The following is a 57,671-nucleotide window of genomic DNA, read 5'->3' on the forward strand; positions in this document are numbered from 1 at the left end:
GGGGGGATTGAAGTGAAAATAGCAAAGGTTATCAACAATAACGTCATTAGCATCTATCAGGCGGATGGAGCAGAGCTTGTGGTGATGGGACGTGGGATTGCCTTTAAGAAAAAGCCGGGGGATAAAGTAGACGAGACCCGCATCCAGAAAGTATTTGCATTGAAAAACAAACAAACTTCCGATAATTTCAAAATGCTGCTGCGGGAAGTTCCGATGGAACTGATTGAAATTGTGGAAGAGATTATCACGTATGCATGTGAGAATCTGGGCCGAAAGCTGAATGAGAACATCTATGTATCTCTTACAGATCATATTAACTTCGCCATCGAACGTTATCGGGAAGGCGTGGAGATCAAGAACGCATTAATGTGGGAGATCAAACAGTTGTACAAGTCCGAATTCGAACTCGGCCTGAGGACGCTGGAACAGATCAACACCCGAATGAATATTGAGCTTCCACCCGATGAAGCCGCTTTTATTGCTCTTCATATTGTTAACGCAGAGATGAACGAAGAAGTTATTACAACGATGAACATTACGAAGTTTATCCAGCAGATTATTAATATAGCGAAATATCATTTCAAAATGGAATTTGATGAGGACTCTCTCAGTTATTTTCGCTTTATCACACATCTGAAGTTCTTCTCCCAGCGTGTGCTCAGTGGTACGCATTACGACAACAACTATGATCATTTCTATAACATGATTAAGGAGAAACATCCAGATGCCGCAGCGTGTACGGAGAAAATTGAGTTGTTTGTCAAAAAGGAATACAACCATGAGTTGACCAATGAAGAAAAATTGTATCTGACGGTTCATATCGAACGAGTGGTTAATCGATAATATTTAAATGTTGACAAAAATGGTTTTATTATAATAATATGTGATTAACAGGAATTGAATACGATTTAACTGGGATTGTTACTGGTTATGCAGGCAAAACCTAAGTCATGAGAAGGTCAGGACCATTGTGTCCCCTTGCTCAAGGCTTAGGTTTTTTGCGTGCAAAAAAATCGGTAAAGGGCCTGTTTGAGAAAAAGTGGGGGTGCAGATCATGAGTCAAGAGAAACTGGCCAAAGAGATTGTAGAACTGGTTGGCGGTGAGAAAAATGTGGAATCGCTGGTTCATTGTGCAACACGATTACGGTTTGTATTGAAGGACGATGCCAAGGCAGACAAAGCCAAACTTGAGAAAACAGAAGGCATCATCGCAGTCAAAGAAAACGGAGGACAGTTCCAGGTGGTTGTTGGTAACAAGGTGCCTGAAGTCTATAGTGCCATTGGACAGATCAGTAACATTCTGGACGATTCGACTGATAAAGAAAAACCTCGCAAAGCAGCCAAAGGGCTCGGGGGTATTATCGATATCATATCCAGCATCTTTGCACCACTTCTGGGTGTTATGGCGGGAGCCGGTATTCTAAAAGGGTTATTGTTGATTGCAAGCAATATTGGATGGCTGGAAACGACAGAAACAACATATACAATCCTGTATGCAGCAGCAGATAGTCTCTTTTATTTCCTGCCTCTGTTGTTAGCGGTTACAACAGCACGTAAATTCCAAGGAAATATGTTTGTCGCGATGACGATTGCAGGAGCGCTAATCTATCCGTCCATCGTCGCGTTGAAATCAGAGGGAACACCAACGGATTTCTTCGGTATCCCTGTCATTTTGATGAACTATTCATCTACAGTTATTCCTATCATTTTAGCTGTCATTGTCATGAGCAAGTTGGAGAAATTCTTTAATAAAACACTTCACGATAGTGTGAAAAACTTTGTTACGCCATTATTTTTGCTAGTGATTATGGTACCTCTGACACTGTTGGTATTCGGACCATTTGGCGTATATGTAGGTAATGGAATTGCAGCCGGGCTTGTTGCCGCTTTTGGATTCAGTCCATTGCTCGCTGGAGCTGTTATGGGTGCAAGCTGGCAGCTGCTCGTTATATTCGGAATACACTGGGGTCTGATCCCAGTATTTATCAACAACGTTGCAGTGTATGGACAGGATGGGGTTAAACCGGCTGCGACAGCTTCGATCTTTGCCCAAACGGGTGCTGCTTTTGGGGTTATGTTGAAAACCAAGAATAAAAAACTGAAAACATTGGCGGGATCATCCACGTTGACGGCTTTGTTCGGTATTACGGAACCGGCCATCTATGGGGTAACATTACCACTGAAACGTCCATTCATTGCAGGAGTTATCGGTGGTGCAGTTGGTGGAGCTATCATTGGTCAAGCGGGCACATTGGCATTTGCATCTGGCGCACCGGGACTACTGACCTTGCCAATCTTCTACGGACCAGGCGGACAAGGTTTCCCAGGATTGATTCTGGGTATCGTAGTATCGTTTGTTGTTTCGGCTGTACTGACGTACATCATGGGCTTCAAAGATCCGGTCGAAGAAGAAACAAAAACCGAACCTACGACATCCGCTCAGCAATCTGTTCGTGCAACGAATGCTTCAGACGAAAATGTATTTAGCCCAATCGAAGGAACGATTGTTGAATTGTCGGAAGTTCCAGATCCGGCCTTTGCATCGGGAGCAATGGGTAAAGGGATCGCGATTGAGCCAACTGTGGGCAGAGTTGTATCGCCTTTTGACGGCACAGTTACCGTTGCATTCAAGAAAAAACATGCCTTGGCTGTAGTATCAGACACCGGTGCTGAGATATTGGTTCACGTGGGAGTTGATACCGTTAAATTGGATGGGCAGCATTTTGTTTCCCATATCAAAGAAGGCGATCGGGTCCAAGCGGGAGATCTGTTGCTTGAGTTCGATATTGCACAGATTAAGGCTGCTGGTTATCACACAGTAACGCCGATTATCGTAACGAATTCCGCCAACTACGAGGAAGTAATTCCACAGGCTACAGGTCAGGTTCATAGCCAGGAACTTCTATTGAAATTAAGTAGCGGTAATGACCAGGAACAAAAGTAGTTTGATGTACTAATCTGATGGTATAGTGTTTTCATCGTTCCGTTGACATGGTGGAATTGGAAAATTATAATTAGAATTGTACATCTATACATGATAATGAAAGGTGGATTATTGAACATGACACATGCAATGAGACTGCGCTTCCTTCCTTTGAATCGGTAATTGAATACGTTCAAAGGCTCTGACTATCGGTTCAGAGTAAACGGGATCAGTCTGTCATTTTCAATCATCCTGACCTTAAAATAAGTGTTATACTCGCTTTCCCGTTTACGTTGAATCACAGGCCGTGGCCTGTGATTCTTTGTTTTTCTTCTGATTATCTTAATCAGGTAAATAATTAGGTGAAGGCACTCAATACAAACTACTGGAGGTAACCGCTATGATGACGTTACTGTTCTATTGATACGAGCTGGCACGATCAGCTCGTATCGATAGAAGCGTGCTTCGCTATCGATACGAAATAAATCTTATTTCGGAGGTAGCGAATATGGAAAAGATATGTTTTGAATTAGAACAGGTTGAGATGACCTATATGGATAAAGTAATACTGAACATTGAGCGACTGGCTGTGCATCAACTGGATCGCATTGGTGTAGTAGGTGGTAATGGTCAGGGTAAAAGTACACTGTTGAAACTCATTGCGGGGCAGATCCAGCCAACAGCCGGAAAGGTAAAACGTTTTGCAGAGTTTGGTTATTTGGAACAAGTGGAACCACCCCAGTCTAACGAAAGTATTGAAGTTGACGGGGCTTTACTCAGTAAATTAGCGATACCTCAACACGACCAAGCATGGAGTGGTGGAGAACAAACCCGTTTGAAACTGGCTCAAATGTTCACTCATTATCATGAAGTACTGTTACTGGATGAACCAACAACACACCTGGATCAAGAGGGCATTACATTTTTGCTGGATGAATTGCGTTATTACTATGGGGCGCTTGTACTGATCAGTCATGATCGTGCAGTTCTGGATGAACTGGTGACGACGATCTGGGAAATCCATCAAGGTGAGGTTCGCGTATATTCCGGCAACTATAGTGATTATCAGGCACAGAAGAGGCTGGAGCGTGAACAACAAAACCAGGCCCATGAGCAGTTTTCCAAGGAGAAAAGACGATTGGAGCTGGCCGCCCGGGAAAAGATGAAGAAAGCCGAGAAAATAACGCAGGCCGGAAGCATGTCCAAAAAAGAATCCAAGGCAAAAACAAACCGTATGGTTGAAACCAAATCCAAAGGCACCAGTCAAAAAGCGGTGCACCGCGCAGCCAAAGCGATTGAACAGCGTATGCAACAACTTCATGAGGTAAAAGCGGTGCAAGAGGATCGGCCTATGATCTTCCGTCAGCCAAAGACACTGGAGCTGCACAATCGATTTCCGATTATGGCAGATCGCCTTACGCTTGAGGTAGAAGGCCACATATTGTTGGAGGATGTAAGTTTTCAGGTTCCATTAAAACAAAAAATAGCGATAACCGGAGCCAATGGCAGCGGGAAAAGTACATTGCTTAACCATGTTTTCCATGCTGGGGATCACATCACAATGTCTCCAAAAGCAAAGCTCGGTTATTTTCAGCAAATGAGCTATCGTTTCACGACAAAAGAGACCGTATTACAATTCCTGAAAAATCGTTCGGAATATGAGGAATCTGAGCTGAGAAGTGCGTTGCATGCGATGCAGTTTACAGGTAATGACTTGCTGAAGAATGTTGGGACATTAAGTGGAGGAGAAGCGATTCGTCTTCAATTATGTCACTTGTTTCTTGGACAATATAACATTCTATTGTTGGATGAGCCGACGAACTTTCTTGATATGCATGCATTGGAAGCATTGGAGCGTTTTATTAAGGCGTATGAAGGGACGATTCTGTATGTATCTCATGATCAGAGGTTTGTTGAAAATACAGCGGATCAACAATTTCATATTACAGAGCGCCAATTAATTCAGGTGAATATATAAGTTGAACTAAAGAAGATTTACACGGATCACTCCGATGATAGAATAACCTTCGAGGAAGAGAAGTAACAAAAACAGCCAAAGTGATTTTGGCTGTTTTTGTTTTAGAATATGGAGGCTTGTGATCTAATAGGATATGTAGCTTCTATTAAGAATCCGCTTTTATAACCGTGGAATGCATGTTACCTGTGAGACGTTGAGGTGGGAAAACCATGCGCACGGGCGCAATGATGATGGCAGCAAATACAGCTTTGATCAGATCCCCAATTATGTAAGGATAAAACCCTTGAATCATGGCCTCAGGTATGTCCATTTTGTAAGCATAGGCAAGCCAAGGGACCCCCGAGACATACACGAGCAGTGAACCAAATAGTTCAAATACAACAAAAGCGAGTATGAATCCTGTTATACCTTTGATGTTGATTCGTGCAAGCAACAATCCAATCAATAATGCGGAGAACGGCCACATCATCACATATCCACCGGTAGGTCCAAGAAGTACTGCAAATCCTCCGGTCCCGTGCAGCAAGGGGAATCCAAGAGCGGTGAGCAGAACAACCATCGTGACACTTAGAAAACCGTAGAGTGGACCAAGTAATCCTCCGGCCAGCATGACAGCCAAAGTTTGTAATGTTATCGGTACTGGGGAGAAGCCAATGGGAATGCTTATGTAACCAAAAAGTACTAAAATTGCGGCCATAAGTGCGCTGAATACAATGCCTCGCAAAGATAATTTCATGTTTGAACAATCCTCTCCATTTTGGTAATATAATTGTTAACCAATTAATTAAATGTGGTTAACGATTAGGATCGTACCACATAACAATAGAAAGGGAAAGGACTAATTTACGATGCAAGGCAACCTGCCTATAATTACATTAGAAGATGTTCGAGTGCATTATGCTTCCGAAGGTAGTCAGGTGAGAAAAGCACTGGATGGGGTCTCACTTACGCTGCACCAAGGAGAATGGATTAGTATTGTAGGAGCGAATGGCAGTGGGAAAAGCACACTTGCTGGACTACTGATCGGATTCGTTCCGCTATCGGGAGGGGTACGGAATATTTCGGATGAACTTACTGTTCGGGGTGTACTGCAGCAACCGGATGCACAGGTACTTGGCGATACGATTGAAGAGGAGTTTCATTTTGCGCTGTCACCATTGATGGATTCTGTAGAAGAGCAATTGGAGCGCAGGCAGGATGCATTACATACCGTAGGACTTCAATATCCCCCGGAGAAGGCTGTCTCACAATTATCCGGTGGACAGAAACAACTGCTTAATATTGCTGTAGCACTCGCAGCCAAACCGGATATATTGATTCTGGATGAGCCAACAGCCATGCTTGATCCGGGAGCAAGGGACAGGATGGAAGCCATTGTTCAGAAGATTACCCAGCGGGGTACAACGGTGATCTGGATTACGCACCATCTGGAGGAAGCAACCCTGTGTGATCGAATCATTGCTATGGAGAGTGGATGTAGTGTGTACGACGGGGAGCCGAAGTCCTTTTTCTATGAAACAGAGTTGAATGAGAAGGCTACTAGGGAAAATGAGCAGCTATCCCCCTGTGAACGGTTAGGATTGGACCCTCCTTTTACTGTAAAAACTGCGTTATTGCTCAAGCAAAAAGATATGATGCCAGAAGCCATGCCACTGCGACCTGAGCAATTGGCCAAGGAGGTCGCACGTTGGAGATCAAGCTAACCAATATACGTATAGAAGCATCGGCATCGGGCAAACGTGCACTGCTTGAAGATGTGAGTGTACAGTTGAACAGTGGGGAAATCACCTTGCTGCTGGGCTGTACGGGTTCAGGAAAAACGACTTTACTACAGACGTTGGCTGGTCTAAGACCGCCCGATACTGGAAGTATCACATTGGATGGCACTCCTTTCTGGAAAGAAGGAAAAGTGCCGCAGTCGATTTTATTGCAAACGGGACTATTGTTTCAATTTCCGGAACAGCAACTGTTTGCCCGAAGTATTCAGCGTGAATTCTCATATTCTCTGCGTCCCTATCGACTTTCAGAGAAACAGCAACAAGAGCAGATCACAAAAGCACTGAACCAGTGGGACCCGCCAGTATCCTCGGAGTTGGACCGGCGTTTTCATCTGGACAGGTCGCCATTTGCTCTAAGTGGGGGAGAGAAGCGCAGGCTTGGACTTGCTCTCGGAAGTGTGACCAACCCACACTGGCTTCTGCTGGATGAGCCGAGCGCCGGGTTGGAAGCGCAAAGTGTCGGGCTTTTGCTGGATGTACTGGAGCAACATCGTCTGGCAGGTGGTGGGGGTGTGGTAGCAACCCATGATCTGGATACATTTTTGCCTTGTGCGGATCGAGTATTGTTGTTGCAGGAAGGCCGTCTAATCGCTGATCTTACGCCGAGAGAACTTCACAAAAGACCTGAACTGCTGGAGCAGACAGGGATTGGACTGCCACCATCGATGAGACTAGCACAGCAGTTAAGAGCAGCGGGTCTAGAGCTGCCTTTGACCGCGATGACGGCAGAAGAGATGGCTGAAAGTATTGTTCAGTCCACGTCAGTTGAGGTGGGGATTCAGAACGGATCGAAAGAAGCATCAGGGACGGTAACGATGGAAGTCAAGAGCGATGTAATGAAGTATGAAAAAAAAGCACTGAAGCTGTCGTCCGTTAAAACTGAAGATGATCCAAAGCTTCTTCCGAACACATTGACTCATTCAGGCGGATTATATGGCGTCATGGACCCACGTCTGAAATGGATTTTGTATATTTTGCTGGTCACCGCAGCTATGATTCAACAGCAATGGCTGGGATTGACGTTAACACTGGTGCCGGTAGTAGCAGCACTTGCCGTGCTTCCGCGTCAGACTTTGGCTGGATGTATGAAATTAATGAAGCCATTATTATTCTTTTTCATCATCTCAACGGCGTTATCTGGGACAACCCTTTCAACAGAGGGAGGCGGTCTGCACTTTGGTTTTTCCCTGGGTCAGGCGGAGGGCACTTTGTTGAATGTGTATCGTTTGTTTATCGTCACATTGGCAAGCCTTTGGTTTTCGTTGACGACACCTTATGGGCGAATGGTAGAAGGGCTGAACTGGGTACTCGGTATCGGTAAAAAGATCAGGTTGCCCGTAGCTTCGTTTGCTCTTGCTGTATCGTTAATCTTTCGGTTTATCCCGATGATCTGGAGTGAGTGGCAGCGATTCTCACTGATCGTACGAGCACGTGGAAAGGCAGCATTAAGACCAAATACCGTGCGAATTCGTGACCTAGGTCCGATGGTGATTCCCTTGTTAATGGCACTGTTCCAACGTGCAGAGGATATGACCATTGCGATGGAAATGCGTAAAGTTAGAGAGCACTCTACGCTTGGAGGACGTTCATCGTTATTGGTATGGTCCAAACGTGATACCTGGTTTAGCATGGCTGGCCTCATTGTTTTTGTACTATTAATATGGATTCGCTAATTGTGATGGCGATGATTAACGTGATTAATCCGGTGATGAATATGACGATGGATTAGAACAATAAACGCAGTGTTTTCCAAAGATCATGCATAAATGCATTTGTCCTCGCTCACAATAAGTGGACGTTGGTCATCTGAAGTGGATCAGGAGGGATAAACGATGAAAGATAAGTTTTTGCGTGAAGAACGGCAAGAATATACCGATGTGTCTACGGTGGAGTCGCAGCGAAACGATATCACACTCGAAGAATTCCCGGAGGGCCCTTACGGTTCATCTTTACTATCCGAGTCTCTTGGGAAAAGTTCTCCGTGGCGGGTGGACCAGCGGTCTGCACATCGTTTTGATTATGAAAATCATGAGCTTCACGAGGGGGAAGTACGGGATTATCCAGGTCAGGATGTTTTTGACGAAACGGTTCCGGATAACGTATCCAAACCTCAATATACGGAAGAGTCGTAAAGGGATTTTGATATAAAATAAAGCGTAGCCTCCGACAGGATTGTCCTGTTCGGGGGCAATTTTCGTTGTGTTTAATGAAAACAAAAGCTCCTCCAATTCCACATTATGGGTTATTATATGTGTAGCTCGAAGTAAAAATTTGGTTGAATATGCGGGGGGACTTGGAATGAGAGAGATCGATTATAGTCAATATTTTTGGCAGGATGATAAGATCAGATTACGTGCTTTGCGTGAAGAAGACTGGGAAGATCATTATTATAACCGCTTTGATACTCCTGCCCGTCGGTTATTGGAGTGTGCAGTAGAGTTGCCGCCAACCCATGTTGAAGCGAAGAGTTTCACGGAAAACTTTTCTGATTTTTCTTTAGCCAAAGGGCGGATCATGTTTACAATTGTAAATATGGATGGTGAAAATGTCGGAGGTGTAAATCTGAACAGCATTGATGAAAGGAACGGTACCTTTAGCATTGGCATTCAAATTGACAGGGATCATCGAGGAAAAGGATACGGGACCAGAGCCGTTCGAATCTTGTTGAAGTATGCCTTCTTTGAGCGCAGGCTCAACAAATTTAATGATTATGTACTCCAAGGAAATGAACCTTCCGCAGCGATGATGAGAAAACTTGGATGTGTACAGGAAGGTGTGCGTCGCCAGGTGATCTATACGGATGGAAAATACCAGGATCTGATCCTCTTTGGATTAACCAAAGACGAGTTTATGGAAAAAGAGGGCCTTGTATGAAGTAAAGGCTAATAAGCTGAAATTAAGTGTGTAGTAGGAGGAACTATGAACCAACCCATACAAACTGATGAATTAATCATCGATTGCAAGGATATTTATTTGCGCGAGTATCGAATTGAAGATTTGGAGAAACTGCAAGAAATTACGTGGCAACCTGAGGTGTATGAATTCCTACCGGGATGGAACGCTACGATTGAAGAGAGGACCCTGTGGCTCACCGAATATGAAATCCCTGAGAATCAACGGTTTAAACAAGCTGTGATGGCCGGAGGGGATATCGGAGAGTTATGTTTACGTATGGCTATCGTACTCAAAGAAAATGATGAGTTCATAGGATGGTGTTGCTCAGGGATCAAGGACGAACTGCCAGCACCCAATCGGGAGATTATGTACGGTATTTCGAAACACTTCAGGAACCGCGGCTATACAACGCAGGCAGTAAACGGAATGTCGAAGTATTTGTTTGAACATACAAACGTGGAAGTGTTAAATGCCATCGCATTGACTACCAATCAAGCATCCAATAAAGTGATACAGAAATGTAATTTTGAACGGTTAAATTTAATCGAGATCGAGGATGAACCCTATAACCATTATCAACTGTGTAAGCGCGAAGGTCATTTTTGATTGAACTTTTAACCTTATTGAACTCGCTATAATATCAAAATTTCGGATCAGGTTAGACAGTTATTGCTGGCTGCCTGATCTTTTTGTATTTATTTTAAGAAGCTACTGAGGAAACCTTGTTAGGATACGTGCTCCCTTACATAAAATGCAAAAGTTTAATCTATCGCATAAGGCATATACTAATAATTTTCTCCACGATAATAGCGCTCCAGTTTGTTGTCCAAATGAACAAGTTGCGCTTTTTTCTCCTCGATATCGTTCAGCAACTTTTGCTTTTGATCCTCAATCAGCTTGGTTCTTTCCTTCAGCGTGGAGGTTCCTTCATTGACCTGATCATAATACTTTTTGATGTCTTCCACACTCATCCCGGTTTCACGAAGGCATTTGATAAAAACCAGCCAGTTCAGATCATCCTCCAAATAAAGACGGTTATTCTGCTCATTTCGTGCAGCAGGTTTCAGCAGTCCCTTTCTTTCATAAAAGCGAATCGCTCCAATGGAAATTTCAACTTTTTTGGCTACTTCTCCAATCGTTAACATGTGAATCCCCCTTTTTATAAAAATAATTTGACCTACACTAAGTGTAGCATAGTAACTTAAACATTGTTAAATATAAATCAAATTATGGAAAGAAGGATTTGCATGAAAAAGACTGTCTTTGTAACCGGAGCAAATAAAGGAATTGGATATGAAATCGTAAAGCAGTTGGGTGAAGCAGGTTGGAAAGTTATCCTTGGCGCACGTAGTGTTGAACGGGGTGAAAGAGCTGTTTCCGAGTTAACTTCCAGGGGGTTAGATGTAGAATTTGTACAGATCGACATGAGCGACTTGAAGAGCATTGAACAGGCAGCCGATACAATTCACAATACTTATCCCACAATAAACCTTTTGATCAATAACGCGGGTATGCCGGGTGCTTTCTCTCATTCATTTACGGATACTAAAGAGGAAGATCTGCGGAACGCCTTCGAAGTGAACTTTTTCGGCACTTTCCGTTTGAATCAGCGATTGTTCCCGTTAATCAAAGATAATGAAGGCACAATCATTAATGTATCAACCGATATGGCTTCTCTGGACCATATGCAAAATGCAGAATTTACTTTAAATGCCTTCGACTATAACTCATCCAAAACGGCCAACAGTGCCATGACACTTTCGATGGCTTATGAAGTGAAAAACAGCAGGGCGCAAGTCTTTGCGGTAACGCCCGGATTCACATCAACAGATCTTAATGGCAATGCCGAAGGCGGTAAATCAAAAGAAGCCGGCGCTGCGATTATCGTGCGCTATGCGACGGATGGCAAACGCCATAACGGAGAATTCCTAGATGAGAATGGCGTGTACCCTTGGTAATCCACCGTTGCCAAAAGCAGTAATAGATCGGGATGAATTTTAGAGAATGTCTTCAAACTCAAACTGAGGGTAAGCTATACGATGATGGGTACCAAGGTCTCAAAAGTCTTGAGGTCCAAGATAGCTGATCCTGGCTAATTTTAGTGAATGCCTAGACGATTTTCTAACGAACTCAGAACGTCTTATTCGGCCTCTAGGTACGCTTCTTAAATTGTAAGGAACATCAGACACGCTATTTTCCGAAATCCCCTGAGAAAAACGCAGTAAACGGTTGTTTATTCTAATATAACGTGGCTCAGGTTCATTAGATCTCTGTGGACGCTCCAAATGCTTGAATAAGACGTCTCAGATTCGTTAGCCTGAAAGTGCGAAAGCCTGAGACCAATTGAGCTACTACTTACTCTGCACTCTATCAATCGGATAAAAAAGAATCCCCCTTTCATTTCTAAACCGAAATGAGTGGGGGATTTGTCATGCAATGAAAAGCCAAAATTAAAATGGAAGAAAAGCAGAGTTTGGAGAGCTTGACTAGAGCTCACGTAATGATCAAGTAGATCTTACGTAGAGCTGCTTATAGCCAACGTAAAGCCTACTTGCAGCCGACGCTCAGCTTAGACATCAGTCTTATGCAGCGGCATCAAAATCATAAATTCAGTTCCCAAGCCTACCTGACTTTGTACGGTAATTTTTCCGCCATACGACTCCACAATCGAGCGGGTAATGGCTAGACCGAGACCTGCGCCACCTTGTTTGCGCGAACGAGAACTGCTTGTGCGGTAAAATCGCTCAAAGATATGGGGCAGATGTTCAGGTTCAATGCCTGTGCCGTTATCTTTCACTGATAATTCAGCCTTATGATACGTGGCATATAACGTTATGGAGATGGCTCCATGCTCAGGATCGGTATGCTGCACCGCGTTATGGAACAGATTCAGCACAACCTGTTTCAGCTTGTAAGGGTCAGCCAGTACATATACTTCAGCCGTCAAATCGAGATGAATGGATCTTTGTGGAGCCATCATAGCGAGTTGTGGTTGCATTTCGAGCAGCAGACTGTCTAGCTGAATGACCTCCCGCTCCTGCTTTGGAGCCTGATCCAGCTTGGTTAGTAACAGCAAATCTTCAACCAGCTTGTTAATTCGTACGGATTCGCCGTGCATGCTGTCCAGTGCTCTATACAATTGAACTTGATTGGTCGCTGCACCCCGCTGTAGAACTTCAATGAAACCGTGAATGGAGGTGAGCGGGGTACGAAGCTCATGAGAAGCATCAGACAAGAAACGCTGCATCTGCTCTTTCGATTCCCGCTCCGCTTCAAACGAGTTCTCCAGCCTTTCAAGCATGCCATTGAATGAAACTGCAAGCTGATCCACTTCCTCTTGTCCCTGAACGACGGGAATGCGTTCTGCGAGGCTGCCTGCGTCGATCTGCTGTACTTTATTCACCATATTGGACAGGGGAACCAGCGTCCGGCGTAATACCTTAGTGTATAGAATCAGACCGGCTACCATGGCCAACAGCGATAACATGAGGAAGATCAGAAGCTGTTTAATAATCAAGTCTCTCAATGGCTTTGTAGCCGTGCCCATCTGGACCATCGGTAAGCCACGATTGCGTGGACCGGGTGAAGCAAATACAATCAATTGCTCATTCCCTTGGCTATCCGTGACGATCCGATAGGGAATGTGTTTTTGTTCTTTCAACTCATCTGTAATGTCCTGATATTCAGCGGATGATAGTTGAGGGGCTTTCAGACCGTCTTCCCCAAAAACATCCTCGAACGTACCTTGGTTATCAAACAGGGCTAGTGAACGGTCAGGAATAAACAACACCCGATTACCAGACCCGTTTCCTACCTGTCCACCAAAAGGATTGTTGGAAGAGCCGTTACGTGACTGGATACCGAGCCAAACCGGGGGCATGGACATGAGCTGTTCTTCCATGGTTTTTGCCTGATTCCGGTAGAGAAAGCTTTCCATGATCCAGAATTGCAGAATACCGATTAACAATAACAGCCCAGCAAGCACGAACAGAGAACGTGAGAGCAATTGAGAACGTAATGAACGAGGCCATATCCAGTGGTGGAGACGTCTCATACGAAGTTTATTTTTCTTAGGCAGCGAGTTCATCAGAGATCCACCCTGTACCCGACACCCCGAAGCGTACGAATGAGTTTATGCTCTTTATCCCCGAGTTTGTCGCGCAAGGAACGAACGTAAACCTCCACAATATTTTCTTCCCCGCCAAAATCATACCCCCAAACCCGGCTCAGAATGGTCGCTTTGCTAAGTACAATTCCATGATTAAGCACAATAAATTTTAACAGTTCGTATTCGGTAGGAGATAACTCCAAGACCTGATGCTGATAGGTGATTTCTTTGCGCTGATCATCAATTCGGAAGGGACCGTGGGTGACGGCTCCTATTAATAAAGGAAATTGATTCCGCAGTCTGGCCTTAATCCGGGCGAGCAGCTCGTCAAAGGCAAAGGGTTTGATCATGTAATCGTCAGCACCTAACCAAAGGCCCTTAACCCGATTCTCGACCTCATCCTTCGCTGTTAGCATAATTACGCCAACCTCGGCACCGGTCTTACGAAGACGCTCGACCACTTCGAATCCATCCATCTCTGGCATCATGACATCCAGAATAGCCATATGTGGCTTGAATTCAAGCGCCAACTCAAGCGCAGCCGCTCCATCGGGTGCGGTGCGCACATCGAAGCCCTCATTGCTTAATCCAAGCTCTAGAAATTGTAAAATATGTGGTTCATCATCAGCCAATAGTATTTTAATTCCGCTGCTAAGCTTCATAATGTGCTTTCTCTCCTTGCCCGTTTCATCTAGACTTCTCCCTCACTTCGGAGGGACTGTATGTAGTATTATCGCTTGCCAAACTGAAATTTAGCTGAAAGGATTGTGAATTATCCTCAGACAACATTCAGCGGGCACTCATCCCAGCTTTATTTTGGCATGTCACAATACTAGACATGAAGAACTTTGAAGGAGTGATTAACATTGAATAACACCAAAAGAAGGATGGATCTTGTCCTTCTGCCGATTGTATTACTGGCGGCATTTCTAAATGGGTACGGCATCTGGAACGATCAATATGCCAATTCCTATTATACGACTGCCGTTGGGAGCATGCTCAGCAACTTCCATAACTTTTTCTATGCTTCACTAGACTCGGCAGGCTCGGTCACTGTAGATAAACCACCTGTTGTCTTCTGGATCCAGACGGCCTTTGCCTATGTCTTCGGATTGCACGGATGGAGCGTTATTTTGCCGCAGGTATTAGCGGGAATTGGTTCGGTGCTCCTGATCTATTTCATGGTGAAACCTACATATGGTCTTGCAGCAGCACGAATCTCGGCAATTGCGATGGCAACTGTGCCTGTTGTGGCGGCAGTCAGCCGGACCAACAATATTGACAGCATGTTGGTGTTTACACTACTGCTGGGTTCATGGTTTTTGTTCAAAGGCAGCAAACAAGGCAGTACTTGGCGCATTCTGGTTGCTTTTGGGTTAATAGGCGTAGCCTTTAATATGAAAATGCTTCAAGCCTACATGATTCTCCCGGCTTTTTACTTGTTTTATCTGCTTGCATTTCAGGCGAAATGGAGAAAGAAGATCATCCTGCTGATCGGCAGCACAGCGGTTCTGGCGGTGGTTTCCTTATCCTGGGCGGTCACTGTGGATTCTATCCCCGAAGACGAGCGGCCTTATATCGGTAGCAGTGAAACAAACTCGGTCATGGAACTCGCCTTTGGATACAATGGACTGGCTCGCCTAACGGGTCAGCAGAATACTGCAGGTAACGCAGGTATACCAAATGGTATGGGACAGGGAAATAATCGTGGCAATCGAGGAGACTTGTCTTCAGGTCCTAATCAGACAGACAGTGGTGTTCCTGGCGCTAGGCAAGATGTCAATGCACCGGATAACGATAATATGAATGGTTCGAACGGCTTGAACGCCATGGGTGACATGAATGGGCCGAATGGCAATTTCCCGAACGGGCAGATGCCGAATGATATGGAAATGCCAAATGGAAGAAATTTCGGCGGAGGCATGGGCGGAATGTTTGGTACGGGGGAAAAAGGTCCTCTGCGTCTGTTCCAGACTGAACTGTCAGGTCAAGCCAGCTGGCTTCTGCCTGTTGTGCTGCTTGGATGCATTGCCATATTTGCAGGATTAAGACGGAGAAATATTACGAACAAACACAAGGAAGTCTTGTTTTGGCTGGCCTGGTTGATTCCCGTTGCTGCCTTTTTCAGTGTGGCAGGTTTCTTCCATCAATATTATCTGATTATGCTTGCACCTCCAATTGCGGCGCTGACTGGTGCAGGATTTGTAGCGATGTGGAAGTCATATCGTGATCGCGATGGATGGCAGGCATGGTTGCTTCCGGTGTCCGTGCTGCTGACGACCCTGTTCGGCTGGTATATCATGCAGGCGTATAACGATACGATTGGTGCAGGCTGGTCCATTAGTGAATTGATCGCAGGCATTCTGATCACGATCATCCTGGTCGTTATGCTTCATCGCACACATCAATGGAAACAGGGCTTCATTATCGCGGGATTCATGGTGATGCTGATCGGTCCAATCTACTGGGCATTCACCCCAATAACTTATGGTGGCAACAGCATGATTCCGGCAGCAGGACCTACTGGTTCCAATGGTATGTTTGGTGGAGCAGGAATGGGCATGCCGATGGGTAACGGTGCAGAAAGCACAGAAATGCCTTCAACGGGTGGACGCGGCGGAATGGGCAACCGTAACGAAGAAGTCGATGCAGCTACACTGAATTATCTGAAAGAGCACAATACAGGCGAAACGTATCTCTTCGCTACTACGGACTATAATCAGGCAGCGCCTTATATCATCGATGAAAGAGCAGCGGTCATTACGCTTGGAGGTTTCTCCGGGTCAGACCCGGTGTACACAACGGAGGAACTGGAGCAACTCGTCAAGAGTGGGCAAGTGAAATACTTCATGGTTGGTGGCATGGGTGGCCGCGGAGGGAACTCGGATATTAGCGATTGGATCAAAGAACACGGAACCGAGATTCCAACGTCAGAATGGCAGACAGGCACCGACAGCGGATCCATGGATAACGGAGACACCGGAAACAGAGCCGGATTTGGATTCGGCGGACAGACCACCTTGTACGAAGTGAAATTATAAACTGAAATGAATATCTCGAATGAACGAAGTCCATTGGAAAAGGGAGGGGACTAACATGGCTAACGCGTACCGATACAGCATTATTATTCCCATGTATAACGAGGAAGCGGTGATCGAGGAGACTTATCGGCGTCTGAAGAAGGTCATGGGCAGCACAGGAGAGAGTTATGAACTGTTGTTTGTTAATGATGGCAGCGTGGATCGAAGTGCACAGATGATCCGTGATTACGCCCGTTGGGACGAGAGTGTGAAGCTGATAGATTTTGCCCGTAACTTCGGACATCAGATTGCGATAACAGCTGGTATGGATTATGCAGTGGGGGATGCGGTTGTTATTATTGATGCGGATCTGCAGGACCCTCCCGAACTGATACTGGATATGATCGCCAAATGGAAAGAGGGCTATGAAGTCGTATATGCCCGTCGCACCAGACGAAGTGGGGAAACTCGCTTTAAGAAATGGTCGGCAAGTCTGTTCTATCGTGTACTTCGTGCTTCAACGGATACGGATATCCCGGTAGACACCGGAGATTTTCGCCTGATTGACCGCAAAGTATGTGATGAGATGAAACGTCTTCCGGAGAAAAACCGGTTTGTGCGCGGGTTAGTAAGTTGGGTCGGATTTCGTCAGACTGCGATTGAATATGAACGCGATGAACGTCTGGCAGGCGAAACAAAGTATCCGCTGAAACGCATGCTGAAGCTTAGCCTGGATGGCATTACTTCATTCTCGCATAAACCACTCAAGCTTGCAGGTTATGTAGGTGCGATCCTGTCGGTTGGCGGATTCATCTATATGTTAACGGTTATTGTTTCGGCCATATTTACGGATTCAACGATTAAGGGATGGCCCTCCATTGTGAGCATCATGCTGATGTTTAACGGATTCATCTTGATCATGCTGGGTATTCTGGGCGAGTACGTTGGCCGCATCTATGATGAGACCAAGGCGCGTCCGCTATACATTGTGAGAGATGTGGTGCAGGCCGAGGGCCAGCAAGCAAAATCCCAATTGACAGTTCGAGTTGCTCATCATGACTAAGCGTCTAGTGACACTCTTCAAGTTCGGTATTGTGGGTGTTGCGAATACGGCAGTAGACGCGGTGGTGTTTGCTTTGCTTGCAGTGGTCGGTGTACCGGTTCTGATGGCTCAAGTAATTTCGTACAGCTGCGGTGTTGCGAACAGTTATTGGCTGAACGGCAGGTGGACTTTTCGAGATACGGCACGAGGGGCCGGCGATAGAGCGAAACTTGTTCGTTTTCTAATCACCAATCTCATCGTTCTTGCTATATCCGCTCTCATTCTGATGAGTTTGCACGACATGCTGGGTTGGAGTCTCGTGATGAGCAAAATCCTGGCGACCTTGATAGGGATGATTCTGAACTATATGGCCAGCAGATATTGGGTGTTTCGTATCGCTACTTAGCTGCCCACAGCGTGCAATATTGGTTATAAGAAGCAAATGAAAGGAGTGTATGATGATATGCGAATTAAAAAAGCAGTTATTCCGGCAGCGGGTCTCGGAACCCGTTTCCTGCCAGCGACCAAAGCACAGCCCAAAGAGATGTTACCGATTGTAGACAAACCGGCCATCCAATACATTGTTGAAGAAGCAGTGCAATCAGGCATTGAGAATATCCTCATTGTGACTGGACGCAACAAAAAATCCATAGAGGACCATTTTGATAAATCGGTTGAACTTGAACACTCTTTATATGCCAGCGGCAAACAGTCTTTACTGGAAGAGGTGCAGGCCATCAGCGAGATGGCAAATATTCATTTTATTCGTCAAAAGGAACCACTGGGTCTGGGGCATGCCATTGGGTGTGCACGGCAATTTGTAGGGGATGATGCCTTCGCTGTACTGCTGGGAGATGACATAATGGTGTCTGATCCGCCTGCACTTGCACAGATGGTTCATCTCTATGAAAAGACAGGCAACCAGATCATCGGTGTCCGTCAGGTAGACGCGGCAAATGTGAGCAAATATGGCATTATTGATTCGAATGGTTCAGAGGACCGGGTTCACCTGATCACCAATCTGGTCGAAAAACCTTCTCTTGCAGAAGCGCCATCCCGAACAGCTGTAATGGGACGATACATTCTGAAACCTTCCATCTTTCCTATTCTGGATCAGATCGAGAGAGGTGCTGGAGGGGAATATCAGTTAACGGATGCCTTGAAAGAAGTAAGTCAGACGGAGGAACTGTTGGCCCTTGAACTGGAGGGGCGTCGCTACGATATAGGCGATCAATTCGGATATATTCAGGCAATCTTGGAGATCGGACTGATGCGCAAGGAATTACAGCCCATGCTGACACCCTATCTTCAGAAGCTTGCAACCCAGTGGGCATAGGGATTGTTATGTAGCAGAGGTTTAGATCTGCTGTAGGACGGGTTCTCCTCCGTGCCGTGGTTCTGTCATAGGCTCTAGCGTTGTACAATTATTCCAGTAACGCTACAATTAGCAAGAAGTTCAAGTTGCTCTTTGAGGAGTGAGGAATCATGAATGAATCTATCATCAGGGACCTTATTAAGTATATGGACGTGGAGGACAACGCCGCCATTCAGTACATTCAGACTGAGCATCGGATGAAACTGGGACTCTTTTGGGGGATACAGGAAGGCAGCCGCGTTCTGGAAATCGGGTGTGGTCAAGGAGATACAACGGCCGTGCTTGCACATCTGGTGGGGGAGCAAGGGTACGTTCATGGTGTAGATATTGCACCAGAGGATTATGGTGCACCGCTGACCGTAGGCGAAGCGGCAGCCAAGCTGCGGAAATCTCCGCTGGGTGATCGAATTCGAATGGATTATGATTTTGACATTCTAAGTGATCAGGCTCAATTCGCCGAGAATGAGTTTGAAGTTATCGTACTTTCCCATTGTTCTTGGTACTTGAAATCGTTTGACGAACTCGCCCAGATTCTTAGCAAGGTTAGGACGTGGGGACATCAGTTATGTTTTGCAGAATGGGATGCGCGAGTTACAGATGTGAGCCAGCTCTCACATTGGTTATCCGTTCTGATTCAGTCTCAGGTCGAATGTTACAAGGAGAACAGCTTCTCCAATGTGCGCACGCTTTTTACACCGGAGGATATCCAAGAGCTTGTCTCTGCGGCAGGCTGGACGATGAAGGAAGAGACTTCGATCCATTCTCCTGAGCTGCAGGACGGTCGCTGGGAAACCGAAATGACACTGGCAGAAGCACCTGTGGAACTGAAACTGCTTCCGATCTCGGACAAAGTAAAAACACTTCTTCTTTCCGAATTGAAATTACTTAGGACATATCATGCCTTGGGGCCTGGGAGCCCACTGGGAACGTATGCGATGGTTGCCAAAAAGCAGTAAGAAAATAGCCATTAGTAGCAATTTATAAGAAAAAAGTCTATCCACGTACTTTTCACAGAAGACAGACCGTTTAGCTGAAGTTTTTCTTGCGATAATTGAATGGTTCAGCTCCGCTGGAAACATATAAATTCTATGATCTAAAAAAATGTGTTTACTTCATCACAGTAATTTTGATATTATAATCGCAATATCAAATGCGACGAAGAGACGAGTAGATAAAAATCATTCTTTCAAAGAGAGCTCCGGCAGCTGAAAAGGAGTAAAGAACTTTTTATTGAATAAAGACTCAGAGCAGCACATCGGAACTTAGCATTAAGGGATGGTGTGACAGGAGCTCCTGTTACAGAGCTAGAGTATGAACGGTCTACAGCTAGCAAGATGGTTGTAAACCTTTACTTGAAGAGGCGGATATGGTGACATATTGGCGAATCTGGGTGGTACCACGAGAGTTCAATCTCGTCCCTGAGACTATTGTCTTGGGGATGGGATTTTTTGGTTTTTCCGGGGCTGTGACTACACGCTTTGGAATTGCCTGAATAGTGTTAATTAGGAAGTCAATTTCATAATACGTTTTGGTGAGTTATGAAATTGATTTGAAGAGAAGAATCACTTAAACCGAAAGGAAATGATGATTGAATGTCAGCAAAATTGAAAGTTGGTATCGTTGGAGGAACGGGAATGGTGGGTCAGCGTTTTGTGGACCTGCTCGATCAACATCCATGGTTTGAAGTAACAGCTATTTCTGCAAGCGCCAATTCGGCAGGTAAAACATATGAAGAATCCGTACAAGGTAGATGGAAACTCGCAGTTCCTATTCCGGAAGCTGTGAAAAAAATCGTTGTTCAGGATGCTTCCCAGGTTGAGGCTTTTGCCAGCCAGGTTGACTTTATTTTCTGTGCGGTTGATATGAAAAAAAATGAAATTCAAGCGCTCGAAGAAGCTTACGCTAGAACAGGCACACCTGTCGTGTCCAATAACTCGGCTCACCGCTGGACAGCAGATGTACCAATGGTAATCCCTGAGATTAACCCGGGACATCTGGATGTGATTGAAGCTCAACGCAAACGTCTGGGCACAAAAACCGGATTTATTGCTGTAAAACCAAACTGCTCGATTCAAAGCTATGTGCCAGCACTGCACGCCTTGCGTGAGTTCAACCCGACTCAGGTCGTGGCTTCCACGTATCAAGCAATCTCGGGAGCAGGTAAAAACTTTACGGACTGGCCTGATATGCTTGATAATGTCATTCCATACATCGGTGGCGAAGAAGAGAAGAGTGAGCAGGAACCGCTGCGGATCTGGGGTAGCATCGAAAATAATGAGATCGTCAAAGCATCGGCTCCATTAATTACAACACAATGTATTCGTGTACCGGTAACGGATGGACATCTGGCTACTGTGTTTGTAAACTTCGAGAAAAAACCAAGTAAAGACGAAATTTTGGAGCGTTGGTTGCAGTTCAAAGGTCGTCCACAGGAACTGGTTCTGCCAAGTGCACCAAAACAGTTCATTACGTATTTTGAAGAAGAGAACAGACCACAGACAAAACTGGATCGTGACATCGAACGCGGAATGGGTGTCTCCACAGGCCGACTGCGCGAAGATTCACTCTATGATTACAAATTCGTTGGATTGTCCCACAACACGCTCCGCGGAGCGGCAGGTGGTGCGGTTCTGATCGCAGAACTGCTTAAAGCCGAAGGATATATTCAACCGAAATAAGCATAAAGGCATCATGAGCAGCAACAGATTTCTGAAAAGAATGAACAGATGAAAACCATCACTCGTTGATGGTTTTTTTCTATTGTGGGCAGGGAGCGTATAATGGGTAGGATTAGATTAAAGTAATTACAGAGACTACGGCAGAAATTACAGTAGAGGGTTATAGTGACGAAAAACGCCGACATGATTGTGGTATTATCCCCTTTAAGTAGACACTTGAAAAAACCTTCATGTTATCATGAGGGTTCAAGTGACACTTGGAGGGGATATTTTTATGGCCAAAAAAGGACAAACATTTCACACGTATACCGAAGAATTTAAATTGAATGCGGTTAGATCCTATGTCGAAGGTTCTTCAAGTTACAAGGTGGTCGCTGATCGCGAAGGAATTCGAAACTGTTCACAACTGAAGGTGTGGGTAAAAAAATGGAAAAACGGGGAAGCATTCGATGAGCGAAAAAACAATGTTCCGAATCCACTGAAAGGACGGCCTCGTACTGCCTTTAGCAGTGTAGAAGAGGAACGGGACTACCTTCAAGCACAGGTAGATTATTTAAAAAAGCGGTATCCAAATCTAGTAAAGGAGAAGCACTAAGCCAACGGGAGAACTACGATATCATAGACGAATTGCGTTGCTCGCATGGCATTACACGCCTATTATCGATTACAGGAATACCCCGTTCCAGTTACTACAAATGGCGAGCAACACAGCCACAGCGAGACGCAAGACAAGACCGTGAGCGTGAGATCAAAGAGCACATGATGGCTATTCATTTTGCAAATCGAGAGTTTGGTTATCCTCGCATGACAACGGCGCTCTGGGAGTCTGGTCTGAACGTTAATCACAAGAAAGTATGGCGAATCATGCGGGAACTATCGATCCAATCGGTAATTCGCAAGAAGCGGAAGAAGTCCAGCTATACGCCATCTGTGATTTATCCGAATCGCCTAAAGCGCAAATTTCATGCCACAGCACCTCAGCAAAAAATGGTGACGGATATAACTTATATTTCGGATGGAAACACGTTTGTTTACCTGTCTGTGATTCAAGACTTGTTCAACAACGAAATTGTCGCTTGGCAATTATCTAAACGGAACGATGTTCAGCTCGTATTGGATACGGTGGAACAATGGACACAAAAAAGAGACGTTTCGGAAGCCGTGCTCCATTCGGATCAGGGCTTCCAATACACGTCTCAGGTGTACAACTCACGATTAGAAGCATTCGGCGTCAAAGGCAGCCACTCTCGCAAAGCAACCTGCCTGGATAACGCATGCATCGAATCTTTCTTTTCGCATCTCAAAACAGAGAAGCTGTACCTTATCCAGTGTAATTCAGAAGCCGAGATTCGACAAGCCGTGGAAGATTACGTGTACAATTACAACTACCGACGCTTTCAAGCCAAACTCAAACAGCGCGCACCGATTGAATATCGATGCGCGCTGGCAGCATAGCTTTTTTCATCTGTCTACTTGACAGGGGTATGACCAATTGTCGGCGTTTTTTAATCATCCAATATTTTGTTAGGCAGCGGATGTCTTATCCGACTTATGCAGAAGCTGCGAGCGACGACCGAGCAGATAACCTGTCAGGGAAGCGAGCATCTGCTGGAATACCATGCCAAGCACAACCGGGACAGCAACAGGTGGCGGAAAATACGAAACAGCGAGTACTGCACCTGCGCTGATATTACGCATACCTCCATTGAACACCAGGGCTACCTGATCGGCTTCATTCCAACCCAACAATCGAGCAATGAAGTAACTTAGCGCATAACCGAATGATGCCAGGAAAATAATGATGACCGCAAGACCAGCCAACTTCCAGTTGAAATCAGCCAAGTAGGGCGCAACGACAGATCCGTTAATCGCAACGACAGATGCCATGAACAATTTGGATAACGGATTCAACCTTGGTCCCCAGACCGGGACAATGGCGCCTTTGGTCCACTCATTCAGCAGCATACCGAGCAGGGATGGTACAACAATCATCCAGAACAGACTGCTCATCATGGCTGCTGTGTCCAGTGTAACACTGGTGCCGATTAACAGGGATAACACCCCGGGCACTACAAAAGGAGCAAGCATGGTATCAATCAGGATGATGGAAAGCGTAAGTGCGATATTGCCCCGATAGATACTAACCCAGATGAAGCTGCTTATTCCTGTCGGAATCACGGCTGCCAGAACAAGGCCCGTTATGGTGTACGCATCTGTAGGGAAAACCAGATGACCCATACCGAGAGCAATTAGAGGCATCGCCAAATGCAAAATAAACAGACATACAAACAGGGGGAACGGCTTTTTCAGCACGTTCACAAAATCCCGTATCCCAAGACTGATACTTCCAGCGAACGTCATGAACGCAAAAAGCCAAGGGGATAAAAAGGTATAAGAAGAAAGAAAACTCCCGCATAACACGCCAATAATAATACTGATTGGGGTAATCAGTGGCATGATGCGGTTCAAGCGTTGGTTCAAGGCTTGAAGCATAATCATGACATCCCTTTACCGTGTGATTTTACTATTATACATCTTAATAATGTTGGCTGCAGACCCATTTGCAATGAAGTAGTCTGAACAGGTATCATGGACTTGGAACAAGGATTCCGATTAGGAGAAGGGGAGATGATCATGTTCATAAGAAAAAGAAAGCACACATTAATGATGACAGGCCTTATTGCATCAAGTATTCTGCTGATTTCAGCCTGTTCTGTCGTGGAACAAGCTAATCAAAGTTTAAATTATGTGAGTGGGGCTACTGATTATATAGAACAGGTATCAACCGCCGGGGCTGATCTGCAAGAGCTTGCATCGGGTGCGGTGAATAATCCGGAGGTTACAACGCAGATTCAGGAGAAAATCGATCTGATCCAAGCAGAGGCAAGCGAATTTTCTCAGTTGACTGCACCTGCAATAGGAGAGAGCATTCATGAGAATCTGGTCAGTTATAATACGCAATTAACAGAAGTCGTGAACAATTTCGAGAATACAATTGCAGAGCAAGGTTTTACGGCAGAAAATTGGGAGAAGACAGGCATTCCTGAACTGATCACCAACATCAATAATTTGAAAGATCCGCTTAGCGGACTTCAGGGTGAATAAATTGAATTGATCTTACCACATTAAGACAATCCAGTTTGGAATCGAATACTTGAGAAGGGCGAGATATCGGAATGATTGAATTACCGTTATGCTCGCTTTTTTATTTTCCGAAAACTCATGCATATTTAATATTACAGGAGCTAGACTATATCATGTAAATAGGAGATGTATATGACATTTATCTCTTATTTATGTGAAGATGATCTATGGTTTGACAAGGTTGGGACAGAGGCGTATGATAAGTATATAAGTTAATAAAATATAGTTACTTACTATAAGTTTAGAACTGCACCTAAAACTATTTTGCCAAAGGAGAGCTGAGTTATGACTCAACACAATGGAAAAGTAATCATTATTACAGGCGGAGCCAGTGGTATTGGTAAAGAAACAGCACTTCAACTTTCGGATCAAGGTGCGACTATTGTTGTCGCTGACTACAATGAAGACGGAGCGAAGAAGCTTGCGGCAGAGATTGAAGCAGCAGGCGGAACAGCGGGCGCGTACAAAGTGGATGTATCCAAAGGGGACGAGATCAAAGCCCTGATCGACTGGACCGTAGAGCAATATGGTACGTTAAGCGGTATTTTCAATAACGCAGGTATTGGACTTGTGAAGCCATTTCTGGAGATGGACCCGGAATCCTATCACAGAGTCATTGATGTAGATCAGCACAGTGTATACTACGGTATGTATTATGGCGCGAAAAAAATGGTTGAATTAAATGTACAAGGTACTATTGTAAATACAGCTTCGATCTATGGAAGTGTTGCTGCAGTAGGTAGCTTCAACTACAACGCAGCCAAGGCTGCTGTTGTTATGATGTCCAAATCCGGTGCATTGGAACTAGCTGAGCATGGAATTCGTGTAGTTGGTGTAGCACCTGGCTTTATCGAAACACCGATTCTGGGTGATGACCAAGCCATGAAGGATGCGCTTGCTACTCAACATATGCGTGGAGAGCTCATTCAACCGGAGAAAGTAGCCAGTGTGGTTACATTCCTGTTCAGTGATGCAGCCAGTGCAGTTAATGGTACAACTGTAGCCGTAGATGATGGATTCCTCAGCTTCAAAACCAAATAAATAACCTTCTAAAATTAAGAGAACTCATCTCGAAAAAACAGAAAAAAAACGGTGCAGAACGATTAATTCGTTTTGCACCGTTTTTGTATTTTCATTATAAAGTAATCATGGCATATGAGATGGAAATAAGTTTGTCGAATCATCCCGAAATTTCAGAGATCGTGATACAATTAACAAGGTTGTATCTTTTTATCATTTTGTGGTGTGTCATATACAATTCGAACTCCGAGAGAGCCATAACTCTCTTCTTTGTAATGACATTGAGAACAAGTTTTGGTTGAACATAACGCATCGTTATGAACTTGTAATTTTTCATTGCACTGTGGACATTTATTTTCAAAAAGAGTCTTCAACACGTTAAACATGCTTAATCACTCATTTCGGATTAATTTACTTGGTTTTTATTATAACGGATAATATTCGCTGTGTATAGCACTTTTGAGTGATATCGAAATGAGATTTATATTACACGAAAGGAAGCGCATAACCGATGGATCTTCTGCTTTTTGTCATCATGTTTATACTGGGTCTGGTCGGTTCATTCTTCTCCGGTTTGTTGGGTATTGGTGGGGCCATTATCAATTATCCGCTACTGTTATATGTTCCATCCTGGGTGGGATTGGAGCCGTTCTCAGCACATCAGGTATCGTCGATTAGTATGTTTCAAGTGTTTTTCGCTTCACTTGCTGGTGTGATTGCATTCCGGAGAAAAGTAAAAACGGGTAGAAGTGGTGGGGCGATCGTTCACCGCGGATTGGTGCTGTACATGGGCTCCAGCATTCTTGCTGGCAGTCTGATCGGCGGGTTCATATCCGGTCATCTGGACGGAAGGATTATTAATCTGATCTATGGCATTCTGGCGATCATGGCGATTGTGCTTATGCTGATTCCCGGAAAGGGAAAGCTTGATACCTCAGCTCCACTGGTGTTTAACCGATGGATTGCAGCAGGCACGGCTTTTGCAGTAGGTATTGTATCAGGAATTGTTGGTGCGGGTGGTGCCTTTATCCTTATTCCTATCATGCTGACGATTCTCAATATCCCCGTACGAACGACGATTGCTTCTTCACTGGCGATTGTATTTATCTCCGCAATCGGCGGCGTTATAGGGAAAATTACGGGTGGAGACATTCCGATGGAACCCATCATCTATACGGTGATCGGCAGTCTGCTTGGAGCATCCCTTGGTTCACGGGTTAGTTCAATGATCAATGTGAGGGTACTTCGATATGCATTAATCGTACTTATCGCCATCACAGCGGTCAAAGTCTGGTCTTCCATTCTGTAAAATCACGTATGTAGAAATGAACAATGACGATTTCGTAACCAAACGGTTGGATCGCCGTATAAAGGTTATGAACATGAGCTGAAGCGTTGGATACACGATCAAATGAGTTCAGTTTTCGTCCATGGAGCACCTCATCTCCTTTCATGGATACATGTTTAACATTAATAGAATTTGAGGTATCCACCCTATGAATAACGTACTTACAGAACAGGCTGATGCAGGATATCGGCTAGCTGAGCAGAAAGCATCTCAGTATTTTACTTCTCTTAGGCAGCAACTTATGGATAATACGTATACCACAGCACTTACCCAAGATATTCATGTATGGCAAAAGAAACATATTCATCGTTTTGCCTGGCTTTCTCTTTTATCACCTAGCAAAAGAAAACCGGATCCTCGGGATGTTCATAGATATATCCACTGGCTGAATACTACAGGAAAGCTGGATGATTACCTGGATCGGAGTATCTCCTATATTTATATGCGAGATCTGGGGCAAGCCCTTGATTCTCCGGGTACGCAGGCCCGAATTCAGAACGTTGTCCAGAATACTAAAAAATACTTTATGGGCTCAGCTACTGGGCGAAAAGGACAGCCTGATTATATCAGTCTGGCTGCGTTGTACCGATGGGGACAGAAGGAGCACATTGAAACGGCTGTCATCTGGGTGATGAACAAATTAAAGAATGTAGCATCCAACATCCCGAAGGAGCTGGATGCAGAGCAGGCGCAACGGAAGCTCATCAAGATCATTCTTGGCGTGGTCCTTCATGTGGACGATGAGATGAATGAGCAGACACCACCTGAAGAACGTGCCCGGAGATTTGATGCGGCGATCCGACTTGGTTATTCGTACGGTTTGACGTATCCATTTGTGGATGATCTGCTGGATTCTCAAGCTTTGACTGTTCAAGAAAAAGAACAATATTCCCTGATGATACGCGATGCACTTCTTACCGGGGTCGTACCTGATCTGGGAGATTGGAAAGGCAGCAATCTTGAAGTAATTGAATATGTACATTCCGAGCTTCGGGAAGCATTTGAGTACATCAAGAACTACCAGCATCCAGAGAAACAGCGCACGTTTTTAGAGCAATCCTATGTGTTCTTTCAGTCTCAGGAGATCGATCGCAACAAGAAATTAGCCAATGCGAATTATAGCAATGAAGAACTGTACATTCCGATTATTATCAAATCTTCTTCTTCCCGATTAATCGTCCGGTCTGTTCTCAGTGCACCGGTGGATGAAGGATTTGATCTGCGAACGTTCTATTACGGGATATATAATCAGTTGGCTGATGATTTTGCCGATATGTTTGACGATATGGAAGAAGGGGCAGTAACTCCATATACGTACTATTTGAAGTATCGAGATTTGCGTCCCGATTTGATTAATCCATATGAATTGTATTGGGCAGTCATCTCTCATCTAATCCATGATGTTTACAACTCGGATGCCAAGACCCGTGAGGTCATACTGGATCGTGCCATTAACGGGCTGAAGCGTTGTAAAGAACGGTTGGGGCAGCAAAAATATGATGAAGTGATGACGATCTTTGCCTCTGGGCAGCCTGAATTCAATCAACTGGTTCAACAGATGGTGCGAAAAGCAGATGACGTTGATTTCCTTGATAAATTGTTACGGGATCAGGTTGTGCTTCAATTGAAAAATGACAAGCAGGAAAAAGAGGAGTTCAAACAGACCATTCGAACGGTTCGCGAACAGATTAATGTGGAGTTGCAGATTGCGAAGCCCGGTGGCCTTCATGAGATGAAAGAAACGCTGATCGATGCAGCCAATTACAGTTTGCAAGGCGACGGAAAAAGGTTACGTCCGATATTAACTTGGGTTATGGGCGTGCGCGAGTATGGTCTTCATGAATCATCCATCGTTCCGCTGCTAAGATCATTGGAGTACATGCATACCGCTTCCCTGATCTTTGATGATCTGCCTACGCAGGATAATGCTTCGACAAGACGTGGACGTTCAACGCTGCACCATGTGCACAATAGTGCCACAGCAGAGCTAACCGGTCTATTTCTTATCCAGAAGGCGATTGGAGAGCAATCCTCATTGAATCGTTTTGATGCGGCGACCGTGCTCAGACTCATCCAGTATTCGGCTGAAAAAGCAGAGGATATGTGTATGGGGCAGGCCATGGATCTGAATTCCAAAGGCAAGGCATTGACGCTGGAGCAGTTGAACATGATCTGTTTTTACAAAACTGGCATTGCCTTCGAAGCTGCCCTGGTCATGCCAGCGATACTTGCCCAAGTGAAGGAACCGGAGATGGCTGCGCTGAAAAAGTTCGCTTATCATGCGGGGATCGCCTTCCAGATCAAGGACGACTTGCTGGATTTCGAGGGAAATCACCTCATTCTTGGGAAACCTGCAGGTCAGGATGAGCGGAACAACAATTCAACCTTTGTGTCTATTCTGGGTGATGAAGGCGCGAAGAAAGCGATGTGGGAGCATTATTGTCTTGCTACAGATGCATTGAACGAGATGCCGAAACCTATTCCATTTTTGAGACATTTATTGGATTATCTTGTTGGTCGCGAGCGCTAATTCATTTAACTAACGATTCCGTGTTGCGTATGACTTATTATGATATATAACGACAAAGGTCAGGATTCCATATGGATGGATTCCAGGCCTTGTTTGACTTTGTAGACACAAATTTCTTGAAAAGATTTGTTTCAACTCCTGTATTTTTGGGTATTAAGCAGGTACTGTTGTTTTAAAACTGACTAATTTTTATAGAACATCTTATATCAGTAAAAATTTTAGATTTCGACAAACTTTACATGGAGTCTATGCCAAAAGGAGAACTTACAATGCAGGTTCAAAAGGTCGATCATCACGAATTGTTCGAACAGATCTATAACCAAGCGCCTATTGGGATTGCACTCGTTGCTCCAACAGGGCAATGGATGAAAGTGAACCCTGCTTTTTGTTGTATGCTAGGTTATACAAGTGATGAATTAATGGATCTCACGTATCAGGATATTACACATCCGGATGATTCCTCACAAGATATGATCTGTAGTTATGAGCTATTTGAAGGTAAATCAAAAGAAGGTAAATCAAAAGAAAATCAATACGAAAAACGTTACATTAATAAAAATGGTGACATCTTATGGTGTTCAATACATGTTTCCTTGGTTCGAAGCGAAATTACGGATGAACCGCTTTATTCCGTTTGCCATATTGTTGATATTTCCAATCGTAAACTGTCTGAACAAAAACTCCTCCATCGTGAAGAAATGTTCAAACTTATTACGGATCATGCTCAGGAGATCATCTATATTGCCGATTCAGAGGGAGTTTGTCGGTTCTGCTCACCGTCAGTCCAACAAATATTAGGTTATTCCCCGGAAGAAGTCATTGGCCAAAACAATAATGCTTCCTTTCACCCACAAGATCTGGAACGGATCTCACAGATGGATTTGACTAAAGGTAATCTGTTGAATATTAGAGTCCGCCATAAAGACGGGCATTATCTTTGGTTTGAAACCACATACAAGGTCTTTGGTGATGCGGAGCATGAACAGCAGATTTTTACAATTGGACGAGATATATCAGAGCGAAAAAAACAAAAGGATATCAGTGCAGAGGCTGAACGTATCGCCTTGATTGGTAGTTGGGAATGGGATATGGTCTTAGACCGTATTACATTTTCAGATCAGATCTTTGAGATTTTTGAACTTGAACGCACCTGCAAACCATATCGTATAAGTGATGTTTTTGATGTTATGGATGCCGAAGATATAACCTCTTTACAAAAACATATTGCAGGGGGAAAACAGGGTGAACCGCTCGATTTTGAATACAAACACATCAGCTCTGATGGGAATGAGAAGTATCTTCACTTGCGTGGATTAATTACGCTTGATGAGCATGGTCAGCCAGTTCAGCTGAACGGAACACTACAGGATATCACTGAACGCAAACGCATCGAATTTAAATTGCAGGAATCTGTGGAGCGATACACTTCGCTTAAGAAATACAATCATGACGCCATTATCTCGTTTAACATGAATGGTAATATTATGAATGCAAATCCAGTAGCGGTGAAAATGACGGGTTGTCCCGTGGCTGAAATGATCGGTACAAGCATAAGCAGATTTATCGGAGCCAGTAATCTGGGTCTGATTCTGGGCAGTAACTATGAGATGGCTGAAAAGGAGATCAACGCTGTTCGGCACACGAATGGATCTGAGACAGAAGTCTTGGCTACGCTTGCTCCAATCATTATTAATACATCCAATGTCGGGTTTTACCTGATTGCGAAGGATATTACGGAGCAGAAAAAACTGCTGGTAGCCAAAGAGACAGCGGAGAGAATGAATAAGGCCAAAAGTGAATTTTTGGCGATGATGAGTCATGAAATCCGCACACCTATGAACGGTGTAATTGGGATGACGGATTTGCTTTTGGATACTCCTGGACTTAGTGGGGAACAAAAGGAATATATCGAAATCATCCAGAAGAGTGGAGATTCCTTGCTGGCCATCATTAATGATATTCTTGATTTTTCCAAAATCGAATCAGGCAAAACCGATCTGGTAGAAGATCCTTTTGATCTCGTAGAGATCGTGACCGAGACGGTGCAAATCGTAAAACCGCTGGCTCGTGAAAAGAAGCTGGATGTTCGCATGTGCGTAGAAGATGTCATTCCAACTCCGGTGTATGGTGATGCTTATCGTCTTAAACAGGTACTTACCAATATCATCGGCAACGCGGTCAAATTCACTTCAGAAGGCGGCGTAGAAGTTAAAGTGGGAGTTAAGGAGCAGTGCGACAATAACGTGCAGCTTTATTTTCAGGTAAAAGATTCGGGCATTGGCATTCCGGCTGAGAGGAAACAACAATTATTTGAACCTTTCTACCAACTGGAGAATTTTATGACCCGCAAACCTCAAGGTACCGGTCTTGGCCTTGCCATTAGCAAGAAACTGGTGGAGCTTATGAAGGGTGAGATCTGGATCGAGGAATCGGATGAACCGGGTACAATATTTATATTTACCGCCCAATTTAAATTAAATAACGGTGAAGAGAGCAACAGGTTGGATCAACAGCAGAAGAAGAGCAGAACATCAGCCTTACGGATTTTAATTGCAGAAGACAATGAGGTGAATCAACTCGTCCTTAGCAGAATCGTTGAGAAAAAAGGGCATTTCGTGGATCATGTGGTGGACGGTGTTGAGGCAGTCGAGGCGGTCAAACACACTTCATATGATATTGTCTTCATGGATGTGCATATGCCAAGGCTTAATGGATTTGAAGCGACAAAAGCGATTAAAAATGCTTTGCCCCCCGAGAGTTGTCCATTCATTATTGCGGTAACTGCAAATGCCGTAAGAGGAGACATGGAAAACTGCTTGAAGGCAGGCATGGATGCGTATGTCAGCAAACCGATCAAAATCGAGTCCATTATGCAAGCATTGGAGACCTATTACATCAAAAATAATCTCTGAGTGTCCTGAAAATGGATTCATGAGCAAAAGATGCTAGCTTATCATAAATAAGCTAGCATCTTTTTTATGCACAAATCTCTAAGGATTTTTGATCCACAATTTGGAGATGTCCATATATCCGAATTCTGCGATCTGCATGCCAAAGATGCTCTGATCCAGTTCAGCCTGCTTGTTCATGTGACATCCATGCAAGATCCAGCAGTGATCACGTAGCAAGGCTTCAGCTTCATCCAGGAGCGCAGTACGGTCTGCCCGATGAAGCTTTGCAAAATGATCCAGTTTGTCATCCAATAGAGACTGGAATGCAGGAGACATACACATATGAAAATGGTTGGACAGGTTTTTGAAAAAATGAATCATGCCGTACTGCCAATCTTCCTCCAGTATCTCTTCAGCGAGGATCAATTGCGCGTTTGTGGTTTCCTCTGAGTTGAAGTAATCCACAACAGCCTGCATGCTGATGTTCAGACCGATGGACGCTGCACGACGCTGAATCCACTCCGCAACGTCTGCATCCTTATTATGCTTATACGATAATGTTACCGTCTCACCCTGGTACCCACAGTTATGCAGTAATTCACGAGCATGCTCAAGAGAGGAAGCGGTCCAGTCTTGGGTTGCACTTTTCCAAGGAAGGAAGCTGCTGGCCGGTGTGATCCGATTCCCGCCGAGATCTCTGACAAGCGCGACCGAATCATAGACGATACGCAGGGCTTGTCGAAATAAGGGATGATGATGGATGCCTTCCTTGTGAAAATTGAACAGCATATATTGACAACCCAGCGCCGGATAATTGATGCTGTTCGTCTGATCACAGCCTGTTGCCAGACTTAATCGATCTGTACCCGGTAGCTCATAATAGCGATCATTTGGACTCAGGTCAGGCACAAACCAGAAATGCACTTGATCCAGATGTGGTCGGATACCGTAGTACGCATCAAAAGCGGTAAGCTCCAGCACATCTTCATTCAGCTCAGAGATCTGAAAAGGACCGGTACCTATCAATGTATTGGCTACATTGTAATCGTAGGGCAGGATTGTCATCCGAATACAACTGAACAGATGTAAGAAAAACCGATTAGGACGATGTAGAACAAACTTGATACAGTAATCACCAGCTACTTCCGCACGTTCGATATCCCGATATAACCAGATGGAGGGACTATGTAAATCAATCAATCGTTGCAACGTCGCTTGCACATCCCGGGACGTCATGATACGGCCGTTGTGGAAACGTACACCTTTGCGAAGATAGAAGGTCCATAAGCGATGGTCCTCGCTACACTCCCACATGTGCGCCAGTGCTGGCAGGAATGATTCTGTCTTGGCGTCATAAGTGATCAATGTATTACAGACCTGGCTTAATAGGTAGGTTTCAAATGCAGTATAAACAAAGGCTGGGTCCAAACCACCTAACTGGCGTGACCTCATGATGCGCAGGATATCCTGACCAGAGGCAGTTTCATCGTGGCCGTGAAATCCCATCTGTTGATGAAGGGAGAGCATGAGCTGTTCTCGCAATGTATCATCCATCTGAACGGTTCCGATGAGTTCAATGGCATCTTTCATTTTGCCTTTACCCAAAAGTTCGGTAAAACTCGCTTCCAACGCTTCATTCATGCTACGCAGCAGCGTTAACTCCGAATGATGTCCACGACCACGCCCAGGCTGCCAATGGATAAAGCCTTGCTCCTCCAATTTTCTGAGAATGAATTTCACATTACGAGGGGTGCAGCACAAGGCAGCGGACAGGCTATCGATCGTTACCGCTACAGGTTCATGAAGTTTGAATGAAAGTTGTTCAGCGCCGGCGAGCCTTATAAAGTGTGTATGTAGGGTATCCATGGTCATGACTCCTCTATTAAAGGTGAAAAGTGTGATCATATGTTTACACTTTTCTTTCCCCCTTTTATCCTTACAATTATACATTAGTAGAGGTTGTTCAAAAAGTCCGCTTTTGATTACGAAAGATGCCTAAAGGCATCATCAGCATCGAATATGGAATTCAGCCGAAATGTCCGTTGCTCACGTAGTTTTTCCTACGCTCCGCTACTCCATTTCTAGCTTCATCCCATCTTCTCGGTACTGAAAACCGGACTTTTTGAACACTCATTAGAAGAGGCTGTTAAATCACCCCGCATTGAAGCACTTAGAAAGAATAGGAGAAGTTCGCATGAAGCAATATTTAAGGCAGATTCACCCCTTGGCATGGACGATCATTATCGGAACCATGTTTGGACGTCTTGTGACGTCAATGAGTATCCCGTTTCTATCCATCTATCTGACACGTGTGTTAGATGCTACACCGACCCAGACCGGTATTACTGTGGCCGTTAGCTCGCTGGCAGGTGTTATGGTCAGCTTTTATGGAGGTTATATTTCGGACCGGATCGGTCGCAAAATTGTGATGTTAATCTCGGTATTTAGCTGGGCAGGTGTGTTTTTTATCTTTTCAGCAGCAGAGCATCTATGGGTATTCTTTGTTGCCAATACGTTAAACGGATTATGCCGCGCAGTATTTGAGCCCACCTCCAGAGCGCTGTTATCGGATATTACTTCTCCGGAGAACAAATTGCTGGTGTTCAACCTCAGATATGCTGCAGTTAATCTTGGTGTGGTCTTTGGGCCAATTATCGGATTTCAGCTGGGATCATCTGAATCAACGTTCCCATTTGTGATTTCCGGCTTGATATACATAGCCTATGGACTTGTATTATTTCTGCAATTCAAGCTACAGCATGCCAATCTGCCAGAGCGTCATCAGGCAACCGCACCACGTTTGCGTGAAGCACTCATAACCACCGGTCGCGACCGGGTGTTTCTGCCAGTATTAATCGGTACCACATTTTGTGTTCTGGGTTACGGGCACTTTAGTTCTACGTTGGCACAGTACTTGGCGAGGAGCCCGATCTTTGAAAATGGAAGTCAGATGTTCTCGTACATGCTTTCCCTGAATGCCGTGACGGTACTGATTATTCAGTATCCGCTTGTGCGAACCTTCCGAAACTTTCCACCGCTTGTTCCTCTGATTGTGGGTAACCTGCTGGTTGCAACCAGTCTGATGATGGTCGGAATTGCTGAAGGTGTACTCATGATGATGATGAGTGTCATACTATTTACCATTGGGGAAGTGCTGTTGTTCACCATGATGGATATGCTCATTGACCGGATTGCAAAGCCGGAATGGAAAGGAACGTATTTCGGTACCATCGGATTCAATAATATCGGTAGTGTCATTGCTCCTGTCATGGGAGGGGTGTTGTTAAGTCAATTTGGAGCGGAGAATGGGTTCGCTGTTTTTCTACCGATTGCGCTGACGACTGCTCTGGGAGTACCTTTTCTTCTGATAGCGCACAGACGTCTTGTTGTTAGAGAGAAGCAAACAGAGCCTACATCATTAAGTATGTAGCGAGATTTGAAAAGTTTAATGGCAAGAATTAAATAACAATTCAGTTAAAATTATCTTGACGGATGTTAGTCCAGCGAATACAATAAACAACAAATATGTGAAACGGGTGGGATGATGATTATGTTTATGCCTATACAGATTTCGAATCGATAACTGAATACGCATGAGCATAGTGACATTAATCCAATTTTTTTGCAATGATCGCGTTGGGACAGTCATGTTTGTGCACCTCTGTCGTGGACGCTCATCATTATTGCGATGCAGAGGAGATACGGGAAATGCTTTGCATTTCATTCGATCTCTTTTGGCTACAAGCTGTAGATGAACATTAGTTCATCTATGGCTTTTTTTCATGCATTCCACCCAATTTGTTCACATGGAAAGGAGCGTTTGGAGCGTTATTTTATAAAAAACTAACTTGTTAAAAGGAGAATGTACAATGGTCAACTTACGTTCTACATATCAATTATGGGCGGGAAATCCCGATTTTAATGTCATTATGTATGACTCATCCTAGTGATCGCAAATTTGCTGTCGTTAAGATCATCAACAAATATGAATAGCCAAGAACAATTAAATAAACCTATAAAGAGGTGGGACCTGTGCCCAAAACAGAGAAAATCTCCATGTCATGGCTGCTGCGTTATCTAAAACCAGTTAAAGGACGGCTGGCCTTACTTTTAATCATGTTGCTCACATCAACGGGGCTTCAGCTTTTGAATCCACAGATTATTAAACGATTTATTGATACAGCAGCAAGTGGGGGAGTCCTCACCAATCTTGTTCAGCTCGCAGGAATATTTTTGGTTGTTGCCGTGTTTAATCAACTCATCACGGTAGCGGTCAGTTATTTGGGGAACGACGTGGCCTGGCGGGCCACGAATCAACTGCGCGGAGATCTGCTGAAGCACTGCCTGCGTCTTGATATGCGTTTTCATAATGTGAAAACACCTGGAGAGATGATTGAACGTGTGGATGGTGACGTAACGAGTATCTCCAATTTTTTCGCAATGTTCATTGTGCAAGTGATCGGGAGTTTTGTGCTGCTGGCCGGAATTCTCGGATTCATGTTCAGTGTTAATGTGCCTATTGCTTTGGTGATGACCGTTTTCACATTATTATCGATCCTGTTCATGGTCTTCATCCGAAATCTAGGCGTGGACTCTTCCAAAAATGAACGGGCAGCAAGTGCCTCTCTGTTCGGATTAATTGAAGAACGCATTGCCGGGATTGAAGATGTGCAAGCGAATGGTCATGTGCCCTATGTGATGAACCGCTTTTACCGCACGATGCGCACGGTATTCCGTAAGGGGAGAAAAGCCTGGCTGCTACGGGTTATTCCGTGGAATACCACAGTAGTTCTGTTCGCTCTGGCGGTCACTGCGGTACTTTTACTGGGTGTGCATTATTATATGGAAGGTCTAATTAGTATTGGAACATTATTTCTGATCTATCAATATACGCAGATGCTGAATGATCCGATTGAGATGCTTGGAGATCAGGTGCAGGAGTTTCAAAAAGCAAAATCCGGCATGCTGCGCTCCAGAGAGCTGTTGTCCATGCAGAGTGAGATTGAAGAGGGCACAGAGGAGCAATTGCCGGAAGGACCACTTGGTCTGGAATTCAGTCAGGTGCACTTCAGTTATAACCAGGATAAACCGGTATTGCAGGACATTACTTTTGCCATTAAGCCTGGGGAACGTCTGGGAATCATCGGTCGCACAGGTAGCGGTAAGTCGAGTCTTAGTCGTGTTCTTCTCCGCCTGTACAATCTGGATCGGGGCACGATCCGTGTAGGTGGAACAGATATCACAAAGCTTTCGTTACAAGCACTCTATCGCCGGGTGGGTATGGTGACACAGGATGTACAGCTGTTTGATGGCACGCTGCGTGACAATCTGACCCTGTTCAATGGGGATGTATCGGATCAGATGATCAAGGAAACGACGGATCGCCTTGGACTTAGCCAGTGGATTAATTCACAACCAGAAGGACTCGATACGTATCTGGCAGCAGGTGGAGCTTCATTGTCGGCAGGGGAAGCACAGTTATTTGCCTTAACCCGCGTATTCCTGACCGAACCAAGTCTGGTTATTCTGGATGAGCCTTCGTCACGTCTGGATGCTGCGACCGAAGGTATGCTGCAATCTGCAATTGACCAGTTAATGAAACGATCCACTGGAGTCATTATTGCTCACCGACTGGCTACGTTGGAGAAAGTTGACCGGATTATGGTGCTAGGTGATGGGAAGGTACTGGAGTTTGGAGCGAGAGAAGAACTTGCCAATAACCCGGCATCTCACTATGCCAGACTGCTGATTACAGGCAGAGAGGAGGAATTGGCATGACTGTAGCAGGATTTATAGGCCGTTTGTTTCGATTCAGGCCTTTGTTGTTTATAATCAACGGATTGTTATGGTGTATATTTCATTCCTTGCCGTTAGCTATTGGTATTGGGATGCAGTGGTTTTTTGATCGGACAACAGCGGGTTCTAATGACTACATGTGGCTTGCTGTGCCGCTTATCTTTATTGCTTTGGTCCGAATGGCACGGGTGGGCACATTTTTTGTAGCCTTCTATGCATGGGTTACGTATCTGTATCATGTTCAGGCGATTTTGCGAACCAACATGCTCGCAGCGATCATGCGCTGGCCGGGACGTAATCTTCCGGCTTCACCAGGGGAAGCGATGAGTCGCTTTCGGGATGATGTGGATGAAGTCGTCGAGTATGTGGAATCATGGGTAGACTTCTGGGGACGTCTTGTATTTGCTGTTGTGTCTATCGTCATTATGGCGAACATTAATTGGCAGATCACATTGGTTGCCGTGCTGCCGTTGGTGGTCGTTACCTTACTTAACAACCTGTCCGGAAATCGGGCTCGGAAATATGCACAGGTTAATCGAGAATCGACTGGGCGAATTACCAGTTTTATTGCGGAAACGTTTGGAGCCGTGCAAGCCCTGAAACTGGGTCAGGCCGAAGAGAATGTCTCTACACGTTTTAACCAGTTGAATGAAGATCGTCGCCAGGCTGCACTTCGAGACAATCTGTTCAAGCAGTGGATGAGATCGATGAATCAGCATGTTCTAAGTATCTGTACCGGATTGATTCTACTGATGTGTGCAGCTGAGATGAAAGCAGGGAACTTTACCGTAGGTGATTTTGCCTTATTCACCAGTTATCTGGCCAATATCGGATTTAGCATTTCACTGTTTGGTTATATGGTGTTTCAGCATAAAAGGCTCAAGGTATCCTATGATCGTATGCGTAAGCTATTCCGCCCAGGGGAAGAAGACCAGATCATGGATTCGAGGGAAATCTATCTGTATGAAGATCCGCCGGAACTTGTAAGTGAACAGAGGGACCCTAAGGAGAAGTTGCAATCTCTTGAGGTGAATAAGCTGACTTATCAATATCCGAATTCTGAAAATGGCATAAAAGAGATCAGTTTCCGTCTGAAACGCGGACAATTTCTTGTTATTACGGGACGGATCGGATCAGGTAAATCAACGCTTGTACGCACACTTCTTGGACTGTTACCCAAACAAAAAGGGGACATTCACTGGAATGGAGCGGCTGTTGATCCAGCCACATTCCTGATGCCGCCTAGAGCCGCGTATACCCCTCAAGTGCCAAGATTGTTCAGTGATACGTTGAAAGAAAATATCGTCCAAGGCAAACAGGGGAACACCGAGCAAGCCCTTGAAAAAGCCATTCGTCTGGCTGTGATGGAGAAGGATATCAAACATCTGGATCAGGGGCTTGAGACCCCGGTTGGTCCCAGAGGGGTGATGCTGTCAGGCGGGCAGATTCAGCGCGCGGCCACAGGACGCATGTTAATGACGGAGGCGGACCTGTTTATCTTTGATGACCTGTCCAGTGCACTGGATGTGGAGACAGAACAACAAGTATGGGAAGGGTTGTTCCAAGAGCCGGATGTCACCTGCATTGCAGTTTCTCACCGCAGGGCAGCACTTTCCAAAGCAGATCACATTATCGTGATGAAAGATGGACGCATTGAAGCCGAGGGAAGTTTGGCCGAATTGCTTGCCACCAATGAAGAGATGCAGCTGCTGTGGCAAGGGGAACAAACCCCCGCCAAAGTTGGATAGCTTTGAAAATTTAGAAAAGATAATAAAAAAACAAAAAGCCTTACAGACGACTCCTTGAAAGAGGACAGTCTGTAAGGCTTTTTATCGTTATAACGAGTGGAAAGATGGAATATTATTATCTCATCATCTGAGCAATCAAGGAATACGCAATGATGACCAGGAAGATAATAGTGATATGGTTAATGGAGAAGATAAACATCCGTTTGGACCATTTCTCTGTTTCTTTCTTGTCAAAGGTAGCCACACTGAGAATGAGCCAAGCCAAGCTAACCAGAAATGCCACAATAGCGACAAATGGACTCATCGGCCAGAATAAAAAGCTGGAGATCAGTAACAGTACCAGATACACGTTTGTCTGAATGTATGTCCGTCTGATGCCTTTAACAACGGGTAGCATGGGAACACCAGCAGCTTTGTATTCGTCAAAACGACGAATCGCAATCCCGTAGAAGTGAGGCATTTGCCATAAGAGCATCGTAACGACCAATGCCCAGATCTCGAAATGACCCAGTTCCGGTGAAATGGCTGCCCAACCGATGAGTGGAGGCACAGCACCCGAAAGACTTCCCACTTCCGTGTTGTAGATCGTTGTACGTTTGGTCCACATCGTGTAAGGGAACACGTAAAGCAACAGACCCAAAATACCAAATACAGCAGCGGATGGGGAAGCGATGTACAACATGATGCCCCCGATGATGGTGATTGCAATACCGAGAATTAGACCCGACTTGGTATCTACGCGTCCCGTAACGGTAGGCCGTTTCTTCGTACGTTCCATGATCGCATCAATATCACGATCATACAAGTTGTTAAACACCCCTGCAGCTCCAATAATGAGAGAAGATCCAATAAAGGAAAGGATGATTGGTACAATATTAGCTAAGATTGAAGCATCAAATACATATAAAGCCAAACTTAAACCCGCAAACATGGCGATCAGGTTGGACTTGATGATTCCGATTTTGATCGTATCGAAGAATACTTTCGGAATCGAGCTATACTCCAGGCTGATATTGGTCTGTGAACCATTGTTCAATGTTTTCAAGAACTCACTTCCTATATCTATACTTGTATATTATGTCGCTATTATACCATTCAATACACTATGTGATTTAATTAACGTTTTAGTATTTAAAATAATGTCATTTGATTGTGAACAATTTAAAAACAAGGTTGTTTTTAATTGTTAAATAATTATTTCTGTGTTACAGGAGAGAATCCAAAAATCCGGGTATAACGGTGATTAAAGTTTGTTCTGTCATTGTAGTGTAAGTGTAAATAATCTTTTATTCAACTCACACAGATTGGATTGAAGAACGTAGTTAAAGATATATGTTGCAAAATGGTTAGGTTTTGTTTATTGTAGATATAAGATGTCTTTAATAGTATTGTTTAAAATGTGTTCTTGTAAATCTCCGATATTACTTTCTTAAGAGAAAGCGGAGGTTATTTTTAAAATTTAATTAGAGATATTAAATGTCTGGAAAGGGTGAATAATATGAGTAATATGAATCAACTCTTGGATGTACTTATTATTGGTGGAGGACCAGCGGGGCTTAATGCAGCTCTAGTACTTGGCAGGGCCCGCAAGAACGTTGTGGTCATTGATGATGAGACACCGCGTAACTGGGTTACAAGGGAGACTCATGGATTTGTGACAAGAGATGGGGCAAGTCCACGTGAATTCCGGAAAGCTGCCAAAGATCAGATTGCAGCGTATCCCTCAGTTCAATTTGCATCCGATACGGCAACTGCGATAACAGGTAGCGATGGTGATTTTGTAGTTAAAACTACACAAGGGGCAAGTTATCGCACGAAAAAGATTTTGTTTGCGGTAGGCAAGAAAGACCTTCCCTTGGATATTAACGGATTAACAGAAGTTTACGGTAAAAGTGCGTTTGTGTGTCCATATTGTGATGGATGGGAGTTAAGAGACCAAGCGCTGGTCATCATCGTTAGTGGAGTTAACGCATTACATATGGCAAAAGTCATATCCGGCTGGACAGAACGTTATACGATCTGTACGAATGGATCAGATTCCTTAACCGATGAGCACCGTGAAGAGCTGAAGCAGCATCATGTTACTGTATTCGATGCACCGATTCAATCCATTAATTCTGAAGAAGGGATGGTACAGCAAGTTGTACTAAATGACGGTACAGCGATTCCTTGCACAGGAGTTTTCTTCCAACCGAAACTGTTTACCGGATCAGAACTGCCAAAGGCCATCGGTTGTGAAATTACAGAATCAGGAACGGTTATCGTTGATGCTTCAGGCAAAACATCCATAGCGGGTGTATACAGTGCTGGTGATGTAGCATCCGAGATATATCAGGCAATCACGGCTGCGTCTCTGGGAGCTTTGTCTGCGGTAAGCATTAATAATGAATTGAATTTCGAGAAGTGGGATGAGCCAAGACATCATTAGAATACATTAAAAAACGTCATAGAATCATAACGTCATTGGTTCATAAAGTAGGGGATTGCATATGCATTCCTCTATTTGTTGTTATTCAATTTAAACGTTGAACGGTTCAATTAAAAGTAATTCAGCCGGAAGAAAATTTGATATTAAATCAATTATGGTTTATTGTATTATCAAATGATACATATTACTATCATTTATATAATCTTCAAAGGAGAGATCACTTATGAATGAAAGCAGAACAGCCATCATATGGCTAACGAATACCTTGCTCTACGGCGTACAGTTAAGAGGTGATCATCATGAGTGATGCAACTTACATTCCACAACCCAAAATGTATGGACCACTTGGCAATCTGCCCTTAATTGATAAAGATAAACCAACGCTGTCGCTAGGCGTTCTGGCTGAACAGCATGGACCAATATATCGACTTACCGTTCCCGGTTATTCCGGTTTAATCGTATCTGGGCCAGATCTTGTCGCTGAGTTGTGCGATGTGTCCCGTTTTGACAAATTTGTATACAATGAACTCGAAAATGTACGTGCCTTTGGAGGCGATGGTTTATTTACAAGCAGAACATCGGAGCCCAATTGGAAAAAGGCCCACAACATTCTGCTTCCCACCTTCAGCAAACAGGCCATGAAAGGTTATCATCCGATGATGGTTGATATTGCCGAACAGTTGATCAACAAATGGGCACGCCTCAATTCCAACGATACGATTGATGTTGCGGATGATATGACACGCCTTACGTTGGATACCATTGGACTATGTGGATTCAATTATCGATTTAACAGTTTTTACAGACAGGACCACAGTCCTTTTATTGAAAGCATGGTTCGGGCATTAAGTGAAGCTATGCAAAAGAGTTCACGTTTGAAAATTCAAAATCTGCTTATGGTGAAAACCAAACGACAGTTCCAAGCGGATATTCAGACGATGTTCTCTCTGGTAGATCAGATTATAGAGGAACGTAAAGCGAGTTCAGCACCCGAAGAGGTCGACTTGCTCGCACGTATGTTAAATGGCAAAGATCCGGAGACTGGCGAAATGCTAGATGATGAGAACATCCGTTATCAGATTATTACGTTTCTCATTGCCGGACATGAAACCACGAGTGGTTTATTATCTTTTGCTCTTTACTTTCTACTGAAAAATCCGGAATCGCTTCAAAAGGCGTATGACGAGGTGGATCAGATATTGGTCAGTGACTCACCACAGTACGAGGAAATTCTTCAGCTTTCTTATATTCGCATGATTCTTAGTGAATCGCTTCGTCTCTGGCCAACAGCCCCGGGATTTGATGTATATGCCAAAGAAGACACCGTCATAGGTGGCAAATATCCCTTGAAGAAAGGGGAGAGTTGCAGTATTCTTTTGCCCCAGCTTCACCGTGACAGAGAGGCATGGGGAGAGGATGCGGAACTTTTCCGTCCAGAGCGATTTGAAGATACGGCGAAAGTGCCTCATCATGCGTATAAACCTTTTGGTAATGGGGAGAGAGCGTGTATCGGCATGCAGTTTGCTTTATATGAAGCAACACTTGTGCTTGGCATGGTCCTCAAACATTTTGAGCTGATCGATTATAGCAACTATGAGTTAGATGTTAAACAGACACTGACATTGAAGCCGGGAGACTTCCGGATCCAGGTGAAAGCGCGTGAAGTGTCACAAAAGATGAATAAGTCTACCAGATCTGTGGAAGAGAAACCTGCTCCTGTTGTTCATAAAAATATAGCAATTGACAGCCAGAGGGGAGAAATCCTGGCCGTTGAAGCAGATGGTAAGCCTTCGCTCCTGGTGTTATATGGTTCCAATCTGGGAACGGCAGAAGGCATTGCCCGAGAGCTTGTGGAAAAAGGGCGTTCGTATGGAATCCCAAGTGAAGCAGCCACTCTGAATGAGTGTGTTGGCCGCATTCCCCGCCAAGGTGTCGTTCTTATCGTCACAGCTTCGTATAACGGTAAACCTCCGCAAAATGCTACGGCATTTGTAGACTGGTTAAAGGGAACAGAGTCAGAGAAAGCACGGGATGTAAACTATGCCGTTCTGGGCTGTGGAGATCGGAGTTGGTCCGGGACGTACCAGAGCATTCCTCGATTAATAGATGAGAGGCTTGAAGAATGGGGAGGTAAAAGACTGTTATCCCGCGGTGAAGCCGATGCCGGAGGTGACATGGAGAAACAAGTCGAGACGTGGCAGCATATGTTGTGGCCTCAGGTGTTGAGTGTCTTGGGGATTAGCGAGGAAGCAATCAAATCCTCGAAGCCAAGCGCCAGCAGACTTCAAATGGAGTTTGTCCGCGAGAAAACGGATATGCCTCTTGCACGAACTTATGATGCCAGCTATGCCACGGTTGTAGTCAATAAAGAGCTTCAGGCGCTGGGAAGTGGAAGAAGCACACGTCACATCGAAGTGTTACTGCCTGAAGGCATGAATTATAGAGAAGGCGACCATCTCGGCGTGTTGCCTAGCAATCCGAAGCAGAATGTGGATCGGATACTCAGTCGGTTCGGACTACGTGGGGATACTCCGATCCAATTAACTTCGGACGTCAGCCATCTTACACACCTACCACTGAACAGACCCGTCAAGATTCATGAGTTGCTCGCTTATTGTGTGGAATTGCAGACACCAGTCTCCAGAACACAGTTGCAGGAGTTAGCTAATCATACGATATGTCCACCTCATAAGCGTGAACTGGAAGGCATGTTGGATGAAAACAGCTACAGGGATGATATTCTTGCCAATCGAATCACCATGTTGGACCTGCTAGAAAGGTATGAGGCGTGTGAGTTGCCTTTCGAAAGGTTCCTTGAACTATTGCCTCCGCTTAAGCCCAGATATTATTCAATATCCAGCTCGCCAAGTCTGAATTCCGAGCAAGCAAGCATAACCGTATCGGTAGTAAGAGAGCCTGCATGGAGTGGCAAAGGCGAATACCAGGGAGTTGCTTCATCGTACCTCGCTGGTTGTTCATCCGGAGAAGATATTCTCATGTTTGTACGTACATCTGAATCCGAATTTCATCTGTCGGAAGAGGCTGATGTTCCGATGATCATGGTGGGACCAGGCACGGGGGTAGCACCATTCAGAGGTTTCCTCCAGGCGAGAGCTGTTATGAAACAGAGAGGTTTGTCTCTAAGTGAAGCGCATCTGTTCTTTGGGTGCAGGAATGATTCAGATTTCATATATCGTCAAGAGCTTGAACAATACGAGCGAGAAGGGATCGTTAAACTACACACTGCTTTTTCTCGTGCGGATGGCAAGCCCAAAACGTATGTACAGCATCTGATGAAGGAGAATTCCGAACAGTTGATTCACATGCTGATGAGCAAAGGAAAACTCTACGTATGCGGGGATGGAAGCCAGATGGCCCCTGCGGTAGAAGAGACTTTACAGCAAGCATATCAGAAGGTGCAGGGAGCAACGATGCAGCAAGCGAAAGACTGGCTCATTCAGCTTCAGGCCGAAGGACGCTACGTGCAAGACGTGTGGGCAGGTAATAAACGAACAAGTGAACCTCCTAAAGCTGTGCATGAGGAGGTACATTAAGACGGAGATGACTCCAATATCTACTAATATACAGTCCTTAATATACTCAAGCTAACAAACAGCCGCTTAATCTGGAGCTTTGTCTCCAAATTAGCGGCTGTTATGATGATCTGACCATGAGCCGTCGCTCGGTTCATTTTCTCACTCCTGAACTGTTAGCGTTTACATTAAAATTTGAAATAAAAATGATTGACAGTCCTTATCTGAACGAGTCTAATTATATAGACCGATTGTTATAATTATTTGAAGGAAGTGGCTTTCGTTGAGTGAAAAGTCTAATGCTAGAGAGTCTATTGTCAGCACAGCAGCGAGACTGTTTTTTTCACAAGGATATCATGCGACCGGTCTGAATCAGATCATCAAAGAGAGTAGTACGCCGAAAGGGTCGTTGTATCATTATTTCCCGCAAGGCAAGGAAGAGCTCGCGCACGAGTGTATTCAAAAAGCCAATGAACATATCTTGCAGACATTTGAGAAAACATTTGCAGCCCACGACAATACGGGGGATGCCATTCAGAGATTTATTCATGATTTGGCTCATGAAACAGAAGCAGCCGGGTTTACCGGATTTCTGCCATTCAGCTTCTGGGCAGCTGTGGAGACATCGTGTATTAGTCAGCAGTTGCGTATTGCATGTCAGGGTGTGTTTGCAGATTGGCAGGATGTCATTAAGAAACATCTGATTCTGGATGGCGTTGGTGAAGAGAAGGCGCGGGAGACGGCACTTCTGATCATTTCTTTGATGGAGGGAGCACTGATTATCAGCCTGACGAATCAGGATAAACAGCCTCTGCTGACGGCTGCTGAGTATTTGTCGGTTGTGACGAAGAACGCCAAACAGATTCAATAATTTATACCAAGAGACAGAGAAAAAGAAAGTTTGATACGTTTGAGGAGGATGGGATCGTGGAGGTTTCCATGAAGGCTGGTTCTGCACAGAATCAACAAGAAACAAAGCAATACAAGGTATTTCCGATTTTGTTCGCAATGCTGCTGAGCGGCTTTATTGGTCTGTTTGGAGAAACGGCATTAAACGTGGCATTGACGCCACTTATGGCTCTACTGGAAGTAGGTCCTACAACGATTCAATGGTTAACTACAGGTTACTTGCTTGTGTTGGGAATCCTGGTACCGGTATCCGGTATGCTGTTGCAGTGGTTTACCACAAGACAGCTGTTTACAACATCTTTGATTTTCTCGATTGCAGGAACATTTGTTGCTGCACTTGCACCTAGCTTCGAAATTCTGTTGGTGGCACGGGTACTGCAGGCGATAGGTACAGCGCTATTGTTGCCACTGATGTTTAACACCATATTGGTTATTTTCCCGATTGAAAAACGTGGTGCTGCCATGGGATTGATTGGTTTGGTTATTATGTTTGCACCAGCAAGCGGTCCGAGTATCTCCGGTCTGATTCTGGCTAATCTGAGCTGGCATTGGATCTTCTGGATCTCCTTGCCGTTCTTCATTATCTCACTGGTATGCGGCTTGTTGTTCTTGCCAAATATTTCGAAATTGACCAAGCCCAAAATTGACGTACTGTCCATTATCCTTTCTACCCTTGGTTTTGGTGGTATCGTATACGGCTTCAGTAGTGCAGGGGGACATGGAGAAACTGGCGGAGGCTGGACGAGTCCGGTCGTTGTTGCCACTCTCGTTATTGGTGTGTTGTCCTTGCTGTTATTCAGTATCCGTCAGTTGAGAATGAAACAGCCAATGATGGATTTGCGAGCGTTCAAATATCCGATGTTTACGATTGGCTTGATCCTGATATTCATCTGTATGATGATGATGCTGTCATCCATGCTGATCCTGCCAATGTATCTGCAACAAGGTATGGCCGTTACAGCGTTAACTGCCGGACTGGTTCTATTGCCGGGTAGTCTGCTGAATGGTTTACTGTCTCCGGTCATGGGCCGACTGTTTGACAAGTTTGGTCCGAAGTGGCTTGTGATTATTGGTCTGGCTGTCGTAACGGTTGTACTCTTCATGTACACTGGAATTACACCTACAACAACACTGGCCAAAATTATTACGCTGCATGTGTTCATGATGGTCGGAATCTCGATGATTATGATGCCTGCACAGACGAATGGTCTGAACCAATTGCCACGTGAGTATTATCCTCACGGTACTGCCATCATGAATACATTGCAACAGGTATCCGGAGCGATCGGTACGGCTGTTGCGGTAAGTATACTGAGCGCAGGACAATCCCGCTTTTTGAGCGGAGTGGCGAATCCGGAAAGTCCAGAAAATCAACTGGCAGGTTTCACGTCAGGTGTACAGAATGCTTTTGTATTCGCATTAGTTCTGTCGATTATCGGTCTGATTACTTCACTCTTTGTGAAACGGGTCAAAGTAGGATCAACGCCAGGACAACAAGGTCCTATGCATTAATCCATTAACTAACAATAATAATTAGATATTGTATAAGAGCGGTGTGCCCCTAACTTTAAGGACGCATCGCTTTTTTGCGTAATTTATTCTATCTTTTTTGGTGTTGACGTGAAACGGGTTACAGCCTTTAGAGTAAAAATGTAGCCGGAATACGGCGGTTTAAAGAATGAATTTCAGAGCAAATACTTCATGTTACGGCAAAATTGTATATGTTCATACTAATATAAAAGGGTAATATAGAATGTAATAGTACAATTTTTAACCAATTCGAAAACGGTTTATATTTTATTTTTAATCAAGGAGACTTCATTATGATCATCATCAATCCCATTGGTAATAACATTGAAAAGATGCTGTTGCACTACGAAAAAAACGGCCATCTCACTCTACAGGCTTCGCTTATTAGTAATCGCTCGGTTGTATATAGATTGCAAGACTATTGTCTCAAGGTATATGCTTCACGTGCAAAATTGGATGGGGAGATAGAAAGTGAGGCACTTAGGGCATTGCAGAGTAATTCTTATGCACCTAAATTGTATGCGTATTCACCAGGGGAGTACACCCTGACAGAGTGGATTGAAGCATTCAAACTGAAAGAGTACCGTGTAACCTATGGACACTTTCCTCCCAACTTGATATACGATATGTTTACGACGGAACTTCAGCAGATTCATGCTGGATATTGGGACTGGGATGTCATCCGTTATGAGAATCTGCTCTGGACCAAGACAGGTGATGTGAAAAGAACGAACTTATGGTTGTGTGAGCCTGTGAACGCCAGACGTGAGAGCTTATATAACCAGGTCATTCGGAAAATTGATAACATCTACAATGGAGATCGTACCGAAATGGAGGGGATGGAACAGTACTTTTATCGTCACCAGTTGACTTCATTAGAGATCGAACAAGCTTTCAGCGATTTCAGGTCCCAACGGCCAAGACTGGCGATAGCACAATAAATCTCATACTTAAAACCCCAAAGATATTAGAGAATCTTTGGGGTTTCTTTTATGATATAACATAGCCTTACTTTAGCAGGGTGTACGTTACTTCTTCACCAGGGCCAATATCTCTTCCGCAACGAGGTCCGGGCGATATTGATGGATGTAATGATCGGTATCTTTAATGGTTACCTGTTTAGAATCATCTGACCAAGATTTGAATTCTAATTGTGATTTATCCCATTCGGGTTCACTTGCACCAAGGTAATCAGCCGTCAGTATGGTGAGTGGAAACGGTAAGGTTTGCTTGTGATCTACAACCACTTTGGCATTGGCAGCTATTTCACGTAATTCATCCAACGTGTTCACATTACCATAGTTGTGCAACAGCGCAGTTGTATCCATTTTTTTCAGATCATCGGGTACAAGTTTCAGTTCATTACGATTGGCATTAGAAGTTTCGACAACCATGTCAGATTGCATGGAGAGGCGGAATAGTCCGGTTTGGATACGGAATTTATTCGCAAAACCACCAATTGTGTCTGCCAAAGAGTCATCGTCATTCGAATAATATTCGGGGCTTCCGCCATCAATCATGACGATGCCCTTGACGAGATCCGGGTATTTTTGTGCGAAACGGATGGTTTCCAGCGAGCCGAGCGAATGTCCAACTAATACATAAGGTGGCTTCTGTCCAGATACCTGCAACAACTCGTGTAATTCTTCAGCTACGGTATCGACATCACGTTTCTTATCGGTCTGATCGCTATATCCATAGCCAAATCGGTCATATACAGCGAATTTTGTGTTGGGAGCAAGCTTTTCATATAATGGATAATAATCTACATAGGGATTAGCGGTCCCCCAGCCAGAGGCGAGTACGACTGTTACATCGCCTTCTCCACCAGTATATAGATGCATATTGTCTCCATGGACTTCGTACAACTTACCAGGGGGGACGAGTGTTTTGGCATCCTGCCTTAAACCCACTTGTTGGTAGATCACGCCTGTACCCAGAAGCAACAGAATTACCGCGAGGTCAAATATCAAAAACTTAACTAATCTTTTACGCCATTTCTTCATGTTCTCTCACATACTCTCCATGTATTTTCTCTATCATATATGCCCAATCTTATAGGAGAGAAAACAGAGTCTTAATTCTATCTTAATTGAGTTTATTTCCGATCATGGGGAATGGGCGTGTTCTAGTGAAAATTGTATATCAACGGCCAATGAATTAATATATAGCTACGATATAAGTTGAACTAAAGAATATTTACACTGCTCGCTCCGATGACAGAATAACCTTCCGATCGCTGTTATCCCCAGATTTTTTTGATTCACTTTTATAAAGGTGAAAATCTGGTGATAAAGGCGAACGCTCCGCTTCTTCAGGTTATTTCTGTCCTCTACGTTCTAGTGTTAATGTGTAGTTCAACTGATATAGTTGAATATATCTTAATCAAAAGTTGAACCTAGATTGATTATATAGAACAGAAGGTATGTATAATGACAAAATACGAAAATCAGCTCCCGACATCGGCAGGCATGAACTTCAAGTCCCTGATCAGTATATTGAGAGATTCAATGCGTGGCAATGTAGAGCGGAGGCCAGTGGGCGTAATGCCTATGGAGATATGTGAATCTGCTGAAACCTTCAGTGCATCCGATATTCCACAGGTTACATGGTTCGGACATTCGGCTTTTTTACTCGAAATTGAAGGGCACAGATTGCTCTTTGATCCGATGCTGGGCAATCGTCCATCCCCCGTATCCTGGGTGGGTACCAAACGATACAGCACCAATCTACCGATTCAACCGGAGGATTTCCCAACGCTGGATGCAATCATTATATCGCATGACCATTATGATCATCTGGATTATGACTCCATTCGCAGATTGAAGGATAAAACAAAGCGATTTATCGTACCGCTTGGGGTACGTCGTCGTCTGATTCAACTGGGTGTGCCTTCGGAACAGATTACCGAACATAACTGGTGGGATGAGTTATCGTTCAAAGGTTTAACATTCGCTTGCACGCCAGCAAGACATTTCTCTGGCAGAGGATTATTCGACCGTAATTCTACTTTATGGTGTTCGTGGGTTATCGCTGGACAACATACGAAGGTGTTCTTTAGTGGGGACAGCGGATACGGTCCTCATTTCAAGGAAATTGGCAGTAAATATGGTCCATTTGACCTGACCTTGATGGAGTGTGGGCAATATGACGAGCGTTGGTCCAACATTCACATGATGCCGGAAGAAACAGTGCAAGCACACTTGGATGTAGGGGGTAAGTTGCTTATTCCGATTCATTGGGCCGCATTTACGCTTGCCTATCATGCCTGGAATGAACCAGTCGAACGGATTACGAAGGCTGCACATGCTTTGAATGTTAAGATTGCAACTCCCAAAATCGGCGAGAAGGTTGTGCTTCATACGGAGGATTATCCTACACATCCATGGTGGAGACCGGAATTAGGATAAAAAAATAAAAGCGTTCAGCTCATTGAATGAGTGGACGCTTTTTCTATTACATTTTACATCAGGATTGATAGTGCACTGTAAATTAACAACATACCCATGACGATATTAACAGGACGCTCGTATCTTAATAAAAAGCTCTGGAATAACATGCCACCGAACGCCCAGGTCATATTGGCACTAATACCGATGAAGGTGAGCAGCAAGGAAAATACAATTAAATGAACATGGGACTGCCCAAGAGGCAGAACAAAAACGGATATGGCAGTAAGCCCATACAGAATGACTTTGGGATTGATGAATTGCAGGGTGAACCCAAATAGAAATGAATAATGATTAACCTTGTTTTCTTGCGAATCTGCAGGTTTACTTCGCATGATTTTGAGAGCCAGATAGAGCATATACACACACCCTAACACGTTCAATACGGGTGCGATCCTGGGAATATATTGATGAAGAATAAGGTTGAAATAACTGGACAGAAACAAAATAAGCAGGCAGCCGGTTGCAACTCCACTAATAAACGGAAGGGTCTTGAGGAACCCCTGATTTCTGGCATGCGTCATGGAAATGATGTTGTTGGGTCCGGGTGTAAATGAAGCGATGATTGCATAGGTCACTAAAGGTATAATGTTCATGGTTCCTCCACGTTTTCTTAGTTGTGTGATATAATGAACTCAAATGTACGTTATAGCGTACGATCTTTATTATTGTACAACATGTACGTTATATAGCACAACAAAATTATGAAATGAGGAGGATGGATTTTTGAAAAACATTAACAGTATTCTTGCTCAGAACCTGAAACAGCTTAGGGAACAAAGAAAACTCAGTCTGGACAAGGTCGCCGAAATGTCTGGTATTAGCAAGACCATGCTTGGTCAGATTGAACGTGGTGAATCCAATCCATCCATTGCAACCGTATGGAAGATTGCTAATGGCCTGAAAACTTCCTTTACTGCTTTGATTCACGAGCCGAAGTCAGATACAACCGTTGTAACGGGGGATGATATTCAAGTATTGATGGAGGATGAGGGAAGGGTTCGGATTTATCCGCATTTTCCTTTTGAAGAAGGACGCCGCTTTGAAATATATATGATGGAGATGGACCCCAAGTCTGAGTTGAAAGCTGAACCGCATATCGAAGGTACGGAAGAGTTTATTACGGTCTTTGAAGGTGAAGTTACGATTAGAGTAGGGGCGGAAGATTATACGGTGAGTTCAGGGGAGTCGATCCGTTTTGGAGCGGACAAGCCTCACGCCTACGTTAACTCCGGTGCTAAGACGAACAAATTCAACATGGTCATTCATTATTCGAAGTGAGATGCAAAGATCCATCTGTGAATGTAACGAACGATGAACGAATAAATGCATACATGAAAGGAATGACAATAAAGCAGCCTGATGTAATGAACTGCAACTCCCTCGTTAGTCGTGTCGTGTCTCACAAAGGGTTCAGTTCAAAACATTGGCTGCTTTATAGGTTTGTTCGCTATGGAGTCCAACGCCTATGATAGGACTCTAACTTATGGCTTTTCTTTAGCCTGACGCTGTATTTCCTTGGCTGTTAATGCTTTATCATACACTCTTACGTTATCCAGACTGCCTTTGTAGAACGGATCAGACGTATAACGACTCTTGCCTACATAAGCTTCCGTTACCTGCAGATCTTTCGGGTTAAAAGTAATCTCAGAGTTGCTTGCAACCGATGTACCATTCACATACAGAGTACCCACATCACCCTGAAGGGTTACAGCGACATGAACCCACTCTTTGGAAGGCAGCGGATTTGCTGCAATCAGGCTCTGATCCCGTCCCTCATTATGAATGGTGAATTGTAATGCCCCATTATGTTGGGAGGGAGTAAGGAACATATGCCTTGTCAAACCATTTCCAAAGTCGAAAATACGCTGCCAGGATCCGCCACCGTCCCAATTGACCCAGGCGCTAAACGTGAAATCCGTTGTATCTGTAATGAGTCCAGGTAACTGAATGTAACTGTCTGTCCCATTGAATGTAGCAGCCTGATTTTTGCCACTAGCAGCAGAACTGATCACGTTAAAGGCTTGTCCGTGATATCCGTTTTTACTGTAATCCTGTGCGACTTTGCCAATTTTCTTGTGTTCAAAAGTATACTCCCCGAGCAATGGGCTTACCGCTTGCTGTGGAATGATAACGTTAAACGTTTTGGAGCTTACCGCAGTTCCTTTACGAATCGTTGCGGTTAATTTCACTTTGGCATCTCCCTTACCGGCGCGAGGTCGCTGTACTACACCTGTAGTGGATAGAACCGAAGCATTGGAGCTTTTCCACGTAATCTCTGCATCACTTGTTCCCTTGGTAGGCAGAGATAGGTTGAAGAACACATGATCCGTACTGCTAATGCTCAGGTCCTTTTTCACCGCATCTACAATGTCCTGATCACTCCGTTCAACACTTTGACTTCCCCAGATGGCAATTCCGGAGGATGAGAGCGCGCTAAAGGTCAGAACCGTACTTTGAGATTCCGAATTCCATTCATGTGTGAAAACGCCTTTGTACTCAACGTTATTCGATGTGATCTGAACCTTGTTGTCTGCGCCAAGACTCCATGTTCCTGTCACGGTACCATGAATCTGCCCATCTGCCGTGAACTGAACGGTCTGGGATGGCTTGATGTCCGCCGTGATGTCCTTACCATGATTCACCCATTGGTACTGACCAGCGATCTCCTGAGTTGTCAGCTGCGTGGTAACTTCTCCCAAAGCCGCATAGCGATATGGAGAAACAACGGGCCAACCATCTGCATTCATATGCATCTCATGCACGCGAACTTCATGCTCTTCACCACGCCCTGGAAAGCGGGTATGGAAGATGAGAAATTGTTTGCCAGTCTCCGGATCAACATAAGCAGAGTTATGCCCTGGCGATACATAGCCGCTACCTAGGCCTGTGCCCGGATCACCGATCTGTCTCTCGAACAGGAAGTTCCCCATCAATTTGACTCCAAAAGGCTCAATAGAACGATCATCAAACAACGGTTTATCCTTGTCCGCTTTAACGTTGATCATATCGTTTCCTTCCGCATCGAGGAAAGGTCCATCCGGTGTTTGGGAGCGAGCAACACGAATGTTGTATCCTCCATCAGCACCTAGTCCACCGTAAGACAGGTACAGATAATAATAATCGGTTTCGGGACTGTAGAGCATATAAGGGGCTTCAATACGACTATGATTGCCTCCGGTCAGCTTTTTGCCATAACCTTGATTCGGCAGTGGTTTACCTGTCGTTGCATCCATCTCCAGAATAAAAATCCCTCCGGAATACGAGCCATACACCATCCATAACTTGCCGTTTTTATCATAAAAGACATCCGGATCAACCACATTGGGATGAATCGTTGCATCGTAAATGGTACCATCCTCACTAATCTGATCCCACATGCCGGATTTCAACAGAATGCCTTGATCCTTATAAGGGCCTTCGATATTGTCTGCGACAGCAATGCCGAGCGCTGATCGCGGAGAGTCCCCTTTACAAGCATTGTAGTACATATAAAATTTGCCGTCCGCCAATTGAATGACATCTGCTGCCCATAACGTATCTGTCTGCGCCCATTCCAGCGCTTCAGCGAATTCCTTGGTTACATTGGGGACAACAGGGTTGTTATCTGTAACGCCGGAGGCGACCAGATCCCAGTTCAAAAAGTCTTTGGACTTAGCCACTTGCAGATGTGAACCAAAAATATAAAACGTATCATCCACCTTAATGACAGAAGGGTCATGAACGGAAACATTTTTAAATGTTGGAGCAGGATTAGCGATAGGTGTGGTGGAACTCTGCGAGTTACCCACGGTTTCCCCTGAACCATTTGCGAACACCGAGACCGGTGCCAAAGTTGTTGCAGTAAGTAAAGTGGTGCTTAGTACAGAAATGTTAAGTACGCGAACCCAATAACGTTTCATACGTTTCCCCTTTCCTATTTCCCGGAATGAAAAATCAACCGATACTTGGCAACACACGATAAAAGGTTCGGCAGACCTCCTTTGAGTATTTCATTATATCAAGCGCTTTCATTTGTTATATTATCAATTGATTTATATGTTTGTAAACCATAAATCTAATGTTTATAAGAGTAAAATGAAAAATAAATAAGAGACGGGAAGAGCCGATAAAGGTCATTACATTCAAATAAACCAGTTGTCTTTCTCAAATTTAGGATTGAAATGGAGAGCGATGATGCGATATTATTACGTTTAAGAAATGTATTTAAATATTTATCAATCATTTTATATTAATACGAATTAAAAGCGTGAACCGACAATTCCCAACTACATAGGAGGTAAGAACATGAGCACATATCAAAATCAATTAATTGCACAATACACGTTTGAAGATACCGTTCAGATCGGGAAGGACAGCTCCGGTAAGGGCCATGATGGTATAGCCAAAGGCGAGATCCCGCCTGTGATATCCGAGTTGAAAGGCAGAACGGCGGTGACTTTCAACGGGGGAGCGAATGGAACTTCTTATCTGCAATTACCCTCGAATCTGCTTCGTGATGTAAGCGATAACACGGGAATCACGATTGCCACTTGGGTGTTTCTGGGCAAGGGGTCTAATGTGTGGGAACGCATTTTTGACTTTGGCAAAGGGGAGAAGGGGCCGTATTTGTTTCTGACACGTCAGCTCTTGGGAACGTTATATGCCGGCGATAATCTGGTTGTCCACCCAAGTGGAGGAGTTGCAAGTGGAGAATGGCTGCATATTGCGCTCTCCGTGGCAGGTAGCCAAGGGGGAACGTTGAGCAGTGCGGGTCCGATTGTATATGTGAATGGGGAGAAGGCGGCAGACGGTTCGATCAGTCAGACATCCAGTGGCAATTATGCCAAATTGCACGAATGGTTTGATTCGTTCACCGATCCTGAGAATTATAGCCAGAATTATATTGGACGTTCCCAGTATGCAGCGGATGTGGACTTTGCAGGTTCGTTATCCGACTTTCGGATCTATGGGGCAGCGCTCACCATGGATGAAGTCATTGAAGTGATGTGTGAATCACTGACAGATGAAGCGATTGTGAAGCTTGCGGCGGACAAGTACTTGTCCTTCCCCAACCGAATCATCACCAAGAATGTATCATTACCCGCAGACTTGCTGGGTGGTAAAGTGTCTGTTGAATGGAGCTCCAGTGCTCCAGAAGTTCTGTCTGAGAACGGAGAGGTTCAGGTGATCACATCAGCACAAGAGGTTACGCTCCGTGCGCTTCTGAACAGAGGTGATCGTAAGCTGAGCCGAAGCTTTGACGTGTCTGTTGTGCCAGCACATGTAGCTCCCTATACCGTCACCATCCATGGAGATCAGAAGGTGGCTGATATCAGTGAAGTCATGTATGGACTTTTTTACGAGGATATTAACAACGCGGCAGATGGCGGAATCTATGCAGAGCTTGTTCAGAATCGATCATTTGAATCTTTTGCATTTGATACGTACTCGCATGACTCTGGAGAGTGTGGTTGTTCGACAGGTCGAAATCGTGAGCCTTTGTTCGCCTGGTCAGGCGATACGGAGAAAATGCTCGTACAGCATACGGATGGACTAAACGTTCACT

The 57,671-nt window shown here is 44.6% G+C and carries 44 protein-coding genes and 1 other annotated feature (1 of these 45 cut by a window edge); of the genes, 33 read left to right on the top strand and 11 right to left on the bottom strand.

What is annotated here, in order from left to right:
* Positions 1 to 12 precede the first annotated feature (12 nt).
* The 3 genes from licT (at position 13) to V6668_RS13765 (ending at position 4,901) form a co-directional block, all read left to right on the top strand.
* The gene (licT, locus tag V6668_RS13755; protein ID WP_338708700.1) at positions 13 to 843 is read left to right on the top strand and encodes a BglG family transcription antiterminator LicT; all 831 of its coding nucleotides are present in this window, start codon (positions 13 to 15) and stop codon (positions 841 to 843) included.
* 211 nt (positions 844 to 1,054) lie between these two features.
* On the top strand, positions 1,055 to 2,944 hold the full coding sequence (locus V6668_RS13760) for a beta-glucoside-specific PTS transporter subunit IIABC (protein ID WP_338708701.1): 1,890 nt from the start codon (positions 1,055 to 1,057) through the stop codon (positions 2,942 to 2,944).
* A gap of 487 nt (positions 2,945 to 3,431) precedes the next feature.
* Positions 3,432 to 4,901: an Msr family ABC-F type ribosomal protection protein gene (locus V6668_RS13765; RefSeq protein ID WP_338708702.1), complete on the top strand. Its 1,470-nt coding sequence runs from the start codon at positions 3,432 to 3,434 to the stop codon at positions 4,899 to 4,901.
* A gap of 145 nt (positions 4,902 to 5,046) precedes the next feature.
* Here the strand turns inward: V6668_RS13765 and V6668_RS13770 are convergent, their stop codons facing one another.
* Positions 5,047 to 5,637 (bottom strand): biotin transporter BioY, encoded by a 591-nt coding sequence (locus tag V6668_RS13770; protein WP_338708703.1) that lies wholly within the window; start codon positions 5,635 to 5,637, stop codon positions 5,047 to 5,049.
* Positions 5,638 to 5,749: 112 nt separating this feature from the next.
* Here V6668_RS13770 and V6668_RS13775 point away from each other — a divergent pair, with 112 nt between their 5' ends.
* The 5 genes from V6668_RS13775 to V6668_RS13795 all read left to right on the top strand — a co-directional run bounded on the left by V6668_RS13775 (position 5,750) and on the right by V6668_RS13795 (position 10,180).
* Complete coding sequence (locus V6668_RS13775; RefSeq protein ID WP_338708704.1) at positions 5,750 to 6,604, top strand: ATP-binding cassette domain-containing protein; 855 nt, start codon at positions 5,750 to 5,752, stop codon at positions 6,602 to 6,604.
* Positions 6,589 to 8,352, top strand: coding sequence for an ATP-binding cassette domain-containing protein (locus tag V6668_RS13780; protein ID WP_076249480.1), 1,764 nt, complete (start codon positions 6,589 to 6,591; stop codon positions 8,350 to 8,352). Before V6668_RS13775 ends, V6668_RS13780 begins: the two co-directional genes overlap by 16 nt.
* A 159-nt stretch (positions 8,353 to 8,511) precedes the next feature.
* Positions 8,512 to 8,811: a hypothetical protein gene (locus V6668_RS13785; RefSeq protein WP_017688728.1), complete on the top strand. Its 300-nt coding sequence runs from the start codon at positions 8,512 to 8,514 to the stop codon at positions 8,809 to 8,811.
* Between the two features lie 166 nt (positions 8,812 to 8,977).
* On the top strand, positions 8,978 to 9,553 hold the full coding sequence (locus V6668_RS13790) for a GNAT family protein (protein WP_338708705.1): 576 nt from the start codon (positions 8,978 to 8,980) through the stop codon (positions 9,551 to 9,553).
* Between the two features lie 45 nt (positions 9,554 to 9,598).
* The gene (locus tag V6668_RS13795; protein WP_338708706.1) at positions 9,599 to 10,180 is read left to right on the top strand and encodes a GNAT family N-acetyltransferase; all 582 of its coding nucleotides are present in this window, start codon (positions 9,599 to 9,601) and stop codon (positions 10,178 to 10,180) included.
* A gap of 179 nt (positions 10,181 to 10,359) precedes the next feature.
* Here the strand turns inward: V6668_RS13795 and V6668_RS13800 are convergent, their stop codons facing one another.
* Positions 10,360 to 10,719, bottom strand: a complete 360-nt coding sequence (locus V6668_RS13800) for a MerR family transcriptional regulator (RefSeq protein ID WP_076249478.1) — start codon at positions 10,717 to 10,719, stop codon at positions 10,360 to 10,362.
* A 102-nt stretch (positions 10,720 to 10,821) separates the two neighbouring features.
* On the opposite strand from V6668_RS13800, the gene V6668_RS13805 reads away from it, so the two are divergent.
* Positions 10,822 to 11,532, top strand: coding sequence for an SDR family NAD(P)-dependent oxidoreductase (locus tag V6668_RS13805; RefSeq protein ID WP_338708707.1), 711 nt, complete (start codon positions 10,822 to 10,824; stop codon positions 11,530 to 11,532).
* Between the two features lie 611 nt (positions 11,533 to 12,143).
* Here V6668_RS13805 and V6668_RS13810 read toward each other — a convergent pair.
* Both V6668_RS13810 and V6668_RS13815 read right to left on the bottom strand, forming a co-directional pair.
* A complete protein-coding gene (locus V6668_RS13810; RefSeq protein ID WP_338708708.1) occupies positions 12,144 to 13,661 on the bottom strand; it encodes a sensor histidine kinase in 1,518 nt (505 codons plus the stop codon).
* Positions 13,661 to 14,344: a response regulator transcription factor gene (locus tag V6668_RS13815; protein WP_338708709.1), complete on the bottom strand. Its 684-nt coding sequence runs from the start codon at positions 14,342 to 14,344 to the stop codon at positions 13,661 to 13,663. Before V6668_RS13815 ends, V6668_RS13810 begins: the two co-directional genes overlap by 1 nt.
* 225 nt (positions 14,345 to 14,569) lie before the next feature.
* Here V6668_RS13815 and V6668_RS13820 point away from each other — a divergent pair, with 225 nt between their 5' ends.
* From V6668_RS13820 to V6668_RS13855, 8 genes are all read left to right on the top strand, one after another.
* Positions 14,570 to 16,723 carry a glycosyltransferase family 39 protein gene (locus V6668_RS13820; protein ID WP_338708943.1) on the top strand — a complete coding sequence of 718 codons (2,154 nt, stop codon included), beginning with the start codon at positions 14,570 to 14,572 and terminating at the stop codon, positions 16,721 to 16,723.
* Positions 16,724 to 16,778: 55 nt separating this feature from the next.
* On the top strand, positions 16,779 to 17,765 hold the full coding sequence (locus V6668_RS13825) for a glycosyltransferase family 2 protein (RefSeq protein ID WP_338708710.1): 987 nt from the start codon (positions 16,779 to 16,781) through the stop codon (positions 17,763 to 17,765).
* On the top strand, positions 17,758 to 18,150 hold the full coding sequence (locus tag V6668_RS13830) for a GtrA family protein (RefSeq protein WP_338708711.1): 393 nt from the start codon (positions 17,758 to 17,760) through the stop codon (positions 18,148 to 18,150). Before V6668_RS13825 ends, V6668_RS13830 begins: the two co-directional genes overlap by 8 nt.
* A gap of 57 nt (positions 18,151 to 18,207) precedes the next feature.
* Positions 18,208 to 19,080 carry a UTP--glucose-1-phosphate uridylyltransferase GalU gene (gene galU / locus V6668_RS13835; RefSeq protein ID WP_338708712.1) on the top strand — a complete coding sequence of 291 codons (873 nt, stop codon included), beginning with the start codon at positions 18,208 to 18,210 and terminating at the stop codon, positions 19,078 to 19,080.
* A 149-nt stretch (positions 19,081 to 19,229) separates the two neighbouring features.
* Positions 19,230 to 20,075, top strand: a complete 846-nt coding sequence (locus V6668_RS13840; RefSeq protein ID WP_338708713.1) for a class I SAM-dependent methyltransferase — start codon at positions 19,230 to 19,232, stop codon at positions 20,073 to 20,075.
* A 190-nt stretch (positions 20,076 to 20,265) separates the two neighbouring features.
* Positions 20,266 to 20,542 (top strand) — a binding site (T-box leader).
* Positions 20,543 to 20,711: 169 nt separating this feature from the next.
* Positions 20,712 to 21,797 carry an aspartate-semialdehyde dehydrogenase gene (asd, locus tag V6668_RS13845; RefSeq protein WP_101314008.1) on the top strand — a complete coding sequence of 362 codons (1,086 nt, stop codon included), beginning with the start codon at positions 20,712 to 20,714 and terminating at the stop codon, positions 21,795 to 21,797.
* Between the two features lie 274 nt (positions 21,798 to 22,071).
* A complete protein-coding gene (locus V6668_RS13850) occupies positions 22,072 to 22,392 on the top strand; it encodes a transposase (protein WP_076319340.1) in 321 nt (106 codons plus the stop codon).
* Positions 22,393 to 22,415: 23 nt separating this feature from the next.
* Positions 22,416 to 23,252, top strand: a complete 837-nt coding sequence (locus tag V6668_RS13855) for an IS3 family transposase (protein WP_235193718.1) — start codon at positions 22,416 to 22,418, stop codon at positions 23,250 to 23,252.
* Positions 23,253 to 23,321: 69 nt separating this feature from the next.
* On the opposite strand, the gene V6668_RS13860 is transcribed toward V6668_RS13855, so the two are convergent.
* Positions 23,322 to 24,290 carry a bile acid:sodium symporter family protein gene (locus V6668_RS13860; RefSeq protein WP_047842786.1) on the bottom strand — a complete coding sequence of 323 codons (969 nt, stop codon included), beginning with the start codon at positions 24,288 to 24,290 and terminating at the stop codon, positions 23,322 to 23,324.
* 171 nt (positions 24,291 to 24,461) lie between these two features.
* On the opposite strand from V6668_RS13860, the gene V6668_RS13865 reads away from it, so the two are divergent.
* From V6668_RS13865 to V6668_RS13875, 3 genes are all read left to right on the top strand, one after another.
* Positions 24,462 to 24,902, top strand: coding sequence for a DUF6376 family protein (locus V6668_RS13865; protein WP_143781005.1), 441 nt, complete (start codon positions 24,462 to 24,464; stop codon positions 24,900 to 24,902).
* 324 nt (positions 24,903 to 25,226) lie between these two features.
* Positions 25,227 to 25,982, top strand: coding sequence for an SDR family NAD(P)-dependent oxidoreductase (locus tag V6668_RS13870; RefSeq protein WP_047842788.1), 756 nt, complete (start codon positions 25,227 to 25,229; stop codon positions 25,980 to 25,982).
* Positions 25,983 to 26,472: 490 nt separating this feature from the next.
* Positions 26,473 to 27,270 carry a sulfite exporter TauE/SafE family protein gene (locus V6668_RS13875; RefSeq protein WP_101314010.1) on the top strand — a complete coding sequence of 266 codons (798 nt, stop codon included), beginning with the start codon at positions 26,473 to 26,475 and terminating at the stop codon, positions 27,268 to 27,270.
* Here the strand turns inward: V6668_RS13875 and V6668_RS13880 are convergent.
* On the bottom strand, positions 27,245 to 27,415 hold the full coding sequence (locus tag V6668_RS13880) for a hypothetical protein (protein WP_338708714.1): 171 nt from the start codon (positions 27,413 to 27,415) through the stop codon (positions 27,245 to 27,247). The genes V6668_RS13875 and V6668_RS13880 overlap by 26 nt on opposite strands.
* A 1,692-nt stretch (positions 27,416 to 29,107) precedes the next feature.
* On the opposite strand from V6668_RS13880, the gene V6668_RS32225 reads away from it, so the two are divergent.
* The gene (locus V6668_RS32225) at positions 29,108 to 29,839 is read left to right on the top strand and encodes a polyprenyl synthetase family protein (protein WP_422395279.1); all 732 of its coding nucleotides are present in this window, start codon (positions 29,108 to 29,110) and stop codon (positions 29,837 to 29,839) included.
* A gap of 269 nt (positions 29,840 to 30,108) precedes the next feature.
* The gene (locus tag V6668_RS13890) at positions 30,109 to 32,751 is read left to right on the top strand and encodes a PAS domain S-box protein (protein WP_338708716.1); all 2,643 of its coding nucleotides are present in this window, start codon (positions 30,109 to 30,111) and stop codon (positions 32,749 to 32,751) included.
* 78 nt (positions 32,752 to 32,829) lie between these two features.
* On the opposite strand, the gene V6668_RS13895 is transcribed toward V6668_RS13890, so the two are convergent.
* Positions 32,830 to 34,596 carry an ABC transporter substrate-binding protein gene (locus V6668_RS13895; RefSeq protein ID WP_338708717.1) on the bottom strand — a complete coding sequence of 589 codons (1,767 nt, stop codon included), beginning with the start codon at positions 34,594 to 34,596 and terminating at the stop codon, positions 32,830 to 32,832.
* 328 nt (positions 34,597 to 34,924) lie between these two features.
* Here V6668_RS13895 and V6668_RS13900 point away from each other — a divergent pair, with 328 nt between their 5' ends.
* The 3 genes from V6668_RS13900 (at position 34,925) to V6668_RS13910 (ending at position 40,274) form a co-directional block, all read left to right on the top strand.
* Positions 34,925 to 36,160, top strand: coding sequence for an MFS transporter (locus V6668_RS13900; protein ID WP_315372927.1), 1,236 nt, complete (start codon positions 34,925 to 34,927; stop codon positions 36,158 to 36,160).
* 602 nt (positions 36,161 to 36,762) lie between these two features.
* Complete coding sequence (locus V6668_RS13905) at positions 36,763 to 38,508, top strand: ABC transporter ATP-binding protein (RefSeq protein WP_338708718.1); 1,746 nt, start codon at positions 36,763 to 36,765, stop codon at positions 38,506 to 38,508.
* Positions 38,505 to 40,274: an ABC transporter ATP-binding protein gene (locus tag V6668_RS13910; protein WP_338708719.1), complete on the top strand. Its 1,770-nt coding sequence runs from the start codon at positions 38,505 to 38,507 to the stop codon at positions 40,272 to 40,274. The genes V6668_RS13905 and V6668_RS13910 overlap by 4 nt, the downstream gene beginning before the upstream one ends.
* 115 nt (positions 40,275 to 40,389) lie before the next feature.
* Here the strand turns inward: V6668_RS13910 and cyoE are convergent, their stop codons facing one another.
* Complete coding sequence (gene cyoE, locus V6668_RS13915) at positions 40,390 to 41,319, bottom strand: heme o synthase (protein WP_036608378.1); 930 nt, start codon at positions 41,317 to 41,319, stop codon at positions 40,390 to 40,392.
* A 453-nt stretch (positions 41,320 to 41,772) separates the two neighbouring features.
* Here cyoE and V6668_RS13920 point away from each other — a divergent pair, with 453 nt between their 5' ends.
* From V6668_RS13920 to V6668_RS13940, 5 genes are all read left to right on the top strand, one after another.
* Positions 41,773 to 42,702, top strand: a complete 930-nt coding sequence (locus tag V6668_RS13920; protein ID WP_422395258.1) for an NAD(P)/FAD-dependent oxidoreductase — start codon at positions 41,773 to 41,775, stop codon at positions 42,700 to 42,702.
* Between the two features lie 299 nt (positions 42,703 to 43,001).
* Positions 43,002 to 46,256 carry a bifunctional cytochrome P450/NADPH--P450 reductase gene (locus V6668_RS13925; RefSeq protein ID WP_338708720.1) on the top strand — a complete coding sequence of 1,085 codons (3,255 nt, stop codon included), beginning with the start codon at positions 43,002 to 43,004 and terminating at the stop codon, positions 46,254 to 46,256.
* Between the two features lie 262 nt (positions 46,257 to 46,518).
* Positions 46,519 to 47,106: a TetR/AcrR family transcriptional regulator gene (locus V6668_RS13930; protein ID WP_047842796.1), complete on the top strand. Its 588-nt coding sequence runs from the start codon at positions 46,519 to 46,521 to the stop codon at positions 47,104 to 47,106.
* A gap of 68 nt (positions 47,107 to 47,174) precedes the next feature.
* Positions 47,175 to 48,656 (top strand): DHA2 family efflux MFS transporter permease subunit, encoded by a 1,482-nt coding sequence (locus V6668_RS13935; RefSeq protein WP_074096886.1) that lies wholly within the window; start codon positions 47,175 to 47,177, stop codon positions 48,654 to 48,656.
* 311 nt (positions 48,657 to 48,967) lie between these two features.
* Entirely contained in the window at positions 48,968 to 49,615 is a 648-nt protein-coding gene (locus tag V6668_RS13940) for a hypothetical protein (RefSeq protein ID WP_338708721.1), read from the top strand.
* 87 nt (positions 49,616 to 49,702) lie between these two features.
* Here V6668_RS13940 and V6668_RS13945 read toward each other — a convergent pair whose 3' ends face one another.
* Entirely contained in the window at positions 49,703 to 50,680 is a 978-nt protein-coding gene (locus V6668_RS13945; protein ID WP_338708722.1) for an alpha/beta hydrolase, read from the bottom strand.
* Positions 50,681 to 51,106: 426 nt separating this feature from the next.
* On the opposite strand from V6668_RS13945, the gene V6668_RS13950 reads away from it, so the two are divergent.
* A complete protein-coding gene (locus V6668_RS13950) occupies positions 51,107 to 52,084 on the top strand; it encodes an MBL fold metallo-hydrolase (protein WP_338708723.1) in 978 nt (325 codons plus the stop codon).
* Between the two features lie 53 nt (positions 52,085 to 52,137).
* On the opposite strand, the gene V6668_RS13955 is transcribed toward V6668_RS13950, so the two are convergent.
* Positions 52,138 to 52,719: a LysE family transporter gene (locus tag V6668_RS13955; protein WP_338708724.1), complete on the bottom strand. Its 582-nt coding sequence runs from the start codon at positions 52,717 to 52,719 to the stop codon at positions 52,138 to 52,140.
* Between the two features lie 130 nt (positions 52,720 to 52,849).
* Between V6668_RS13955 and V6668_RS13960 the strand changes: the two genes are divergently transcribed.
* Positions 52,850 to 53,404 carry a helix-turn-helix domain-containing protein gene (locus tag V6668_RS13960; protein ID WP_036608360.1) on the top strand — a complete coding sequence of 185 codons (555 nt, stop codon included), beginning with the start codon at positions 52,850 to 52,852 and terminating at the stop codon, positions 53,402 to 53,404.
* 203 nt (positions 53,405 to 53,607) lie between these two features.
* On the opposite strand, the gene V6668_RS13965 is transcribed toward V6668_RS13960, so the two are convergent.
* On the bottom strand, positions 53,608 to 56,025 hold the full coding sequence (locus tag V6668_RS13965) for a family 43 glycosylhydrolase (protein WP_338708725.1): 2,418 nt from the start codon (positions 56,023 to 56,025) through the stop codon (positions 53,608 to 53,610).
* Between the two features lie 385 nt (positions 56,026 to 56,410).
* Here V6668_RS13965 and V6668_RS13970 point away from each other — a divergent pair, with 385 nt between their 5' ends.
* Positions 56,411 to 57,671 carry the beginning of an alpha-L-arabinofuranosidase C-terminal domain-containing protein gene (locus V6668_RS13970; RefSeq protein WP_338708726.1) on the top strand. It continues 2,480 nt past the right edge of the window, so the window shows 1,261 of its 3,741 coding nt (coding positions 1-1,261); its start codon is at positions 56,411 to 56,413; the stop codon falls past the right edge of the window.

It is taken from the genome of Paenibacillus amylolyticus (genome assembly GCF_036894225.1).
GTDB classification, from domain to species: Bacteria; Bacillota; Bacilli; order Paenibacillales; family Paenibacillaceae; genus Paenibacillus; species Paenibacillus amylolyticus.

What these genes read in the sequence shown, in the direction of transcription:
- V6668_RS13760 (WP_338708701.1), top strand. Translation starts at nt 1,055, where the DNA reads ATGAGTCAAGAGAAACTGGCCAAAGAGATTGTAGAACTGGTTGGCGGT.
- V6668_RS13765 (WP_338708702.1), top strand. Translation starts at nt 3,432, where the DNA reads ATGGAAAAGATATGTTTTGAATTAGAACAGGTTGAGATGACCTATATG.
- V6668_RS13770 (WP_338708703.1), bottom strand. Translation starts at nt 5,637, where the DNA reads ATGAAATTATCTTTGCGAGGCATTGTATTCAGCGCACTTATGGCCGCA.
- V6668_RS13775 (WP_338708704.1), top strand. Translation starts at nt 5,750, where the DNA reads ATGCAAGGCAACCTGCCTATAATTACATTAGAAGATGTTCGAGTGCAT.
- V6668_RS13785 (WP_017688728.1), top strand. Translation starts at nt 8,512, where the DNA reads ATGAAAGATAAGTTTTTGCGTGAAGAACGGCAAGAATATACCGATGTG.
- V6668_RS13790 (WP_338708705.1), top strand. Translation starts at nt 8,978, where the DNA reads ATGAGAGAGATCGATTATAGTCAATATTTTTGGCAGGATGATAAGATC.
- V6668_RS13795 (WP_338708706.1), top strand. Translation starts at nt 9,599, where the DNA reads ATGAACCAACCCATACAAACTGATGAATTAATCATCGATTGCAAGGAT.
- V6668_RS13800 (WP_076249478.1), bottom strand. Translation starts at nt 10,719, where the DNA reads ATGTTAACGATTGGAGAAGTAGCCAAAAAAGTTGAAATTTCCATTGGA.
- V6668_RS13805 (WP_338708707.1), top strand. Translation starts at nt 10,822, where the DNA reads ATGAAAAAGACTGTCTTTGTAACCGGAGCAAATAAAGGAATTGGATAT.
- V6668_RS13810 (WP_338708708.1), bottom strand. Translation starts at nt 13,661, where the DNA reads ATGAACTCGCTGCCTAAGAAAAATAAACTTCGTATGAGACGTCTCCAC.
- V6668_RS13815 (WP_338708709.1), bottom strand. Translation starts at nt 14,344, where the DNA reads ATGAAGCTTAGCAGCGGAATTAAAATACTATTGGCTGATGATGAACCA.
- V6668_RS13820 (WP_338708943.1), top strand. Translation starts at nt 14,570, where the DNA reads ATGGATCTTGTCCTTCTGCCGATTGTATTACTGGCGGCATTTCTAAAT.
- V6668_RS13825 (WP_338708710.1), top strand. Translation starts at nt 16,779, where the DNA reads ATGGCTAACGCGTACCGATACAGCATTATTATTCCCATGTATAACGAG.
- V6668_RS13830 (WP_338708711.1), top strand. Translation starts at nt 17,758, where the DNA reads ATGACTAAGCGTCTAGTGACACTCTTCAAGTTCGGTATTGTGGGTGTT.
- galU (WP_338708712.1), top strand. Translation starts at nt 18,208, where the DNA reads ATGCGAATTAAAAAAGCAGTTATTCCGGCAGCGGGTCTCGGAACCCGT.
- V6668_RS13840 (WP_338708713.1), top strand. Translation starts at nt 19,230, where the DNA reads ATGAATGAATCTATCATCAGGGACCTTATTAAGTATATGGACGTGGAG.
- asd (WP_101314008.1), top strand. Translation starts at nt 20,712, where the DNA reads ATGTCAGCAAAATTGAAAGTTGGTATCGTTGGAGGAACGGGAATGGTG.
- V6668_RS13850 (WP_076319340.1), top strand. Translation starts at nt 22,072, where the DNA reads ATGGCCAAAAAAGGACAAACATTTCACACGTATACCGAAGAATTTAAA.
- V6668_RS13860 (WP_047842786.1), bottom strand. Translation starts at nt 24,290, where the DNA reads ATGCTTCAAGCCTTGAACCAACGCTTGAACCGCATCATGCCACTGATT.
- V6668_RS13865 (WP_143781005.1), top strand. Translation starts at nt 24,462, where the DNA reads ATGATGACAGGCCTTATTGCATCAAGTATTCTGCTGATTTCAGCCTGT.
- V6668_RS13870 (WP_047842788.1), top strand. Translation starts at nt 25,227, where the DNA reads ATGACTCAACACAATGGAAAAGTAATCATTATTACAGGCGGAGCCAGT.
- V6668_RS13875 (WP_101314010.1), top strand. Translation starts at nt 26,473, where the DNA reads ATGGATCTTCTGCTTTTTGTCATCATGTTTATACTGGGTCTGGTCGGT.
- V6668_RS13880 (WP_338708714.1), bottom strand. Translation starts at nt 27,415, where the DNA reads ATGAAAGGAGATGAGGTGCTCCATGGACGAAAACTGAACTCATTTGAT.
- V6668_RS13890 (WP_338708716.1), top strand. Translation starts at nt 30,109, where the DNA reads ATGCAGGTTCAAAAGGTCGATCATCACGAATTGTTCGAACAGATCTAT.
- V6668_RS13895 (WP_338708717.1), bottom strand. Translation starts at nt 34,596, where the DNA reads ATGGATACCCTACATACACACTTTATAAGGCTCGCCGGCGCTGAACAA.
- V6668_RS13900 (WP_315372927.1), top strand. Translation starts at nt 34,925, where the DNA reads ATGAAGCAATATTTAAGGCAGATTCACCCCTTGGCATGGACGATCATT.
- V6668_RS13910 (WP_338708719.1), top strand. Translation starts at nt 38,505, where the DNA reads ATGACTGTAGCAGGATTTATAGGCCGTTTGTTTCGATTCAGGCCTTTG.
- V6668_RS13920 (WP_422395258.1), top strand. Translation starts at nt 41,773, where the DNA reads ATGAGTAATATGAATCAACTCTTGGATGTACTTATTATTGGTGGAGGA.
- V6668_RS13925 (WP_338708720.1), top strand. Translation starts at nt 43,002, where the DNA reads ATGAGTGATGCAACTTACATTCCACAACCCAAAATGTATGGACCACTT.
- V6668_RS13935 (WP_074096886.1), top strand. Translation starts at nt 47,175, where the DNA reads ATGAAGGCTGGTTCTGCACAGAATCAACAAGAAACAAAGCAATACAAG.
- V6668_RS13940 (WP_338708721.1), top strand. Translation starts at nt 48,968, where the DNA reads ATGATCATCATCAATCCCATTGGTAATAACATTGAAAAGATGCTGTTG.
- V6668_RS13945 (WP_338708722.1), bottom strand. Translation starts at nt 50,680, where the DNA reads ATGAAGAAATGGCGTAAAAGATTAGTTAAGTTTTTGATATTTGACCTC.
- V6668_RS13950 (WP_338708723.1), top strand. Translation starts at nt 51,107, where the DNA reads ATGACAAAATACGAAAATCAGCTCCCGACATCGGCAGGCATGAACTTC.
- V6668_RS13955 (WP_338708724.1), bottom strand. Translation starts at nt 52,719, where the DNA reads ATGAACATTATACCTTTAGTGACCTATGCAATCATCGCTTCATTTACA.
- V6668_RS13965 (WP_338708725.1), bottom strand. Translation starts at nt 56,025, where the DNA reads ATGAAACGTTATTGGGTTCGCGTACTTAACATTTCTGTACTAAGCACC.